Source organism: Microbacterium sp. 05T445, from assembly GCF_056395865.1.
The window spans coordinates 952,521-1,008,375 of the sequence record NZ_JBFTKJ010000001.1 but is presented as its reverse complement, the minus strand read 5'-3'; the positions used below and the strand labels follow the sequence as shown (position 1 = coordinate 1,008,375).

The 55,855-nt window shown below is 70.0% G+C and carries 56 protein-coding genes and 2 tRNA genes (2 of these 58 only partly in view); 35 read left to right on the top strand and 23 right to left on the bottom strand.

Annotated features, from left to right (window positions below; genetic code table 11):
- Positions 1-551 carry the start of an MFS transporter gene (locus AC1DDU_RS04950; protein WP_477431694.1) on the bottom strand. It extends 796 nt beyond the left edge of the window, so 551 of the gene's 1,347 nt are visible here — the first part of the coding sequence; it begins with the start codon at positions 549-551; the stop codon falls past the left edge of the window.
- A gap of 5 nt (positions 552-556) precedes the next feature.
- Positions 557-1,030 carry a MarR family winged helix-turn-helix transcriptional regulator gene (locus AC1DDU_RS04945; protein WP_477431692.1) on the bottom strand — a complete coding sequence of 158 codons (474 nt, stop codon included), beginning with the start codon at positions 1,028-1,030 and terminating at the stop codon, positions 557-559.
- 95 nt (positions 1,031-1,125) lie between these two features.
- Here AC1DDU_RS04945 and AC1DDU_RS04940 point away from each other — a divergent pair, with 95 nt between their 5' ends.
- The 4 genes from AC1DDU_RS04940 to AC1DDU_RS04925 are packed head-to-tail and all read left to right on the top strand — an operon-like array spanning position 1,126 to position 5,024.
- Complete coding sequence (locus tag AC1DDU_RS04940; RefSeq protein WP_477431690.1) at positions 1,126-1,977, top strand: alpha/beta fold hydrolase; 852 nt, start codon at positions 1,126-1,128, stop codon at positions 1,975-1,977.
- A 56-nt stretch (positions 1,978-2,033) separates the two neighbouring features.
- The gene (locus AC1DDU_RS04935; RefSeq protein ID WP_477431688.1) at positions 2,034-3,083 is read left to right on the top strand and encodes a lipoate--protein ligase family protein; all 1,050 of its coding nucleotides are present in this window, start codon (positions 2,034-2,036) and stop codon (positions 3,081-3,083) included.
- A 17-nt stretch (positions 3,084-3,100) separates the two neighbouring features.
- Positions 3,101-3,985 (top strand): DNA-methyltransferase, encoded by an 885-nt coding sequence (locus AC1DDU_RS04930; protein ID WP_477433427.1) that lies wholly within the window; start codon positions 3,101-3,103, stop codon positions 3,983-3,985.
- A 52-nt stretch (positions 3,986-4,037) separates the two neighbouring features.
- A complete protein-coding gene (locus AC1DDU_RS04925) occupies positions 4,038-5,024 on the top strand; it encodes an LLM class F420-dependent oxidoreductase (RefSeq protein ID WP_477431686.1) in 987 nt (328 codons plus the stop codon).
- A 144-nt stretch (positions 5,025-5,168) separates the two neighbouring features.
- Here the strand turns inward: AC1DDU_RS04925 and AC1DDU_RS04920 are convergent, their stop codons facing one another.
- Positions 5,169-6,671 (bottom strand): carboxylesterase/lipase family protein, encoded by a 1,503-nt coding sequence (locus tag AC1DDU_RS04920; RefSeq protein ID WP_477431684.1) that lies wholly within the window; start codon positions 6,669-6,671, stop codon positions 5,169-5,171.
- 31 nt (positions 6,672-6,702) lie between these two features.
- The gene (locus AC1DDU_RS04915) at positions 6,703-8,010 is read right to left on the bottom strand and encodes an MFS transporter (RefSeq protein ID WP_477433425.1); all 1,308 of its coding nucleotides are present in this window, start codon (positions 8,008-8,010) and stop codon (positions 6,703-6,705) included.
- A gap of 195 nt (positions 8,011-8,205) precedes the next feature.
- Here AC1DDU_RS04915 and AC1DDU_RS04910 point away from each other — a divergent pair, with 195 nt between their 5' ends.
- Positions 8,206-8,979, top strand: a complete 774-nt coding sequence (locus AC1DDU_RS04910) for a histidine phosphatase family protein (RefSeq protein WP_477431682.1) — start codon at positions 8,206-8,208, stop codon at positions 8,977-8,979.
- 61 nt (positions 8,980-9,040) lie between these two features.
- Positions 9,041-10,243: an ROK family protein gene (locus AC1DDU_RS04905; protein ID WP_477431680.1), complete on the top strand. Its 1,203-nt coding sequence runs from the start codon at positions 9,041-9,043 to the stop codon at positions 10,241-10,243.
- On the opposite strand, the gene AC1DDU_RS04900 is transcribed toward AC1DDU_RS04905, so the two are convergent.
- A complete protein-coding gene (locus AC1DDU_RS04900; RefSeq protein WP_477431678.1) occupies positions 10,244-10,903 on the bottom strand; it encodes a TetR/AcrR family transcriptional regulator in 660 nt (219 codons plus the stop codon).
- A 109-nt stretch (positions 10,904-11,012) separates the two neighbouring features.
- On the opposite strand from AC1DDU_RS04900, the gene AC1DDU_RS04895 reads away from it, so the two are divergent.
- The 3 genes from AC1DDU_RS04895 to AC1DDU_RS04885 are packed head-to-tail and all read left to right on the top strand — an operon-like array spanning position 11,013 to position 15,380.
- Positions 11,013-12,311: an MFS transporter gene (locus tag AC1DDU_RS04895; RefSeq protein WP_477431676.1), complete on the top strand. Its 1,299-nt coding sequence runs from the start codon at positions 11,013-11,015 to the stop codon at positions 12,309-12,311.
- Positions 12,312-12,322: 11 nt separating this feature from the next.
- A complete protein-coding gene (locus tag AC1DDU_RS04890; protein WP_477431674.1) occupies positions 12,323-13,069 on the top strand; it encodes a phosphatase PAP2 family protein in 747 nt (248 codons plus the stop codon).
- 28 nt (positions 13,070-13,097) lie between these two features.
- Complete coding sequence (locus AC1DDU_RS04885) at positions 13,098-15,380, top strand: beta-glucosidase (protein ID WP_477431672.1); 2,283 nt, start codon at positions 13,098-13,100, stop codon at positions 15,378-15,380.
- A gap of 69 nt (positions 15,381-15,449) precedes the next feature.
- Here AC1DDU_RS04885 and AC1DDU_RS04880 read toward each other — a convergent pair whose 3' ends face one another.
- The 3 genes from AC1DDU_RS04880 to galT form a co-directional block, all read right to left on the bottom strand.
- On the bottom strand, positions 15,450-16,292 hold the full coding sequence (locus AC1DDU_RS04880; RefSeq protein WP_477431670.1) for an alpha/beta fold hydrolase: 843 nt from the start codon (positions 16,290-16,292) through the stop codon (positions 15,450-15,452).
- Between the two features lie 245 nt (positions 16,293-16,537).
- Complete coding sequence (galK, locus tag AC1DDU_RS04875; protein WP_477433423.1) at positions 16,538-17,716, bottom strand: galactokinase; 1,179 nt, start codon at positions 17,714-17,716, stop codon at positions 16,538-16,540.
- 11 nt (positions 17,717-17,727) lie between these two features.
- Positions 17,728-18,912 carry a galactose-1-phosphate uridylyltransferase gene (gene galT, locus AC1DDU_RS04870; protein ID WP_477431668.1) on the bottom strand — a complete coding sequence of 395 codons (1,185 nt, stop codon included), beginning with the start codon at positions 18,910-18,912 and terminating at the stop codon, positions 17,728-17,730.
- Positions 18,913-18,998: 86 nt separating this feature from the next.
- On the opposite strand from galT, the gene AC1DDU_RS04865 reads away from it, so the two are divergent.
- Entirely contained in the window at positions 18,999-19,991 is a 993-nt protein-coding gene (locus AC1DDU_RS04865; protein WP_477431666.1) for a LacI family DNA-binding transcriptional regulator, read from the top strand.
- Between the two features lie 195 nt (positions 19,992-20,186).
- Here AC1DDU_RS04865 and galE read toward each other — a convergent pair whose 3' ends face one another.
- Complete coding sequence (galE, locus tag AC1DDU_RS04860; protein ID WP_477431664.1) at positions 20,187-21,164, bottom strand: UDP-glucose 4-epimerase GalE; 978 nt, start codon at positions 21,162-21,164, stop codon at positions 20,187-20,189.
- A 98-nt stretch (positions 21,165-21,262) separates the two neighbouring features.
- Here galE and AC1DDU_RS04855 point away from each other — a divergent pair, with 98 nt between their 5' ends.
- A complete protein-coding gene (locus tag AC1DDU_RS04855; RefSeq protein ID WP_477431662.1) occupies positions 21,263-22,390 on the top strand; it encodes a glycerate kinase in 1,128 nt (375 codons plus the stop codon).
- Positions 22,391-22,438: 48 nt separating this feature from the next.
- Here the strand turns inward: AC1DDU_RS04855 and pgm are convergent, their stop codons facing one another.
- Entirely contained in the window at positions 22,439-24,082 is a 1,644-nt protein-coding gene (gene pgm, locus AC1DDU_RS04850) for a phosphoglucomutase (alpha-D-glucose-1,6-bisphosphate-dependent) (RefSeq protein WP_477431660.1), read from the bottom strand.
- Between the two features lie 73 nt (positions 24,083-24,155).
- Between pgm and pheA the strand changes: the two genes are divergently transcribed.
- Positions 24,156-25,136 (top strand): prephenate dehydratase, encoded by a 981-nt coding sequence (gene pheA / locus AC1DDU_RS04845; RefSeq protein ID WP_477431658.1) that lies wholly within the window; start codon positions 24,156-24,158, stop codon positions 25,134-25,136.
- Complete coding sequence (locus AC1DDU_RS04840) at positions 25,133-25,570, top strand: pyridoxamine 5'-phosphate oxidase family protein (protein WP_477431656.1); 438 nt, start codon at positions 25,133-25,135, stop codon at positions 25,568-25,570. Before pheA ends, AC1DDU_RS04840 begins: the two co-directional genes overlap by 4 nt.
- 10 nt (positions 25,571-25,580) lie before the next feature.
- On the opposite strand, the gene AC1DDU_RS04835 is transcribed toward AC1DDU_RS04840, so the two are convergent.
- Positions 25,581-26,651: an LLM class flavin-dependent oxidoreductase gene (locus AC1DDU_RS04835; RefSeq protein WP_477431654.1), complete on the bottom strand. Its 1,071-nt coding sequence runs from the start codon at positions 26,649-26,651 to the stop codon at positions 25,581-25,583.
- A gap of 183 nt (positions 26,652-26,834) precedes the next feature.
- Entirely contained in the window at positions 26,835-27,518 is a 684-nt protein-coding gene (locus tag AC1DDU_RS04830) for an NADPH-dependent F420 reductase (protein ID WP_477431652.1), read from the bottom strand.
- A 54-nt stretch (positions 27,519-27,572) separates the two neighbouring features.
- Between AC1DDU_RS04830 and AC1DDU_RS04825 the strand changes: the two genes are divergently transcribed.
- From AC1DDU_RS04825 to AC1DDU_RS04805, 5 genes are all read left to right on the top strand, one after another.
- Positions 27,573-28,580 (top strand): LacI family DNA-binding transcriptional regulator, encoded by a 1,008-nt coding sequence (locus AC1DDU_RS04825; RefSeq protein ID WP_477431650.1) that lies wholly within the window; start codon positions 27,573-27,575, stop codon positions 28,578-28,580.
- A 410-nt stretch (positions 28,581-28,990) separates the two neighbouring features.
- Positions 28,991-30,733 (top strand): glycoside hydrolase family 13 protein, encoded by a 1,743-nt coding sequence (locus AC1DDU_RS04820; RefSeq protein WP_477431648.1) that lies wholly within the window; start codon positions 28,991-28,993, stop codon positions 30,731-30,733.
- 30 nt (positions 30,734-30,763) lie between these two features.
- Complete coding sequence (locus AC1DDU_RS04815) at positions 30,764-32,134, top strand: ABC transporter substrate-binding protein (RefSeq protein WP_477431646.1); 1,371 nt, start codon at positions 30,764-30,766, stop codon at positions 32,132-32,134.
- Between the two features lie 253 nt (positions 32,135-32,387).
- Entirely contained in the window at positions 32,388-33,359 is a 972-nt protein-coding gene (locus tag AC1DDU_RS04810; protein ID WP_477431644.1) for a carbohydrate ABC transporter permease, read from the top strand.
- Complete coding sequence (locus tag AC1DDU_RS04805; protein WP_477431642.1) at positions 33,356-34,342, top strand: carbohydrate ABC transporter permease; 987 nt, start codon at positions 33,356-33,358, stop codon at positions 34,340-34,342. Before AC1DDU_RS04810 ends, AC1DDU_RS04805 begins: the two co-directional genes overlap by 4 nt.
- 6 nt (positions 34,343-34,348) lie before the next feature.
- Here AC1DDU_RS04805 and AC1DDU_RS04800 read toward each other — a convergent pair whose 3' ends face one another.
- Positions 34,349-35,347, bottom strand: a complete 999-nt coding sequence (locus AC1DDU_RS04800) for a diacylglycerol/lipid kinase family protein (protein ID WP_477431640.1) — start codon at positions 35,345-35,347, stop codon at positions 34,349-34,351.
- Between the two features lie 123 nt (positions 35,348-35,470).
- On the opposite strand from AC1DDU_RS04800, the gene serS reads away from it, so the two are divergent.
- The 5 genes from serS (at position 35,471) to AC1DDU_RS04775 (ending at position 40,510) form a co-directional block, all read left to right on the top strand.
- Positions 35,471-36,736 (top strand): serine--tRNA ligase, encoded by a 1,266-nt coding sequence (gene serS / locus AC1DDU_RS04795; RefSeq protein ID WP_477431638.1) that lies wholly within the window; start codon positions 35,471-35,473, stop codon positions 36,734-36,736.
- Complete coding sequence (locus AC1DDU_RS04790) at positions 36,733-37,641, top strand: HAD family hydrolase (RefSeq protein ID WP_477431636.1); 909 nt, start codon at positions 36,733-36,735, stop codon at positions 37,639-37,641. Before serS ends, AC1DDU_RS04790 begins: the two co-directional genes overlap by 4 nt.
- Positions 37,642-37,769: 128 nt before the next feature.
- A tRNA-Ser gene (locus tag AC1DDU_RS04785) sits at positions 37,770-37,854 on the top strand.
- Between the two features lie 56 nt (positions 37,855-37,910).
- Positions 37,911-39,191 (top strand): LCP family protein, encoded by a 1,281-nt coding sequence (locus AC1DDU_RS04780; RefSeq protein WP_477431634.1) that lies wholly within the window; start codon positions 37,911-37,913, stop codon positions 39,189-39,191.
- Positions 39,191-40,510 carry an LCP family protein gene (locus AC1DDU_RS04775; protein ID WP_477431632.1) on the top strand — a complete coding sequence of 440 codons (1,320 nt, stop codon included), beginning with the start codon at positions 39,191-39,193 and terminating at the stop codon, positions 40,508-40,510. Before AC1DDU_RS04780 ends, AC1DDU_RS04775 begins: the two co-directional genes overlap by 1 nt.
- 54 nt (positions 40,511-40,564) lie before the next feature.
- Here the strand turns inward: AC1DDU_RS04775 and AC1DDU_RS04770 are convergent, their stop codons facing one another.
- Positions 40,565-41,272: a DUF2278 family protein gene (locus AC1DDU_RS04770; RefSeq protein WP_477431630.1), complete on the bottom strand. Its 708-nt coding sequence runs from the start codon at positions 41,270-41,272 to the stop codon at positions 40,565-40,567.
- A 128-nt stretch (positions 41,273-41,400) separates the two neighbouring features.
- Here AC1DDU_RS04770 and AC1DDU_RS04765 point away from each other — a divergent pair.
- Positions 41,401-41,489 (top strand) — tRNA-Ser (locus AC1DDU_RS04765).
- 110 nt (positions 41,490-41,599) lie between these two features.
- Here the strand turns inward: AC1DDU_RS04765 and AC1DDU_RS04760 are convergent.
- Positions 41,600-41,779 carry a hypothetical protein gene (locus AC1DDU_RS04760; protein WP_477431628.1) on the bottom strand — a complete coding sequence of 60 codons (180 nt, stop codon included), beginning with the start codon at positions 41,777-41,779 and terminating at the stop codon, positions 41,600-41,602.
- A 4-nt stretch (positions 41,780-41,783) separates the two neighbouring features.
- On the opposite strand from AC1DDU_RS04760, the gene AC1DDU_RS04755 reads away from it, so the two are divergent.
- The gene (locus AC1DDU_RS04755; RefSeq protein WP_477431626.1) at positions 41,784-41,933 is read left to right on the top strand and encodes a hypothetical protein; all 150 of its coding nucleotides are present in this window, start codon (positions 41,784-41,786) and stop codon (positions 41,931-41,933) included.
- A gap of 388 nt (positions 41,934-42,321) precedes the next feature.
- Here AC1DDU_RS04755 and AC1DDU_RS04750 read toward each other — a convergent pair whose 3' ends face one another.
- The 3 genes from AC1DDU_RS04750 to AC1DDU_RS04740 form a co-directional block, all read right to left on the bottom strand.
- Positions 42,322-43,983 (bottom strand): FAD-dependent oxidoreductase, encoded by a 1,662-nt coding sequence (locus tag AC1DDU_RS04750; RefSeq protein ID WP_477431624.1) that lies wholly within the window; start codon positions 43,981-43,983, stop codon positions 42,322-42,324.
- A 90-nt stretch (positions 43,984-44,073) separates the two neighbouring features.
- Positions 44,074-44,364 (bottom strand): metal-sensitive transcriptional regulator, encoded by a 291-nt coding sequence (locus AC1DDU_RS04745; RefSeq protein WP_477431622.1) that lies wholly within the window; start codon positions 44,362-44,364, stop codon positions 44,074-44,076.
- A 72-nt stretch (positions 44,365-44,436) separates the two neighbouring features.
- Positions 44,437-44,796: a rhodanese-like domain-containing protein gene (locus AC1DDU_RS04740; protein ID WP_477431620.1), complete on the bottom strand. Its 360-nt coding sequence runs from the start codon at positions 44,794-44,796 to the stop codon at positions 44,437-44,439.
- Positions 44,797-44,838: 42 nt separating this feature from the next.
- Here AC1DDU_RS04740 and trxA point away from each other — a divergent pair, with 42 nt between their 5' ends.
- Both trxA and AC1DDU_RS04730 read left to right on the top strand, forming a co-directional pair.
- Positions 44,839-45,219 carry a thioredoxin gene (gene trxA / locus AC1DDU_RS04735; RefSeq protein ID WP_477433421.1) on the top strand — a complete coding sequence of 127 codons (381 nt, stop codon included), beginning with the start codon at positions 44,839-44,841 and terminating at the stop codon, positions 45,217-45,219.
- Complete coding sequence (locus AC1DDU_RS04730) at positions 45,219-45,491, top strand: YgaP-like transmembrane domain (RefSeq protein ID WP_477431618.1); 273 nt, start codon at positions 45,219-45,221, stop codon at positions 45,489-45,491. The genes trxA and AC1DDU_RS04730 overlap by 1 nt, the downstream gene beginning before the upstream one ends.
- Positions 45,492-45,557: 66 nt before the next feature.
- On the opposite strand, the gene AC1DDU_RS04725 is transcribed toward AC1DDU_RS04730, so the two are convergent.
- The 3 genes from AC1DDU_RS04725 to AC1DDU_RS04715 all read right to left on the bottom strand — a co-directional run bounded on the left by AC1DDU_RS04725 (position 45,558) and on the right by AC1DDU_RS04715 (position 49,174).
- Positions 45,558-47,972: a hypothetical protein gene (locus tag AC1DDU_RS04725; protein WP_477431616.1), complete on the bottom strand. Its 2,415-nt coding sequence runs from the start codon at positions 47,970-47,972 to the stop codon at positions 45,558-45,560.
- 462 nt (positions 47,973-48,434) lie between these two features.
- Entirely contained in the window at positions 48,435-48,725 is a 291-nt protein-coding gene (locus AC1DDU_RS04720; protein WP_477431614.1) for a hypothetical protein, read from the bottom strand.
- A 14-nt stretch (positions 48,726-48,739) separates the two neighbouring features.
- Complete coding sequence (locus AC1DDU_RS04715; protein WP_477433420.1) at positions 48,740-49,174, bottom strand: Hsp20/alpha crystallin family protein; 435 nt, start codon at positions 49,172-49,174, stop codon at positions 48,740-48,742.
- Between the two features lie 141 nt (positions 49,175-49,315).
- On the opposite strand from AC1DDU_RS04715, the gene AC1DDU_RS04710 reads away from it, so the two are divergent.
- From AC1DDU_RS04710 to AC1DDU_RS04685, 6 genes are all read left to right on the top strand, one after another.
- Positions 49,316-49,624, top strand: a complete 309-nt coding sequence (locus AC1DDU_RS04710) for a MerR family transcriptional regulator (protein ID WP_477431612.1) — start codon at positions 49,316-49,318, stop codon at positions 49,622-49,624.
- Positions 49,625-49,820: 196 nt separating this feature from the next.
- Positions 49,821-49,961, top strand: a complete 141-nt coding sequence (locus AC1DDU_RS04705) for a hypothetical protein (RefSeq protein WP_477431610.1) — start codon at positions 49,821-49,823, stop codon at positions 49,959-49,961.
- A 2-nt stretch (positions 49,962-49,963) separates the two neighbouring features.
- Positions 49,964-50,167, top strand: a complete 204-nt coding sequence (locus tag AC1DDU_RS04700; protein WP_477431608.1) for a hypothetical protein — start codon at positions 49,964-49,966, stop codon at positions 50,165-50,167.
- 81 nt (positions 50,168-50,248) lie between these two features.
- Positions 50,249-51,862 carry an MFS transporter gene (locus tag AC1DDU_RS04695; protein ID WP_477431606.1) on the top strand — a complete coding sequence of 538 codons (1,614 nt, stop codon included), beginning with the start codon at positions 50,249-50,251 and terminating at the stop codon, positions 51,860-51,862.
- 28 nt (positions 51,863-51,890) lie between these two features.
- Entirely contained in the window at positions 51,891-52,244 is a 354-nt protein-coding gene (locus AC1DDU_RS04690; protein WP_477431604.1) for a hypothetical protein, read from the top strand.
- An 80-nt stretch (positions 52,245-52,324) separates the two neighbouring features.
- Complete coding sequence (locus AC1DDU_RS04685; RefSeq protein ID WP_477431602.1) at positions 52,325-52,900, top strand: TetR/AcrR family transcriptional regulator; 576 nt, start codon at positions 52,325-52,327, stop codon at positions 52,898-52,900.
- Positions 52,901-52,926: 26 nt separating this feature from the next.
- Here AC1DDU_RS04685 and AC1DDU_RS04680 read toward each other — a convergent pair whose 3' ends face one another.
- Complete coding sequence (locus AC1DDU_RS04680; RefSeq protein WP_477431600.1) at positions 52,927-54,171, bottom strand: RNA polymerase sigma factor; 1,245 nt, start codon at positions 54,169-54,171, stop codon at positions 52,927-52,929.
- A 75-nt stretch (positions 54,172-54,246) separates the two neighbouring features.
- Positions 54,247-54,636: a YciI family protein gene (locus AC1DDU_RS04675; RefSeq protein WP_477431598.1), complete on the bottom strand. Its 390-nt coding sequence runs from the start codon at positions 54,634-54,636 to the stop codon at positions 54,247-54,249.
- Positions 54,637-54,810: 174 nt separating this feature from the next.
- Here AC1DDU_RS04675 and AC1DDU_RS04670 point away from each other — a divergent pair, with 174 nt between their 5' ends.
- Positions 54,811-55,416: a class I SAM-dependent methyltransferase gene (locus AC1DDU_RS04670; RefSeq protein WP_477431596.1), complete on the top strand. Its 606-nt coding sequence runs from the start codon at positions 54,811-54,813 to the stop codon at positions 55,414-55,416.
- Between the two features lie 159 nt (positions 55,417-55,575).
- Positions 55,576-55,855 carry the 5' portion of an NIPSNAP family protein gene (locus AC1DDU_RS04665; protein WP_477431594.1) on the top strand. It continues 26 nt past the right edge of the window, so only the first 280 of its 306 coding nucleotides appear in the window; the start codon lies at positions 55,576-55,578; its stop codon lies beyond the right edge, outside the window.

The following is a 55,855-nucleotide window of genomic DNA, read 5'->3' as shown; positions in this document are numbered from 1 at the left end:
ACGATCATCGCGCAGAACGTCACGCCGTTGACCAGGAACACCCATCCCGTGCCGATCGCGACGATGACGACGCCGGCGACGGCGGGACCGATCATGCGGGCGCCGTTGAACGACGCGGCATTCAGGGCGACCGCGTTCGACGCGCTCTCTCGTGAGACCAGGTCCGAGACGAACGCCTGGCGCGCCGGGTTGTCGAAGGCGGCGATGATACCCAGGCTGAACGCGAAGACGTACATCAGGGGCAGGGTCATCACGCCCAGCAGCAGCAGGATGCCGATCACCACGCCGACCGTCAGCAGCAGGCTCTGCGTGACGACGAGCAGTCTCCGCCGGTCGAATCGGTCGGCGACCCAGCCGGTGACGCCAACGAGCAGCAGCGGCGGCGCGAACTGCAGCGCCATCGTCACGCCCATCGCGGCGGCGTCGTTGTCGGTGAGCTCGGTGAGCACCACCCAGCTCAGCGCTGTCGCCTGCATCCACGCGCCGATGTTCGACACCAGCGCGCCGATGAACCAGACCCGGTAGTTGAAGGCGGAGAAGGACCGGAACATCGCACTCATCGCGTGGCCATCCCCGCCATGATCTCGGCGGCACGGACGATCGTCGCGCGTTCGTCGTCGGTCAGTTCGGCCAGCGCGGTCTCGACCCACGCGTCGCGGCGCCGGGCCGTCTCGTCGACGACGGAGCGGCCGGAGTCGGTGAGGGAGATGACCACCTTGCGCCCGTCGTTCTCGTCGGCGCTGCGGGTGATCCAGCCGGAATCCTGAAGGCAGTTGACGGTGCGGTTCATCGACGGCGCCGACACGCGTTCGCGTTCGGCGAGCTCGCCCAGCGTGTGCGGCCCGTTCTTCCACAGCGCCGCGAGCACCGCGAACTGGCCGTCGCTCATCGAATCGACGGCGCGCTGGGTGCGCATGCGTCGTGCGAGGCGGAAGGTCGCGATCCGCAGCTGCGAAGCCGCCGCCGAGAGGTCGGAGTGGTCGCCGATCTCGGTGCCGTCGTCTGTCGTGGGGGTTCCGTTGCTGCTCATTCGATTATTTAGCATAGCTCATTAGCTTTGCTAAAGAAAGTGCGGACCGGCAGGATCCAGCGGATGCCGCGCCCCGCGCGCCCTAGACTCTCGCCATGCCCGAGTACCGCGACGCGCACGGTGTCACGATCGTCTACGACGTCCACCCCGCCATGACCGAGCCGCGAGCGGTCGTGCAGCTGCTGCACGGCGTGGGGGAGCACGCCGGCCGCTACGCAGCCCTCATCGACGCGCTCACGGCCGACGGCTTCATCGTCTACGCCGACGACCACCGCGGCCACGGCCGCACGGGCGCGAAGCAGCACGGCGGCGACGCGTCGAAGCTCGGGAGGCTCGGTCCCGGCGGCTTCCGCGCGGCCGTCGCCGCGGTATGGCAACTGACCGAGCTGATCCGCGACGAGAATCCGGGGCTGCCGCTGGTCCTCCTCGGCCACTCCTGGGGATCGTTCATCGCCCAGAAGCTGATCAACGCGCACCCCGCCGCCTATGACGCACTCATCCTGAGCGGCTCGTCGCTGCTGTGGCCGGGGTCGCTCAACTCCGGCGACCTCAACCAGCCGTGGAGCGGCGAGGGGTCCACGGGCGTCGAGTGGCTCTCGTCGGATACCGCCGTCGGGGACGCGTTCCTCGCCGACCCGCTCACCACGACCACGTCGCTGCCGAAGCTGTTCGGGGTCATGGACACGCTGCGGCTGCTCGGCAAGCCGCGCAAGAACCTGGGGCGCGACATCCCGACCCTGCTGATGGTGGGGCGCGATGACACGGTGGGGGGCCCGCGCAGCGTGCATCGACTCGCCGACGCCTACCGCAAGCGCTCCGGCTTCACCGACGTGACGACGCTCGTCTACCCGGGCGCGCGCCACGAGATCTTCAACGAGACGATGCAGGAGGACGTCCGGGGCGACCTCCTCGCGTGGCTCGACCAGCGCATCGCCGTGCGCGACTGACCTGCCGGCCGATGACGGCCCGGCAGGTGCGGGCGAGCGACCAATAGGCTGAATGCATGCACGGCGAATACAAGGTGCCCGGCGGAAAGCTCGTCGTCGTCGACCTCGAGGAGCGCGACGGCCGGATCGCGGACTTCCACCTCGCGGGCGACTTCTTCCTCGAGCCCGACGAGGCGCTGCTCGACATCGATGCCGCGGTCAACGGCCTGCCCGTCGAGGCGGATGTCGCGACCATCGCCGCCGCCGTGCGCTCGGCGCTTCCCGAGGGTGCGCAGCTGCTGGGCTTCACCCCCGAGGCGGTCGGCACCGCGGTGCGCCGCGCCCTCGTCACCGCCCCGGGATGGCGTGACTTCGACTGGGAGATCGTCCACGAGCGGCCGGTGTCGCCGCGCATGAACCTCGCCCTCGACGAGGTGCTCACGGGGCGCGTCGGCGACGGCCGGCGGCGCCCCACGCTGCGCATCTGGGAGTGGGACGAGAGTGCCGTCGTCATCGGCTCGTTCCAGTCGCTGCGCAACGAGGTCGATCCGGACGGCGCCGCGAAGCACGGCTACGACGTCGTCCGCCGCATCTCGGGCGGCGGCGCGATGATGATGGGTGCGAACTCGATCGTCACCTACTCGCTGTACGTGCCGGCATCCCTCGTCGCCGGTCTCACCTTCGCGGACTCGTACGCGTTCCTCGACGACTGGGTGCTGCAGGCGCTGCGAGCCCTCGGCATCGAGGCGACCTACCAGCCGCTCAACGACATCGCCTCGCCGCAGGGCAAGATCGGCGGGGCCGCCCAGAAGCGCCTGGCCAACGGGGGAGTGCTGCACCACGCGACGCTCAGCTACGACATGGACGGCGAGGTCATGACCGAGGTGCTGCGCATCGGGCGCGAGAAGCTCAGCGACAAGGGCACCACGTCGGCGGCCAAGCGCGTCGATCCCCTCCGCCGCCAGACCGGACTGCCGCGCGAGGCCATCATCGCCAAGCTCGAGGAGACCTTCACCACCCTCTACGGCGCCGTTCCCGGCCGCATCACCGACGACGAGTACGCCGAGGCCGAGGCGCTCGTGGAGTCGAAGTTCGCGACCGACGCGTGGCTGCGCCGGGTGCCGTGAGCGAGCCGGCCCAAGGGCTGGGTGCGGATGCCGCGACGCCCCGGCCCGTCGGCCCCGGCGACGTAGAGATCCACGAAGGCGACAACCTCGAGGTCGTCCGCGGGCTGCCGGACGGCTCGTTCACCCTCATCTACCTCGACCCGCCGTTCAACACCGGGCGCGTGCAGGAGCGGGCACTCGAGACCGCGCGGGCTCCGCAGGAGGAGCGGGAGACGGCATCCGTCATCCGGCGCGGCTTCCACGGGCGCGAGTACGAGCGGATCCGCGGCGACCTGCGCGGATACGACGACCGGTTCGACGATTACTGGGGCTTCCTCGAGCCGCGGCTGCTCGAGGCATGGCGACTGCTCGCCGACGACGGCACGCTGTACCTGCACCTCGACTACCGCGAGGCGCACTACGCCAAGGTGCTGCTGGACGCCCTGGTCGGGCGCGACCGGTTCCTCAACGAGCTCATCTGGGCCTACGACTACGGCGCCAAGACGCGCAAGCGCTGGCCCACCAAGCACGACACGATCCTGGTCTACGTCAAGGACCCGAAGGCGTACTGGTTCGACTCCGAGGCCGTCGACCGCGAGCCGTACATGGCACCCGGGCTGGTGACGCCCGAGAAGGCCGAGCGCGGCAAGCTCCCCACCGACGTCTGGTGGCACACCATCGTCCCCACGACCGGGCGAGAGAAGACCGGGTACCCGACGCAGAAGCCCGAGGGCATCCTGCGGCGCATCGTGCAGGCGTCGTCGCGCCCGGGCGACCGCGTCCTGGACTTCTTCGCCGGCAGCGGCACGACCGGAGCGGTGGCCTCGGCGCTGGGCCGGAACGCCGTGCTCGTGGACCACAATCCCGAGGCGATCGCCGTGATGCGCGAGCGGATGCCGCACGCCCGCGTCGTCGCGCGCTGAAGCCGCCGGCGGCCGCGGCCGCGGCATCCCGCGCCGCCTTAGGCTGGTGCCCATGCGCTTCGGAACCTTCATCCCCCAGGGCTGGCGATTCGATCTCGTCGGCATCGACCCCGCAGAGCAGTGGGCGGTGATGAACGGGCTCGCGCAGCGCGCCGACACCGGGCCGTGGGAGTCGCTGTGGGTCTACGACCACTTCCACACCACCCCCGTCCCCAGCGACGAGGCCACGCACGAGGCGTGGACGCTGATGGCCGCGTTCGCCGCGTCGACCAGCCGGATCCGCCTCGGCCAGATGTGCACGTGCATGGGCTACCGCAACCCGGCGTACCTCGCCAAGATGGCGGCCACCGTAGACATCGTCTCGGGCGGCCGCACCGAGATGGGCATCGGCGGCGGCTGGTACGAGCACGAATGGGAGGCGTACGGATACGGCTTCCCGCCGGTTCCGGAACGGCTGCGGATGCTGCGCGAGGGCGTCGACATCATGCAGCAGGCGTGGACGACCGGCCGGGCCACCCTCGACGGCCGGCACTATCAGGTCGAGGGGGCGATCGTGCAGCCGCAGCCGCTGCAGCAGGGCGGCATCCCGATCTGGGTCGCCGGCGGCGGCGAGAAGGTGACGCTGAAGATCGCCGCGACCTACGCGTCGTACACGAACTTCAGCGGATCGCTCGAGGACGTCGACCGCAAGAGCGCGATCCTGCGGGGCCACTGCGACGCCCTGGGCCGGGACTTCGCCGAGATCACCCGCAGCTCCAACTTCAACACGATCGTCGGCGCCACCGAGGCGGAGGCCCGCGATCGCCTGGCGGCGGTCAAGGCGCGTCTGCTGCCCCACGTCGGGCAGGAGCGCGCCGACCACCTCGAGCACGACTACCTCACCTCGCCCGCGTTCGGCTCGGTCGACCAGGTGATCGAGCGGCTGGCCGAGCGTGAGCGCCACGGCATCGCGTACGCGATCCACTACTTCCCCGAAGCGGCGTACGACCTCTCCGGCGTCGAGCTCTTCGAGCGCGAGGTGATCGGCGCGCTGGCCTGACGCCCGGCCGGAAACGGCAGAAGGGTGGATCCCCGCCGGCCCGATGAGATCGGCGGGGGTCCACCCTTCCTTGTCCCTGCGGGCGGGTCGGGCCCGCCCGCAGGAACCATCGCCGGGGGTCTACAGGGGCCCCGCGGCGATGAGTCAGAGCAGCGAGGCGATCGCCGCGTAGCCGTCGGGGTCGACCGCCGGTGCGCCGGCGGGACCGCCGAACACCCGGGTCGAGCCCGGCGCCGCCGACCAGGCCGGCCAGCCCGGGTCGCCGCCGACGACGAGGTCCACCGCCGCGCGGTGGGTCTGGTCGGCCAGCGACTGCGGCGGGTTCGGGCCGGTCAAGGGCTCGATCTTCACCGAGTCGAGGCAGTCGAACCAGAACGGCACGTCGATGCAGTGCACCGCCGCGTCGTGCACCATGCCCGGCTGCGTCGAGCGGAACGCGTAGCGGTACACCCACGTGGGGGCCGCGCCGCGGGCGCGTGCGGTCTTGACGACGGCGGTGCGGAACATGCGGTCGGTGATGTAGCGGCCGACGACCGCGGCGTGGCCGCGGGCCACGACATCGCGGTTGGCGGCGACGTACGCCTTGCGCTGGGCGCCCTTGAGCCCCGACTTGCCGAGGAGGATGCCCAGGGGGATCCACCGCAGCGTCTTGGCGGATCCCGCCACGACCATCGAGAACTCATCGTCGGTCGCGCCGAGGACGAGCGGCTTGTCGGCCCCGACGCCCGCGGCGAGCGACTCCGTGGTCGGACGCGTGATCAGGTCGCCGTCGATGGACGGCCCCAGGGTCAGCCCCTCGTCGAGCATCTTCGTGATGGCATCGGGCCCCGACACATCAGTGGCCGCCTTCTGCGCCTCGATGAGGCGCTCCTCGGACACCGTCGACAGCGCCGCACGCGTCGGCGCGACCCCCACCCGCGCGGCGACGTCGCGCCCGATGCGCTCCCACGTCGCGGGGGTGACGTCGGCGGTCGCGCCGGACAGCGCCCACACGCCGTGGAACAGGTGCTGGGCCGCCGGCATCCCGAGCAGGGTCAGCACCGCCCCGCCGCCCGCGGACTGCCCGGCGATCGTGACGCGTCGTGCGTCGCCGCCGAAGTTCGCGATGTTGTCCTGCACCCACTGGAGCGCCAGCAGCCAGTCGCGCACGCCGCGGTTGGACGGCGCGTCCTCGATCCAGCCGAAGCCGTCGAACCCCAGCCGGTACGAGATCGTCACGGTGACGACGCCGTCGCGGTTGAACGAGCGTCCGTCATACCAGAGGCTCGCCGGAGAGCCGGCGAAGTAGCCGCCGCCGTGGATCCACACCAGCACCGGGAGAGCGGCATCCGTCTCGCCCGGCACAGGGGTGAAGACGTTCACGTTGAGCGTCGAGTCGCCGGGGATCGACGGTTCGGGGATCAGCGTCACACCGGGGTCGCCGCGCTGCGCCGTCGCGCCGAATTCGCGCGCGTCGCGCACGCCCTCCCACGGCTCCACCGGCACCGGGGCGGCGAAGCGCAGCTCGCCGACCGGGGGCTTGGCGAACGGGATGCCGAGGAACGCGGCGCTGCGCGTCTCGGAGCCCGGGATGCCGCGCCACGCGCCGCGGACGCGGCCCGCCCGGGTGTCGACCTCGACGAGGGTCTGGGTTTCGGTGTCTGTCATGCATCCACTCCTATCGCATGCAGGTGGGGTTTCATCGGACGCTCTTGATGGGGGCGGTGGCCACGGCGCCCAGCACGACGAAGACCGTGGCGAACACGAACAGCATGGCGTAGCCGCCGAGCGCGCTGATGATGAGCAGCGCGATGGACGGGCTGAGCGCCTGCGGGATGTTCGTTGCGACGTTCAGGATGCCGAGGTCCTTCGCCGCGGCACCCTCGGGGTTGGGGAGCACCTCGGTCATCAGGGCCGCGTCGACCGACATGTAGATGCCGAAGCCGAGTCCGTTGACGATGCTCATCGCGATCATGCCGTTCATGTCCGGCATGAAGACGGGGATCAGGAACCCGACAGCCATGATCGCGGACGCGACGTAGATGAAGACCTTGCGGCGGCCAACCTTGTCGCTCCACCACCCGGACAGGCCGATGGCGATCAGCGTCGGCACGAAGGCCACAAGCGTGAGGGTCAGCACGGCCCCCTGCGCGTCTGGCAGCGAGAGGCCGATGTACTTCTGCAGCATGTAGAGCTGGTAGCTCGACACCACGAAGTAGCCGAGGATGAGCAGGAACCGCGCGGTGAAAGCCCAGAAAAAGTCGGGGTGCTTGCGCGGGTTCACCCAGAAGCCCTTGAAGAATGCGCCCCAGCGGAAGGGCTCGATCGCGGCGTTCTTCGACGACCAGTCGCGGTTGACGAGCACGAAGAGCAGGGTCACGACGATCACGGTGATGCCGAACACCGAGTACGCGACGCCGAACTGTGCCGCCAGCGCGCTCGCGACCATGACCCCGAGCATGCCGCCCAGCTGCATGCCGATGCCGAGCATGGCGCTCGCGCCGCCGCGCTTCGAACGCGGGAAACGGTCGGCAGTGATCGTCGTCAGCGGTGCCTGAAGGAAGTTCAGCGCCACCTGGATCACGACCCAGAAGACGGTGAGCCAGACGAGCTGCGTCAGCGAGCCCATGCCGAGCAGCAGGATGCCGCCGATCAGCGCGCCGATCACCATCCACGGTGCGCGTCGGCCGAAGCGCGAGCGGGTGCGGTCGCTGAAGGCGCCGGCGAGAGGCTGCGCGAAGAGCGTGAAGACGAACGAGACCGTCGTGACGATCGCGAAGTTGGCCTCGGCGTTCTCCGCGCCGAAGAGCACCTGCACCTGGGTTGGGAGCAGGATCGCGATCAGCCCCGCATAGGTGGCGAACAGGGTGAGCCCGGCGACGAGCATGCTCGGCAGCAGGCGCTTGTTGGCGGGCGGGCTGGCCGCGGGTTCGCCGGAGGCGGGAGGCTCGTTGCGGATGAGGCCGGTGGCGGCGATGTCGATCGCCGGGTCGGGCGCGGGCTGCATGGTCACGGAGGACTCCTCTTCGTCGAGACGTCGGGGTGTGGTCGGGTCGAAATGCGAACAGCGTTCGGGAAGTAGTGTGACGCATCCGTCCATAAAGTTCAAGACGTGAACTATGTGTAACGATTCCACAACGGGGTGACGGCGCGAAAGCCGAGCTCCACTAGCGTTTGAGCCGTTTCTATCGAAGGAGATGACATGGCACGACTGCTTCCCCGGATCGCCCTCGCGACCGCGGCCATCCTCGGCGTCACCGCCCTCGGCGGGTGGACCGCACCCGCCGCCAATCCCGCCCCGTCCAAGCGCGACGCCGTCGTGCAGGTGTACTTGACGCGGCACGGCGAGACCATCCTGAACTCTCTGCACCTCGTGCAGGGCTGGTCGGACTCGCCGTTGACCGCGAACGGTCGCGCGACGGCGACCACCGTCGGCGCGAACCTCGGTGCGGCCGTCGGCAAGATCGACGAGGCCTACTCGGCCGACATGGTGCGCCACTACGAGACCGCGACGCTCATGTTGCAGGGCGCGGGCTCCAAGCTTTCCGTCACGCGCGACGAGGGTCTGCGCGAGCTGAACTTCGGCGGCTGGGAGGGCGCCAAGCAGAGCACGATGGGCGGCGCCGTCTTCGGCTACCTCGGTCAGCAGGGCATCACCGACCCGACGCTCGGCCAGATGACCGACGCCATCGTCGCCACCAACCCGGTGGCCGCGCTGCCGGCCGAGAACTGCGACGCCGTCGCGGACCGCATGCTGTCCTCGCTGAACAGGATCGCCGCGGATGCCGCGAAGCACCGCGACGACAACGTGCTCGTCGTCTCGAGCGGCCTGTCGATCTCGTGCCTGCTGGTCGACCTCGGCGCGGAGGCTCAGCTGCCCGAGACCGGCATCGCCAACGGTGCGGTCAACCTGCTCGAGTACAAGGCGGGCGTCTGGACCGTCAGGTCGGTCAACGACACGCAGTACGCCGGTTGAAAGACCGGCCCCGGGCGGGAGGCGTCATCGACCCTTCCGCCCGGAGCCTACGATTGCGGTCATGCCCCTCGCCACGCCCGATGTGCGCCGACACAACCTCGGCCTCGTGCTGGCGCAGGTGCTCGACGGCGACGGCGCCGCCCGCGCCGACATCGCCACCGCGACCGGCCTCTCGCGCGGCGCGGTCACCTCCCTCGTGACGGAGCTCATCGACGCCGGGCTCGTAGAGGAGAGCGAGATCGTCGCCCCCGTCGGGATGGGGCGCCCGCGCACGATGCTGCGGCCGGCGGCATCCGCTCCCTGCGTCCTCGTCGCGCTCCTGGATGCCGACCACGCGACCGTGGTCGCGAGCACGCTCGCCGGCGAGGAACTGGTTCGCTCGGCTCCGCGGCACGGCCGCCCGATGGGCGACCCAGGTGCGATCGCCGACGTGCTCGGCGGCGCGATCGACGACGTGGCGACGGCCGTCGCCGCCACCGGGCGCCGGATCGCGGAGGTGTGCATCGTGGTGTGGGCACCCGTCGGCGGCACCCCGGTGCGGGTCATCGCCGACACCGATCTGGGCTGGGGGCAGGTCGACCTCCTCGAGCTCCTCCGGACGCGATCGACGTTCCTGGCGCGGTTCGAGGCGGAGGGTGCTCGCCCACGCCTCGTACCGGATGTGGAGGTCGCGGCGCTCGCCGAGCACGACTCGGTCGGCAGGCCGGAGACCCTGCTCTACCTCAAGGCCGACTCGGGCATCGGCGGTGCACTGGTGTTCGCCGAGGACGACGACCGCGGCGCTCGCGTGGTCGGTTCTGCGCTCGGTCATCTGCCGGTGGTGCCCGACGGGCTCGCCTGCACATGCGGTCAGCGCGGCTGCCTGGTCACGGTGGCCGGCCCCGACGCGCTGCTGGAGGCGTCGGGGCTCGACGGCCTCGCCGCGGAGGACGGACTGACGGCCGCGCTGGAGGAGTTCGTCGCGCAGGTGGGGGCGGGGTCCGAGCCGGCGGCATCCGTCTGGCGCCGGGCGGCGGGCGAGCTCACCCGGACGCTGCAGATCCTCGCGGTGTCGCTCAGGCCCGACGTCATCGTGCTCGGCGGCTTCGTCGCCGCGCTCGCCGAGGACATCGCGTCGGAGTTCGGCGCGATCCAGCCCGACGTCGCCTACACGGACGACTTCGGGATCGCCGAGGTGCGCGGCAGCAGCCTCGGCGCGGACGCCGCCCTGCGCGGCGCGCTGCGCGATGCGCGGATACGGTTCCTGGCGGATCCGCTCGCCTGATCAGGCGGACGGACCCTCGCCGTCACGAGCGCGCGGGGTCATGAGCTCGAAGAGGGCGTCGACGACGGCGGCCATGTCGATCTCGGGCTCCAGCATCCACTGCACCTGCATGCCGTCGGCGACGGCCTGGAAGATGCGGGCGAGCGTGTCAGGGTCGACATCGGCGGAGATCTCGCCGGATGCCTGACGCTGGGCGATGTCGGCCGCGAACAGCGTGCGCAGCCCCTCGCCGCGCGAGAGGAAGAACTGGTGCGCCGGGTGGTCCGGGTCGGCGGCATCGACCGACAGCCTGGCGAACAGGTGCACGAGCCCCGGCACGTCGGCGTTGTGGCGGATGACGCCGAGATAGCCGGTGCGGATATCGGCGAGCTCGCGCCCCGATGCCGCCGTGAAGCCGTGCTCGATGTCGCCGACCAGTCCCTGCTCGACGGTGTCGATCTCGTCGCGCTTGCGGAGGATCTCGGTGAACAGCTCCTCCTTGCTGTCGAAGTAGTGCAGGAGCCCGGCCTGACTGAGGCCCACGGCTTCCGCCAGTTCCTTCACCGACGCGCCGCGGTAACCCTCGCGGGCGATCACTTCGAGCGCGCGGGCGAGGATCTCCTCGCGTTTGGCGACGCCCTTCGCGTAGGAGCCTCGTCGCCCTGTCCGGCTTTCTGCCATAGGAGAAGTAAACCCGAATGATGCTTGATTTCTCAAAACCAAGTGACATATGGTTTTCTGCGAGTCGCTCACCGACGAGACCCTCACCCACCCGAAGCAAGGACCGTCCATGACAGTGCCGTCACAGAACACCGCACCGATGACCGAGAACACGTTCGTCGCCACCGCCGCCGGCAACGACGACCCGCCGCCGCCCGTCAAGGGCCTGCGGCGGCTGATGTGGTCGATCATCCCGGCGAACATCGCGATCTTCATGGTCTGGGGCGCCGTGCCGGGCATCCTGCTGCCGCAGCAGATCACGCTGGCTTTCGGCGAAGAGAACCAGATCAACGTCGCCAACCTCGCAATCGTCTCCACGATCGGCGCCTTCGCGGCGATGATCGCCCAGCCCATCGCCGGCCAGCTTTCCGACCGCACGCGCTCGCGGTTCGGCCGCCGCGCCCCCTGGATCATCATCGGTGCGCTGACCGGAGCGCTGTCGCTCATCGGTCTCGCCTTCGCGGGAAGCCTCGTCGGCTTCATCATCGCGTGGGTGCTGGTGCAGGTCTGCTTCAACTTCGCGCAGGGACCGCTGTCGGCGGTCATGCCCGACCGGGTTCCGCTCAAGCGACGGGGCACCTTCGCAGCCCTCTCCGGGATCGGACTCATGGTCGGCGCTCTCGGTGGCCAGATCGTGGGCTCGATGTTCTTCAGCAACATCGCCGTCGGCTACATCACGTTCGCAATCCTCTCGGTCGTCATCCTGACGCTGTTCGTGATCTTCAACCCCGACTACTCCAGCACCAAGCTCGCCTCCGAGCCCTTCAGCTTCGTCGAGTTCCTGAAGACCTTCTGGGTCAACCCCGTCAAGCACCCGGACTTCTTCTGGGCCTTCACCGGCCGCCTGCTGCTGTACACCGGCTACTTCGCCGTCACCGGTTACCAGCTCTACCTGCTGCAGTACTACTTCCACGTGGACCACCCTGAGTCGGTCATCCCGCTGCTCGGCCTGCTGAGCCTGGTCGGCATCATCATCTCGACGGTGGTCTCCGGACCGCTATCCGACAAGGTCGGTCGTCGTAAGCCGTTCGTGTTCGCGTCGGCGGCGGTCGTCAGTCTCGGGTTCCTGCTGCCCTGGTTCTGGCAGGACCTGAACGCGTGGATGATCATGACGTTCATCGCCGGCTTCGGATTCGGCATGTTCCAAGCGGTCGACACAGCGCTGATCAGCGAGGTGCTCCCGTCGGCGAAGTCCTTCGCCAAGGACCTGGGCGTCGTCAACATCGCCGCCACCCTTCCGCAGACGCTCGCCCCGGGTGTCGCCGGCCTCATCGTCCTGCTGTTCGGCTACCAGGGCCTGTTCCCGGTCGCGATCGTCCTCGGCATCCTGGGGGCGTTCGCGATCTGGCCGATCAAGTCGGTGCGCTGATGACATCGACGATGAGCGCGACGACGGATGCCACCCGCCGCCGTATCCGTCGCCCCGCCGCGCTGCTGTGGTGGTCGCTGGGCCTGCTCGCCGCCTTCGTGGCGATGGGCGTGGCCGTCGGGCTGAACCCCGAAGCGCCCTTCACCCAGGGACTGGACGACGGGTGGCGCGCGTTCGTCGGCGCGGCGCCGGACGGGGGCGCCCACACCTGGGCGCTGCCGATGCTGTTCCAGTACCTGGGCGAGCTTCCCGGCGCGGTGCTCACCGTCATCCTCATCCCGCTCGGGCTCGTCGTCGTGGGGCGCTGGCGGTCGGCGCTGTTCTTCCTCTCGGCGACGCTGGTGTCGGCGGGACTGCTCTCGCAGGGCATGAAGAACCTGGTCCACCGCCCCCGGCCCGCCGACGACGCGGCACTGGGACTGTACGCGCCGCTGTTCCAGGTCGACCACGGGTCGTTCCCGTCCGGCCATGCGGTCTCGGCCGCGGCGCTGGTGTTCGGCATCGCGGCGCTCATCCCGGCCACCCGCGTCGTCGCCCGCCGGATCTGGTGGATCGTCGGCGCCGTCATCATGCTGGGCATGATGTGGCAGCGCACACTCATCAACGCCCACTGGCTGTCGGACACCGTCTTCGGCCTCGTGGCCGGCGCGGCGGGCGTCCTGCTCATGTGGTGGGCGTTCTGGCCCTGGTTGCAGCGGGACTACGGCCGGCCGGTGTGGTTCCTGCACGACCGACGCGCCGCGGTCGCGGCATCCTGACCCCTGAAACCCCGATGAAAGGAACTCCATGAGCATCCCCGATGTCACGGAACTGACCCTCGAAGAGAAGGCGTCGCTGACCAGCGGCGCGAGCTTCTGGTACACCAAGCCGGTGGAGCGCGTGGGCGTGCCCGCGATCATGGTCACCGACGGTCCGCACGGTCTGCGCAAGCAGCGCGAGGGCGGTGACCACCTCGGCATCGGCGACAGCGTGCCGGCCACCTGCTTCCCGCCCGCCGTGGGCCTGGGCTCGTCGTGGGACGTCGAGCTGATCCACCGCGTCGGCGAGGCCCTCGGCACCGAGACCTCGATCGAGAACGTCGGCGTGCTGCTCGGCCCGGGCATCAACATCAAGCGCTCGCCGCTGTGCGGCCGAAACTTCGAGTACCTCTCCGAGGATCCGATCGTCTCGGGCGTGCTGGGTGCCGCGATCGTCAAGGGCATCCAGTCGAAGGGCGTGGGCACGTCGCTCAAGCACTTCGCCGCCAACAACCAGGAGAACGACCGGATGCGCTCGTCGAGCGACATCGACCCGCGGCCGCTGCGCGAGATCTACCTGCGCGGCTTCCAGCGGGTCGTCGAGGACGCCCAGCCCTGGACGGTGATGTGCTCGTACAACCGCATCAACGGCGTGTACGCGTCGGAGGACCCGTGGCTGCTCACGCAGGTGCTGCGCGACGAATGGGACTTCGAGGGCCTCGTGGTGTCGGACTGGGGCGCGGTCAACGAGCGTGTGCCGGGCCTGGCTGCGGGCATGGACCTCGAGATGCCCTCCTCCGGTGGCGCCACCGACGCTCAGATCGTCGCCGCCGTGAAGGACGGCTCGCTGGATGAGGCGGTGCTGGATGTCGCCGCAGGACGCGTGCTCGACCTCGTGCGCAAGACGACCGACGGTGCCGGCGCCGCGCAGGGACCGCTCGACGTCGACGCGCACCACGCGCTGGCCCGCGAGGCCGCCGGCAGCTCGATCGTCCTGCTGAAGAACGAAGGCGGGCTCCTGCCGCTGGCCGAGGACGCGAAGCTCGCGGTCATCGGCGAGTTCGCCGCCAAGCCCCGCTATCAGGGCGCCGGCTCGTCGCTGATCAACCCGACGCGTCTGGATGTCGCGCTCGACGAGATCCGCGCGCTCGCCGCCGGTGACGTGGCCTACGCGCAGGGCTTCAGCAACGCGCTCGAGGTCGCCGCCGACGAGGCCGCGGCGCTGCGCGAGGAGGCGGTGGCCGCGGCATCCGCCGCCGACGTCGCCGTCGTGTTCCTCGGGCTGCCCGCGCGCCTGGAGTCGGAGGGCTACGACCGCGAGGACATCGATCTGCCGGCCGCGCAGCTGGAGCTGCTGGAGGCGGTGCTCGCGGTGAACGCGAACACCGTCGTGGTGCTCTCCAACGGCGGCGTCGTGGCGCTGCCCTTCGCGGATCGCGTGCCGGCGATCCTGGAAGGGTGGCTGCTCGGCCAGGCCGGCGGCGGCGCGACCGCCGACGTGCTGTTCGGCGCGGTCAACCCGTCGGCCAAGCTCACCGAGACGATCCCGCTGCGCCTGGAGGACACCCCTGCATACCTCGCGTTCCCTGGCGAGTTCTCGCACGTGCGCTACGGCGAGGGCCTGTTCGTCGGCTACCGCTGGTACGACGCGCGCCGCATGGACGTCGCGTTCCCGTTCGGTCACGGCCTCTCGTACACGACCTTCGCGTACGGGGACGCCGCCGCCGCGGTGAACGCCGCCGGTGACGTCGAGGTGACGGTGGCCGTCACCAACACCGGCGAAGTGTCGGGGCGCGAGGTCGTGCAGGCCTACACGTCGCTGGCCGGGTCGTCGGTGCAGCGCGCTCCGCGCGAGCTCAAGGCGTTCGCGTCCGTCGCGCTCGAGCCGGGCGAGACCCGCGAGGTCGTGCTGACCGTGCGCCGCAAGGATCTCGCGTACTGGGACATCCGCGCCGACCGCTGGATCGTCGAGGGAGGCGAGTACGCGATCGACGTCGCGGCGTCGAGCCGCGACATCCGCTCGTCCGTCACGGTGACGATCGACGGCGACGCCCTGCGCGTGCCGCTGTCGCGCTCGTCGTCGATGGGCGAGGTGTTCGCGCACCCCGTCGCGGGCCCGATCGTGCAGGCCGCGATGGCACAGATGATGGGCGGCATGGGCGAGGCCACGGCATCGGTCATGCCCGAAGGCGTGGACATGTCCAAGATGATGGACTCGTTCCCGATCGGCCGCATCGGCATGATGGCCGCGCTCTCGGGCGACGGCGCAGGGGTCTCTCCCGAGATGATCGACGGGCTCATCGCGATGGCGAACGCCCCGCAGCAGGGCTGATCGACCGAACGGATGCCCCGGCACCGGGTCCCTCGCGGGCCCGGCGACGGGGCATCCGTCGTGTGTGCGTCAGTCGGCGAGGAAGGCCAGCAGCGCCTCGTTGACCTCGGCGCCGTGGGTCCACAGCATGCCGTGCGGCGCACCCTCCAGCTCGACGTAGACGGCGTCGGGGAGAAGCTCCCGGAATCGGCGGGCCGTCGCGTCGATGGGCAGGATGTTGTCGGCGGTGCCGTGCACGATCAGCGCCGGGACGTCGATCGCGGCGATGTCGGCGCGGAAGTCGGTCGGCCAGGTCAGCGGCGCCGCGGCGATCGCGGTGTTGCCGGCGAGGTTCGCGACCTGCACGCTCGCGTCGACCGCCTCCTGAGAGATGCGCGAGCCGAGCGTCTGGTCGAGGTTGTAGAAGTCCTTGAAGAACCCGCCGATGAACGCGTAGCGATCCTCGCGGACGGACTGCGCGATGCCGTCGAAGAACTCCTGCGGCCCGGCGCCGCCGGGGTTGTCGTCGGTGATCAGCAGGAACGGCTCGAGCGAGCCGAAGAACGCCGCCTTGGCGACGCGTCCGCTGCCGTACCGGGACAGGTATCGGGCGACCTCGCCGGTGCCCATCGAGAACCCCACGAGCACGGCGTCGCGGAGGTCGAGATCCTCCATGAGCGCGTGCAGATCGGCAGCGAACGTGTCGTAGTCGTAGCCCGAGCCGGCCTTGCTCGACGCCCCGAAGCCGCGGCGGTCGTACGCGATCACGCGGTATCCGGCATCCCGCAGCGCCGCCTGCTGCTTGCCCCAGGACTCGCCGTTCAGCGGGAAGCCGTGGATCAGCACGACGGGCTGTCCGTCCGCCGGACCCTGGTCGGTGTAGTAGATGTCGACGTCGGCCGAGTTCTCGGTCCCGACGGTGATGTACGCCACGATCGCTCCTTCCGGGACCGGGAACGGATTCCTCGTCTCGTGCCTCGATCAGCACGAGTGCCGCGGCCCCGCGTCCGACGCTAGGCCGAGGCATCCGCCACCGCCAGTGTCCGGTGCGTGCGTGTCGGGGCTGTTCACGCGGAGTTCAGCCCCGGTCGCCGGCATCCGTTCGCCCGGCGACGGGCACCGGTCGTCGAGCGAGCGAGGAACGAGCGAGACGAAACGCCCCGGAGCCGGCGCGGAGGTCAGGCGTCGCGTGCGGCTCCCGGCGACGGCACGACGGTGAAGATCGTGGGGGCGGCGAACCCCGCGGCGGCGAAGGCCGCGGTCGCGGCATCCGTCACCGCCGACACGCGGTCGTGGGCGACCAGGGCGATCGCCGCGCCGCCGAACCCGCCGCCGGTCATGCGCGCGCCGACGGCACCGGCCGCCAGCGCGGCCTCGACCGCCGTGTCGAGCTCCGGCACCGAGATCTCGAAGTCGTCGCGCATCGACGCGTGGGAGGCGATCAGGAGCTGCCCGATCGCGGTGGGGCCCTGCTCGCGGAGGGTGCGCACGGTGTCGAGCACGCGCTGGTCCTCGGTGACGACGTGGCGCACGCGCCGGAAGGTGACCTCGTCGACCAGCTCCGCGAGGCGCGGGAGGTCGTCGGGGGTGACGTCGCGCAGCGCGGGCACGCCGAGCGCCGCGGCACCGCGCTCGCACGCCGCACGGCGCTCGCCGTAGCCGCCGGTGGCGTGGGAGTGCTTCACGCCGGTGTCGATGACGACCAGCTCGAGGCCGGCATCCGCGAAGCCCAGGTCGACGATCTGCGCGTCCAGCGATCGGCAGTCCAGGAAGATCGCGGAGTCGGCGCGGCCGAGCAGCGACGCCATCTGATCCATGATGCCGGTGGGTGCGCCGACGGCCTCGTTCTCGGCGCGGCGGCCGACCTTCGCGAGGGTGACCCGGTCGATGTCCAGCCCCCAGGTCTGGGCGAGCGCGACGGCGGCCGCGCCCTCGATCGCCGCGGACGACGACAGACCCGCGCCGACGGGCACGTCGGAGGCGAAGGCGAGATCGACGCCGGCGACCGACGCCGGGTCGGTTCCGGATGCCGCCAGCAGCGCCCACGCCACGCCCAGCGGATAGCGGGCCCACTCCGCGATGTCGTCACGGCGGGCGGGGAAGAGCGCGTCGAGCTCGGCGAGGGCGACCTCGACCGCGGCGTCGTCGAAGGTCGACACGACGCGGATGCGGCCGTCGCCGCGCGGGGCCAGCGCCACGTGGGTGCGGTGCTGGATCGCGAACGGCAGCACGAACCCGTCGTTGTAGTCGGTGTGCTCGCCGATGAGGTTGACGCGTCCCGGGGCCGACCAGGTGCCCACCGGCTCGGTGCCGAAGCTCTCCGCGAAGAGGGAGCGGGCGGCGTCGGCGGTGCGGATGTCGGTGGCGGTCACAGGGTCTCCTCGGGGATGGATGCGATGGCCTCCCGCAGCTTCGCAGCGGCCGTCTCGGGCGGGATGTCGCCGATCCAGGCGCCCATGGCGGCCTCGGATCCGGCGAGGAACTTGAGCTTGTCGGCGGCGCGGCGCGGTGACGTCAGCTGGAGGTGCAGCCGCGCGGTGTCGCGGCCTCGGTGCACCGGCGCCTGGTGCCACGCGGCGATGTACGGCGTGGGGGAGTCGTACAGGGCGTCGACGCCGCGCAGCAGCCGCAGGTAGAGCGGCGCGAGCTCGTCGCGCTCGGCATCCGTGGTCTCGGCGAAGTCCGCGACGTGACGGTGCGGCAGCAGGTGGATCTCGATCGGCCAGCGCGCGGCGAACGGGACGAACGCCGTCCAGTGCTCGCCCTCGAGGATCACGCGCTCGCCGGCGCGCTCGAACTCGAGGATGCGCGCGAACAGGTCGGGCCCCTCGCGATCGATCGACGCGAGCAGACTCGTGGTGCGCGGCGTGATGTACGGGTACGCGTAGATCTGGCCGTGCGGGTGGGGGAGGGTGACGCCGATCGCCTCGCCGCGGTTCTCGAACGGGAAGACCTGCTCGATGCCGGGGAGGGCCGAGAGGGCTGCGGTGCGGTCGGCCCACGCCTCGATGACGGTGCGGGCGCGCGTGGCGGACAGCGACCCGAACGAGCCGGAGTGCTCGGGGCTGAAGCACACGACCTCGCAGCGGCCGACGCTGGTGCGGGTGCGGCCGAGTCCGGGCGTGACGAGGTCGTCGAGGTCGCGCGGCGCGTCGACTCCGGCGGGGGCGTCGCCGTGCGCGACCCCGAGCGCAGGGCCGAACGACGGCGACTTGTTCTCGAACACCGCCACGTCGTACAGCGACGGGATCTCGGACGGGTTCGTCGGCGTCTGCGGCGAGAGCGGGTCGAGCTCGGCGGGCGGGAGGAACGCCCGGTTCTGGCGGGCGGCCGCGATCGACACCCAGTCGCCGGTGAGCACGTCGCGTCGCATCGTCGCGGTCTCGGGGCGGGGCGCGAGCTCGCGCGCGTCGATCGCGCGCTGCGGCCCGAGCGTCGTGTCGGGGTCGTCGTAGTAGATCAGGTCGCGCCCGTCGGCGAGGCGGGTGGCGCGTTTGACGACGCCGGCGCCGAGCGTGCGCGACGCGGGCGGGTCTCCCTGAAGCGTGTTCACGTCAACACGCTAGCAAATCCGATATGTTAGCGTCAACACGGATGCCGCGCCACAGCGCCCGGCATCCCCGACGGATCGGGGTGCGCATGGTGGACAGACGCGTGTCGATGGCGGATGTCGCAGAGCGCGCCGGCGTCTCGGGCCAGACGGTGTCACGCGTCGTGAACGCGAGCCCCCGCGTCGACCCCGAGACGCGGACGCGGGTCGAGGCGGCGATGGCCGAATTGGGCTACCGCCCCCATCGCGCCGCGCGCGCCCTGCGCACCGGGCGCACGCAGACAATCGGCCTCGTCGTGTCGACGCTCGCGTCCGTCGGCAACTCCCGCATGCTGCAGGCGGTGGCCGATGCCGCCGCCGCCCGCGGTTACGCGCTCACCGTCGTGACGCTCGGCGCCGACGGTGACGTGGTGGCGGCGTTCGAGCGCCTCGCCGATCAGGACGTCGACGGTGCGATCGTGCTCAACGAGGCGACGGAGCGGGTGCGCGGGGCCGACCTCCGCGCGGCCGGGATCCGCCTCGTCGTCGTCGACTCGCCGCGCGACGACCGCTTCAGCGTCGTCGAGACCGAACACGCCGGCGGTGCCCGCCTCGCCGTCGAGCACCTTCTCGGGCTCGGGCATCGCGCCGTCCACCACCTCGCGGGCCCTGAGGGCTCGTTCGCCGCCGCCGAGCGCGAGCGCGGCTGGCGCGAGGCGCTGACCGCCGCCGGCGCGACGGTGCCGCCGCTGGTGCGCGGCGACTGGACGTCCGCGTCGGGGCATGCCGCGGCATCCGCTCTCCTGGCCGCGGGCGCGACGGCCGTGTTCGCCGCCAACGACCAGATGGCACTCGGCCTGCTCCGGGCGTTCGCCGAGGCGGGGCTCGAGATCCCGCGGCAGGTCAGCATCGTGGGCTTCGACGACATCGCGGATGCCGCCGACTACCGCCCGCCGCTGACGACGGTGCACCAGAACTTCGACGCGCTCGGATCCCGCGCGGTCGCCGCGCTGGTCGAGGGGATCGAGGCCGACGCCGCGGCGGTGTTCGAGACGGTGCCGACCCGGCTGGTGCTGCGCGAGAGCACCGCGCCCGCACCCTGACCGCCTCCGCGGGCTCGGTGTCCGAGCGCGCCACCGGAATTCGGAGGATCCGCCCGGAATCGGTGACCGGCGTCCGGGTAGTTCCGAAAACCGGTGCGAACTCCGAATCTCGGATCGGCCGCGCGGCCACGACGGCCTGGCGCACACGCGCGAGCGCCGCACCGTGAGGACGGTGCGGCGCTCCTGGTGCGGGGCTCAGTCGGCGGCCCGACGGGCCTCCCAGCCGGTGCGGACCATCTCGTCGACGGTGTAGCGGTTCATCCAGTCGAGGTCGCGGGCGGCCAGCTCGCCGGTCGCGACGATTCGGTCTGGGTCGCCGGGGCGGCGCGGACCGATCTCGGGCGTGAAGTCGATGCCGGTGACCCGTGCCATCGCGTTCATGATCTCGCGGACGCTCAGGCCGTTCTGCGAGCCGAGGTTGTACGCCGGCTCGATGGGCCGGTTCGCGAGGAGGCGCTGCGCGGCCGCGACGTGCGCGGCGGCGATGTCGGCCACGTGCACGTAGTCGCGCACGTTCGTGCCGTCGGCGGTGTCGTAGTCGTCGCCGTTGATGCGGGGCGTCCGGCCCGCGAGCAGCGCCTCGAACACGAGCGGGAAGAGGTTGTGCGGGCTGCTGTCGTACACCGCGGGGTCGCCGGAGCCGACGACGTTGAAGTAGCGCAGCGCGGTGTAGCGCAGCGCGTGCTCGGACGCGGCGGTCGCGATCGCCTGGTCGCGGATCAGCCACTCGCCGATGAGCTTGGACTCGCCGTACGGCGAGGCGGGACGCTTCGGGAGGTCCTCGGTCACCAGCGGCACGTCAGGGGTGCCGTACACGGCCGCCGACGACGAGAACACCAGGTTGGCGACATCCGCCGCCTGCATCGCAGCCAGGAGCGCGCGCGTGCCTTCGACGTTCTGCGCGTAGGTGTGCAGCGGTCGCTGCACCGAGACGCCGGCGTACTTGTAGCCGGCGAGGTGGATGACGCCCTCGACCGCGTGCTCGCGCAGCGTGCGCTCGACGAGGTCGGCGTCGAGGATCGAGCCCCGCACGAACGGGACGCCTTCGGGCACGAAGCCGGCGTGCCCGCTGGAGAGGTCGTCGATGACGACGGGCGTCAGGCCCGCGTCAGCGAGCGCACGGACGATGTGGGCGCCGATGTAGCCGGCGCCTCCGGTCACGAGCCAGGTCATGTCACTCCGGGGGTCGGGGTCGCCGAACGGCGCCGCTGTCCATTCTGCCGGGTCCATCTGTCGCGTCGGGACCGCACCGCGTCGAGGAGAATCGCCGTATGGCCTCCACCGTCGTGATCGCGCCCGACTCGTTCAAGGGCACGCTGGGGGCCGCCGCGGCCGCCGAAGCGCTCGCGGCGGGCTGGCGGCGGGCGCGCCCGGGCGACGAGGTGCGTCCGATGCCCATGGCGGACGGCGGCGAGGGCACGGTCGACGCGTTCGCGGCGGCCGTTCCGCACGCGCGCCGGATGCCGGTGACCGTCACCGGTCCCGAGGGGGCGGCGGTCGACGCATCCTGGGTCCTCCTGCCGCCTGCCGCGGGGCTGCCTGGGGGCACGGGCGTCGTCGAGCTCGCGAACACGAGCGGGATCGAGCTGCTCGGCACCCCGCCGCGCCTGCGCCCCTTCGACGCGCACACGCGCGGTTTCGGCGAGGCGATCGCCGATGCCCTGGGGCACGGCGTGTCGCGGCTCGTCCTCGGCATCGGCTCGAGCGCGTCCACCGACGGCGGGGCGGGCATGCTCGCGGCGCTCGGGGCGCGATTCACGGATGCCGCGGGCGCGCCGATCGCGGCGGGGGCGCGGGGGCTGGCCACGGTGTCGACCGTCGACCTCTCCGGGCTCGCACCGCTGCCGCCCGGCGGAGTGACCGTGCTCAGCGACGTGACCAATCCGCTGCTCGGCGCGAGGGGTGCCGCCGCCGTGTTCGGCCCCCAGAAGGGCGCCGGGGCCGCGGAGGTCGCACAGCTCGACGCCGGGCTCGCGCGGCTCGCGACACTGATCGACGCGGACGCGGATGCCGCCGGCGCCGGTGCGGCGGGCGGAACGGGCTTCGGCCTGCTGGCGTGGGGCGCGCGGCTCGTTCCGGGGTCGGCCGCGGTCGCAGAACTCGTGGGACTGGACGCGGCCGTGGCAGCGGCATCCGTCGTCGTCACCGGGGAAGGGGCGTTCGACGGGCAGTCGGCCGCAGGAAAGGTACCCGCTCACGTCGCCGCAGTCGCCGCCGCCGCCGGAGTGCCGGTCGTGCTCGTCGCGGGGCGCATCGCGGAGGGCGCCGACACCTCGGGCTTCGCGGCGACCGTGTCGCTCACCGACCTGGCCGGTTCCGGCGAAGAAGCCATGGCCGACCCCGGCCGCTGGCTCTCGCAGGCAGCGGAGCGGCTCGCGCGCTCCTTCGGCGCGCGATGACGCAGAAGCCGGCCCACCCCGAGGGATGGACCGGCCTCTGCGAGCGGATCAGGCTCCGGCGAGCGCCTCGGTGACGACCACGCGGGCCTCGGCCTGCACCTGTGCGAGGTGCTCGGGGCCGCGCAGCGACTCGGCGTAGAGCTTGTACACGTCCTCCGTGCCCGACGGGCGGGCGGCGAACCACGCGTGCTCGGTCTGCACCTTGAGCCCGCCGATCGCGGCGCCGTTGCCCGGCGCGTGCGACAGCTTCGCGGTGATGGGCTCGCCGGCGAGCTCGGTCGCGGTGACCGCCTCGGGGGCGAGCTTTCCGAGCGCGGCCTTCTGTGCGGGCGTCGCGGGGGCGTCCACGCGCTGGTAGGCCGACGCCCCGAACTCGGCCTCGAGCTCCGCGTAGCGCTGCGAGGGCGTCTTGCCGGTGACGGCGAGGATCTCGGAGGCCAGCAGGCACAGCAGGATGCCGTCCTTGTCGGTCGTCCAGACGCTGCCGTCGAACCGGAGGAACGACGCACCGGCGGACTCTTCGCCGCCGAAGGCGACCGATCCGTCGAGCAGGCCGGGGACGAACCACTTGAAGCCCACCGGCACCTCCAGCAGAGGACGCCCGAGCGACTCCGCGACGCGGTCGATGATCATCGAGCTGACCAGTGTTTTGCCGACCGCGGCATCCGCGGGCCAGTGCGGCCGGTGCGAGTACAGGTAATCGATCGCGACGGCGAGGTAGTGGTTGGGGTTCATGAGGCCGGCGTCGGGCGTCACGATGCCGTGGCGGTCGGCATCCGCGTCGTTGCCGGTGAGGATGTCGTACTCGTCGCGGCGGCCGATGAGCCCCGCCATCGCCGACGGCGACGACGGATCCATGCGGATCTTCTCGTCCCAGTCGAGCGTCATGAACCGCCACGTCGGGTCGACCTCGGGGTTCACGACGGTGAGATCGAGGCCGTGCACCTCGGCGATGAGCGCCCAGTAATCCACCGACGCCCCTCCCAGCGGGTCGGCGCCGATGCGCACGCCGGCGCGGCGGATCGCCTCGACGTCGATGATGTTCGCGAGGTCGCGGACGTACGCGTCGCGGAAGTCGTACTGGCCGAGCGCGTCGAGGTCGATGTCCTTGTGGAGCTTCCGGCTCACGCCGTCCAGGCCCGCCGCGATGAGCTCGTTCGCGCGGTCCGCGATCCAGCCGGTGGCGTCGGTGTCGGCCGGGCCGCCGTTCGGCGGGTTGTACTTGAAGCCGCCGTCGCGCGGCGGATTGTGGCTGGGGGTGACCACGATGCCGTCGGCGCGGCCGGGGTCGGCGGCATCCTTCCCGCGGTTGTACGTGAGGATCGCGTGGCTGAGTGCGGGGGTCGGCACCCACGAGTCGCGGGCGTCGACGCGCACGTCGACGCCGTTCGCGACCAGGACCTCGATCGCGCTGCGTTCGGCCGGCAGCGACAGGCCGTGGGTGTCGCGGCCGAGGAAGAGCGGCCCCTCGATGCCCTGCGACCGGCGATAGTCGACGATGGCCTGGGTCGTGGCCAGGATGTGGGTCTCGTTGAAGCTCGCCGACAGCGACGATCCGCGGTGTCCGCTCGTGCCGAACGCGACGCGCTGCTCTGGCACGGCGGGGTCTGGCGCGATGTCGTAGTACGCGGCGATCAGCTCATCGATGTCGATGAGGTCGGATGCTTCGGCCGGCTGTCCTGCGCGAGTCATGGCCCCTAGTCTGCCGTTCCCGGCTGTGACGCGCACAGTCCTGGTCATCGACGGAGCGAATAGGCTGGCACGCGTGACTTCCGAGGTCGTCGCCCCCGAGGCTTCCGTTCCCGTCCGCCGCACGTACAGCTATCTGGGCCCGGCGGGCACGTTCACCGAGGCGGCGCTCGCCCAGGTGCCGGAGGCGCGCGGGCACGAGTGGCGCCCCGTGCGCAACGTCGGCGAGGCGCTGGCGGACGTGGTCGAGGGGCGGTCGGATGCCGCGATGATCGCGATCGAGAACTCCGTCGACGGCGGGGTCTCGACCGCGCAGGACGCACTGGCGACGGTCCCCGGCCTGCGGATCGTGGGGGAGTACCTCGTCCCCGTCGAGTTCGTGCTCGTGGGGCGCCCCGGCGCGCGCATCGAGGACGTCTCGCTCATCGCCGCGCACCCCGTCGCGTACGCCCAGTGCCTGCAGTGGCTCTCGCAGACCCTTCCCGCCCACGCGCACGTCCCCGCCGCGAGCAACGTCGCCAGCGCCATGGGGCTGCTCGACGGATCCAGCGACGCGGATGCCGCGATCGCCCCGCCCGGCATCCTCGAGCACCACCAGCTCGAGCTGCTCGCCTCGAACATCGGCGACAACCCCAACGCCGTGACCCGCTTCGTGCTGGTGAGCCGCACCGTCGTGGCCCCCGCGCCGACCGGCGCCGACAAGACCTCGCTCATCGTCGAGCTGCCCGACGACCACCCCGGTGCGCTGCTGGAGATGCTCGAGCAGTTCGCGACGCGCGGCATCAACCTGTCGCTGCTGGCCTCGCGCCCGATCGGCGACGAGCTCGGCCGGTACCGGTTCGTCGTCGACGCCGACGGGCACCTGGAGGACGAGCGCATGGCCGACGCGCTGATGGGCCTGCGGCGGTTCAGCCCGCGGGTCACCTTCCTCGGCTCGTACCCGCGCGCCGACAGGGCCGTCGTCCACTACCCCGAGCGGTACGCCGACGACGTGTTCGTCGAGGCCAGGGACTGGCTGCGCGGCCTCCTCTCGGGCGAGCCGGAGGTGCAGGAATGACCGCGTTCACGCTCGACCCCGCCGACGAACGGCACGCGAAGGCCCTCGCGCGGCTGGAGAGCGAGGAGATCGGCTGGCTCGGCTCGGTCGGCCGTGACGGCTTTCCGCACGCCGTGCCGCTGTGGTTCCTCTGGCACGACGGCGCGGCCTATGTCTTCAGCCAGCCGGGATCGGTCAAGGTGAAGAACCTCCGCGAGAACCCGCGCGCGCTGCTGCATCTGGAGGCGGGCGACGACGGCGAGCAGCTGCACGTGCTGCAGGGCACCGTCGAGCTCTCGGACGAGCCCACCGTGGCGTGGCTCGACCGCATCGGCGAGCCCTACCTCGCCAAGTACGCCGGGGGCATCGCCAACCTCGGCTGGACCAACGACCGCATGTGGGCCGAGTACTCGACGGTCCTGATCTTCCGCCCCCACAAGCTCATCGCGTGGTGACGAGCCCCGGTCAGACCGTCGGCTGCAGCTCGGCGGCCAGCAGCTCGAGGGTCTGCAGGCGGCCGGGAGAGGCATCCATCGGCTCGTTCTCGTAGGAGCCGGCGATCGGAGAGATCATCACCTCGTCCACTCCGTGGCGGGCGGCGAAGGCGCGCAGATCGGATGCCACGGCCCCGGCCGTGCCGACGAACCACTTCGCGCGCGCCGACGCCATGAACGTCTCGCCGAGCCCGGCGAAGTCGGCCGCCCCGGCGATGGACTGCTCGACGGTCTCGAGCGCGACCAGCGGCCGGTTGGTGCGCAGGCGCGCGGTCATGCGCAGGTTGGGCAGGGCGCGGGCCTCGGCCTCGTCCTGCGTGGGGGCCACGAGCACGTTGGCGGTGAGGAACGTGCGCGGGGCGGCGAGCGCATCGGACGCCACGAACGCCGACCGGTAGAGCTCGAGCGCGCGGTCCAGTCCCTCGCCCGAGAAGTGGTTCGCGAACACGTACGGCAGGCCGAGGGATGCCGCCAGCTGCGCGGAGTAGTCGCTCGACCCGAGCAGCCACACCTCCGGGGTCGTGGTCGCGGCCGGCGTGGCGTGCACGTCGTAGGTGCCGCCCGATGTGAACCGCAGCGCCGCGCCGTCGGGGGCGACCAGTGAGAGGATGTCGCGCACGTGGTCGGGGAAGCGCTCCACGTCGCTGGTGGTCCCGCTCTGGCGCAGCAGCTGCGTGATGACCGGGTCCGACCCGGGCGCGCGTCCGAGGCCGAGGTCGATGCGTCCCGGGGCGAGCGCCTCGAGCGCGGCGAACTGCTCGGCCACGACCAGCGGCGAGTGGTTCGGCAGCATGACGCCCCCCGATCCCAACCGGATGCGGGTGGTCCGTGCCGCGGCCGCCGCGGCGAGCACGGGCGGCGTCGTCGAGGCGACCGCCGGCATGTTGTGGTGCTCGGCGAACCAGTAACGGCGATACCCGAGGCGGTCGGCCGCGTCGACGAGGGACAGGGATGCCGCGACCGCCTGCGCGCTCGTCTGCCCGGTGCGCACCGGAACGAGGTCGAGGACGGACAGGGCCGGGGCGGTGGTCGCAGTGCTCATCGTCATCTGCAACCACGCGCCCCGGCATCCGCATTCCGGATCGCACCCGAACCGTGCGCGATCCGCGTGCGCATCACGGGAGACGGTTCCGGAATTCGGAGATTCGTCCCGTTATCGGTGCCTCGCCCGCCTCGGCGCCCGAAGAGCGACGAGTTGTCCGAATCTCGGATCCGGTCCCGCGGATCAGGGGAGGCGGTTCGCCTTCGCCAGGTTCTCGCGCAGCTCGCCGGCGGTCTGGCGGGTGACGTAGGCCGGACGGTCGCGCTCCAGGCGCCACGACTCGCTGAGCGGGCCGGCGCTGACGGTGTCGTAGCCGAGGGCGTCGTAGATGCCGGTGACGACCTCGACGGCGTCGTCGTGGTCGCTCGCGGTGCCGAGCGCGCGTCGGTCGGCGGTGCCGGCCGGGAGTCCCGTCGTGTTGATGTCGGACGCGAGGATCTGGTTGAACGCCTTCACGACCTTCGACGTCGGCAGGTGGTCCTGCACGAGCTGCGACGTCGTGGTCTCGCCGCGGTCGAGGGCTTCGATGTGGCCGTCGCGCTCGAAGTAGTAGTTGTTGGTGTCGAGCACGACCTTGCCCGCGAGCGGTGCGACCGGCACGGACCACAGAGCCTTCAACGGCACCGTCACGACGGCGATGTCGGCGGCCGCGGCGGCCTCGGCGGCGGTGGCAGCGGTCACATTCGGGCCGAGCTGCGCGACCAGGCCCGCCAGCGTCTCAGGGCCGCGCGAGTTCGAGATCACGACGTCGTAGCCGAGCCCCGAGAAGGCTTGCGCGAGGGCGCTGCCGATGTGTCCTGCACCGATGATTCCGATTGTCGTCATGACGGTGCGCAACCCGTGCGCGTGGAGCCGGTATTCCGGCATCCCTCACTTTCATCGACTTGCGCGATTCTGCAAGTTCTTGCGTACACTGAGCGCATGTCGAAGCGTCTCGCCGAAGTGGCGCGCAAGGTCGGAGTCAGCGAGGCCACCGTCAGCCGCGTGCTCAACGACAAGCCCGGGGTGTCGGATGCCACCCGCCAGGCGGTGCTGACCGCGCTCGACGTGCTCGGCTACGAGCGGCCGACGAAGCTCCGCGGCGAGCGGGCGCGGCTGGTGGGGCTCGTGCTCCCCGAACTGCAGAACCCGATCTTCCCCGCGCTCGCCGAGATCATCGGCGGCGGGCTCACCCAGAACGGCTACACGCCGTTGCTGTGCACGCAGAACGCCGGCGGCATCACCGAGTCCGACTACGTGGATCTGCTGCTGCAGCAGCAGGTGTCGGGGGTGATCTTCCTCGGCGGCAACTACAGCCAGGCCGACGCCGTGCACGACCACTACGAGCGCCTGCGGCAGGTCAACCTGCCCACCGTGCTCGTCAACGCCCGCATCGACGCGCTCGACTTCGCGACAGTCTCCACCGACGACGGCGCGGCCGCCGAGCAGGCGATCCAGCACCTGCACCAACTCGGCCATCGCCGCATCGGCCTGCTTCTCGGGCCGCTCGACCACATCCCCTCGCAGCGCAAGCTCGCCGCCGCCCGCCCGCTGCTCGAGCGCCTCGGCTCGCCCCTCGACGACGCGCTCGTCGTGCGCGGCCTGTACTCCCTGGAATCCGGCCAGGCCGGGGCATCCCGTCTCTTCGCCGCCGGCGCGACCGCGATCGTGTGCGCGAGCGACCCGCTGGCGCTCGGTGCTGTGCGCGCCGCGCGCCGCGCAGGCCTGCGGGTGCCGGAGGACGTGAGCGTGGTCGGCTTCGACGACTCGTTCCTGATGAGCTGCACGGAGCCGCCGCTGACGACCGTCCGCCAGCCGATCGAGTCGATGGGCCGCACCGTCATCGAGCTGCTGCTGTCGCAGATCGCCGGCACCACCGAAGCCGGCGACGAGCTCCTCTTCGAGCCCGAGCTCGTGCTGCGCGCCTCCACCGGCCCCGCCGCCGCCTGAGCTCGACCCGGCGCCGCTGCAGCCGGGGCCGGGAGGCGCTTCGTCTCGCTCGTTCCTCGCTCGCTCAGCGACCGGAGGCCGCGACGCCCGACGCGGCGCGCCGGTCTCTCCCTCTCTCCATCCGTCTCTCCCTCTACCGCGTCACGCCCCGCCCGTCCAACGCCTGCCGCGGCGCAGGCGCAGCGGAACGGGATCATCCGTAGAGCGCGCGGGCATCCGGGACTGGCGGGCACCGCCGAGACGCCGGAGCGGGTGAGCGCGCCGGCGGATGATCCTGCGCAGCGGTCTGCTCCGTCGTTCACCACGATATGTAATCGTTATCTTGCGTGATTCTGTTCAAGACTTGCGAAGCCGAGTCGACTCGCATACATTCGTCGCATCGAGTCCTTCCATCGACGACGAGGAGTCACGTGGACACCGAGGTCCTCACCCGCGGCGAACGAGCCGTTCCCGCGAGCGACAACCCGCTGTGGTGGCGGTCGGCCGTCATCTACCAGGTCTACGTGCGCAGCTTCGCGGACGGGAACGGCGACGGCACCGGCGACCTCGCGGGCGTGCGGGCGCACCTCGGCTACCTCAAGGACCTCGGCGTCGACGCGATCTGGTTCAACCCCTGGTACCCGAGCCCGCTAGCCGACGGCGGCTACGACGTGCAGGACTACCGCGACATCGACCCGCGCTTCGGCACGCTCGAGGAGGCGGAGCTGCTGATCCAGGAGGCGCTGGCCCTCGGCATCCGCACCATCATCGACGTGGTTCCCAACCACATCTCGGATCAGCACCCGTGGTTCCAGGCGGCCCTGGCCGCAGGCCCGGGCAGCCCCGAGCGGGAGCGCTTCTGGTTCCACCCCGGCAAGGGCGAGGACGGGTCGGAGATCCCCACGCACTGGGTCTCGAGCTTCCAGGGCGAGACGTGGACGCGCACGACCAACCCCGACGGGACCCCGGGGGAGTGGTACCTCCACATGTTCACGCCCGAGCAGCCCGACCTCAACTGGAACCACCCCGACGTGCGCCGCGAGCACGAGGACATCCTCCGGTTCTGGTTCGACCGCGGTGTCGCGGGTGTGCGCATCGACTCGGCGGCCCTCCTGATCAAGGACCCCGACCTGCCCGAGGTCGGTGAGAAGGAGGGCCCCGGCCAGCACCCCACCGAGGACCGCGACGAGCTGCACGACGTCTACCGCTCGTGGCGCGCGATCGCCGACTCGTATCCCGGCACGCGTGTGCTGGTCGGCGAGATCTGGGTGCCCGACATCGTGCGGTTCACCAACTACCTGCGTCCCGACGAGATGCACACCGCCTTCAACTTCGACTTCCTGGCGCGGCCGTGGGGTGCGGCATCCTTCCGCGACTCCATCACCGCGACGCTCCAGGCGCACGCCCCCGTCGGCGCACCGTCGACGTGGGTGCTGAGCAACCACGACGTCACGCGTCCGGTCACCCGCTACGGCCGCGAGGACACCGCGTTCGCGTTCCTCAAGAAGCGGTTCGGGGTGCCCACCGACCCCGAGCTGGGCCTGCACCGCGCCCGCGCGGCGGCGCTGATGGTCGCGGCGCTGCCGGGGAGCCTCTACATCTACCAGGGCGACGAGCTGGGCCTGCCCGAGGTGGAGGACCTCCCGCTCGAGCTCATCGAAGACCCGATGCACTTCCGCTCCGGAGGCACGGACCCGGGTCGGGACGGATGCCGCGTCCCGCTGCCGTGGACGGGCGAGCAGGCTCCGTTCGGCTTCAGCCCCGACGCCACCCGCACCTGGCTGCCCCAGCCCGAGGGGTGGAGCGCGCTCACGGTGGCCGCCCAGGAGGCCGACCCGGCGTCGACCCTCAACCTCTACCGCGACGCGCTGCGGCTGCGACGGGAGCTGCCCGAGCTCGGCGACGGCCCCCTCACCTGGTGGGACGACGCCGCTCCGGGCGCGCTCGCCGCCGACATCCTCGCGTTCCGGCGTGGCGATCGCTTCGCGTGCGTCGTCAACACCGGCGAAGACCCGGTCGCGCTTCCCCCCGGCGCGACCGTCCTCCTCTCGAGCTCGCCGCTCGAGGCCGGGTCGCTCCCCGGCGACGCGGCCGCCTGGCTGCGGCTGGACACCCCCGTATCCGACTCCACCACCCGCACCACCACCTGGGAGACCTCCGCGCCGAGAGGCTGACGCGGAACCTCCCCTCAGAAAGGAAAGACGATGAAGTCACCAGCAAGGGTCCTGCTCGCCGGTGTCGCCACCGTGGCGACCGTCGGCGCGCTCGTCGGCTGCTCGGCGGCCGGCGGCGACAGCAACAGCGACGGCAAGATCGAGCTGCGGGTCGCGACGTTCCCGCCCGGCGCCGATGCCGCGGCCTACGACGCGTTCGCCACGCAGGAGAAGCAGTTCGAGAAGGAGCACCCGAACATCGACATCATCGGTGTCGAGTACGAGTGGGAGGGCCCCACCTTCGCCGTGCAGCTGGCCGGCGGCAGCCTTCCCGACGTGTTCACGGTGCCGTTCACCGACTCCAAGACGCTGCTCGAGAACGGGCAGCTCATGGACGTCACGGCGGAGATGAAGGACCTCGGCTACGAGGACAGCTTCAACCCGATCATCCTCGACGGGGTGACCGACTCCGACGGCAAGATCTACGGCTTCCCGCGTCAGGCCTACGCCATGGGCCTGCACTACAACCGCGACCTGTTCGAGCAGGCCGGGCTCGACCCCGACCAGCCGCCGACCACGTGGGACGAGGTGCGCGAGTACGCCAAGAAGATCCACGACGCCACCGGCAAGGCCGGGTACGCGCAGATGGCCACCAACAACACCGGCGGCTGGCAGCTGACCGCACAGACCGTCGCCCGCGGCGGCCGCACCCAGACCGACAACGCGGACGGCACCGCCACCTCGTCGATCGACAACGACGCCACCAAGGCCGCGCTGCAGTTCCTGCACGACCTGAAGTGGGAGGACGACTCGTTCGGCTCGAAGGTCGACCTCGACTGGGGCACCATCAACCAGGAGTTCGCCGCCGGCAACATCGGCATGTACACGTCGGGCTCCGACGTGTACACCGCGCTCGTCCGGGACTTCGGGCTCGACCCGGCCGTCTATGGTCTCGGCGTCGTGCCGATCGAGGGCGACGACCCGGGCACGCTCGGCGGCGGCGACATCGCGGTCATCAGCCCGACGGTAGACGACGCCACCAAGGAGGCGGCGGTCACCTGGATCGACTGGTACTACATGCAGAAGCTGCTCGACAAGGATGCCGCGGTGCAGGACGCCAAGGCGCTGGCCGACTCCGACCAGGCGGTCGGCACGCCCGTGCTGCCGGTGCTCAGCCGTGAGCTCTACGAGGAGTCCCTCACCTGGATCGAGCCCTACATCAACGTGCCGCGCGACCAGATGACGTCGTTCACCGACAACATCTGGGACCAGACGCCCGTCGGTGAGCCGAAGAAGTCGACCCAGGAGGTCTACGCTCTGCTCGACACCGTCGTCCAGACGGTCCTGACCGACCAGAACGCGGACATCGACGCCCTGCTCGCCCAGGCGCAGACCGACGCTCAGGCGCTGCTCGACGAGTAGCAGAAGAGCGGATGCCGCGACCCGGCGCTGGGCGCTGGGTCGCGGCATCCGCCCTCCACCGCGTTTCGTCTCGGTCGCTGCGCTCCCTCGCTCAACGACCGGGAGCTCGGTCGCTGGGCTGCCTCGCTAAACGACCGGGAGCTCGGTCGCTGGGCTGCTTCGCTCAACGACCGGGAGCTCGGTCGTTGAGCGAGCGAAGCGAGACGAAACGCCATGGACCCAACAAGACACCCCCGACACAGCAAGGCCAACGATGACCGCGACCCTTCCGGAGCGTCCCGCATCCGCTGCGGCGCCGCCGCCCGCCGCACCGCCGGTGCGGCGCAAGCCCCGACGCACGCCGCTCACCTGGTACCGCGGCGGAGGGCTCACGAACCTGCTGTTCGTGCTGCCGATGGTGTTCGTCTTCGCCGTCTTCTCGTGGTCGCCGATCGTGCAGTCGGTGATCATGAGCCTGCAGAAGACGAACCTGCTCGTCTCGGAGTGGGTCGGCTTCGACAACTACATCGCCGTGCTGAGCGATCCGCAGCTGGGCCGTGCGGTCATCAACACCGTCTACTTCGCGTTGCTGGCGCTGCTGTTCGGCTTCCCGCTGCCGCTGCTGGTGGCGGTGCTCATGAGCGAGGTGCGGCGCGGCAAGGGCCTGTACTCGGCGCTCGCGTACCTGCCGGTCGTCATCCCGCCCGTCGTGGCGGTGCTGCTGTGGAAGTTCTTCTACGACTCGTCGCCCAACGGCGTGTTCAACACCGTGCTCGGCTGGGTGGGCATCCCGCCGCAGCCCTGGATCTCCTCGACCGTGCAGGCGATGCCCTCCCTCGTGATCGAGGCGACGTGGGCGGCCGCCGGCGGATCGATCATCATCTACCTCGCCGCGCTGCTGTCGGTGCCGCCCGAGCTGTACGACGCGGCCGAGGTCGACGGCGCCGGCATCTGGCGCAAGGTGTGGCACGTCACGCTGCCGCAGCTGCGCGGCATCCTCTTCATCATGCTGATCCTGCAGGTCATCGCGACCGCGCAGGTGTTCCTCGAGCCGTTCCTGTTCACCGGCGGCGGGCCGGCGGGGGCGACCAAGACGATCCTGCTCTACATCTACGACAAGGCGTTCCGCAACAGCCTGGGCGGCGACTACGGCGAGGCCACCGCGGTGTCGGTGCTGCTGGCGATCGTGCTCGCGATCCTGTCCTGGCTGTACTTCAAGCTCACGAACCGCTGGAGCACCTCATGACCACCTCGATCACGAACGCCGAGCGCCGCGAGGGCATGCGCGGCTTCCTCTCGCGCCGCAACACCGGTGGAGGCCGCAAGCGCGACTCGATCGACGACATGTCCGAGCGCTCGATCATCTCCACCTCGGAACGACGCCGGCCGGGAACCCGATTCGGGATGTCGGTCACCCACGTGTTCCTCTCCGTCTCGCTCGTCATCGCGGGGCTCGGCCCGATCCTGTGGCTGGCCAAGTCCGCGATCACCCCGACGCAGGACACCATCCAGCAGCCGTTCGCGCTGTGGCCCAACGGCATGGACTGGGCGAACCTGTCGACGGCGTGGAACGACATCCACATCGACCAGTACTTCTTCAACACCATCGTGATCGCCGCCGGCGCCTGGTTCACGCAGCTGTTCATCGCGACCACTGCGGGCTATGCACTGTCGGTGCTGCGGCCGAAGTACGCGCCGGTGCTCAACGCGCTGGTGCTGGCCACGCTCTTCATCCCCGGCATCGTGCTGCTGGTGCCGCTGTACCTCACGATCGTGTCGCCGCCGCTGCTCGGCCGCGACGCGAGCATGCTGAACAACTACCTGGCGGTGTGGCTGCCCATGGCGGCCAACGCGTTCAACATCCTGCTCGTCAAGCGGTTCTTCGACAGTCTTCCGCGCGAGGTGTTCGAGGCCGCCAAGACCGACGGCGCGGGCCCCTTCCGGCTGTTCTGGTCGATCGTGCTGCCGATGTCGAAGCCGATCCTCGGCGTGGTGTCGGTGTTCGCCATCATCGCGGCCTGGAAGGACTACCTCTGGCCGATGCTGGTGCTGCCGAACCCGGCCGTGCAGCCGCTGTCGGTGCGGCTGCCTGCCGTGGCGAGTCAGACCGAGCTGGACGTGTTCCTCGCCGCATTGGCGATCGCGACGCTCATCCCGATCGCGATGTTCCTGCTGTTCCAGTCCGTGTTCCTGCGCTCGGCCGGGCTCGGCGGCGCCGTCAAGGGCTGAGCCGCGCTACAGGCGCTCGGTCGCGTGCCCCGGCGGGATCACGACCAGCAGCGCACCCGGGTCGACGCGCACGCGCACCGCCACCGCGTGGCCGAACTCGTCGCCGTCGAGCTGCACGGGGTGCGGTTCGTGCGCGGCCAGCTCGATGCCGGCGCCACGCGAGTAGCGCACCGCGTTGTCCTTGGTGCGCAGTGAGAGCACCCGGCGCCCGGCGCGGAAGCGGCGCAGCACGCTGTTGTCCCACGCGACGCGGCGCCACACGAACAGCCAGCCGAACAGCCCCTTCGGCTCGAAGATCACCACGTCCAGCGCGCCGTCGGCGACCGACGCCTCGGGAATCAGCTCCAGGCCCGCCGGCAGCGACCCGCAGTTGGCGAACAGCACGCTCTGCACGCGCGCGGAGTGCAGGCGGTGGCCCGGAAGCTCGTACATGACGCGGAACGGCTTGGCGGCCGGCAGCGAACGCGCCGCGCCGTCGACGTAGGCGACCCAGCCCACCGCCTTCTTCAGCTGCGGGTTCGTATTGGCGATCATCGCCGCATCCAGGCCGATCCCGCCCATGACCACGAACGCGTGCTCGGCGGTCTCACCGTCGGCGCGGGTCACCCGGCACCACCCCACGTCCATGGCGAGCGTCTCGCCCGCGAACACGGCGCGCACGATGGCGGCAGGGTCCGACAGCGGCAGCTTGAGGTTGCGCGCCAGCAGGTTGCCGGTGCCGCTCGGGACGATCGCCAGCGGGACGCCCGACCCGCTCATCGCCTCCGACACCGCGCGCACGGTGCCGTCGCCGCCGGCGACGAGCACGGCATCCGCTCCCGCCTCCAGCGCGGCGCGCGTGACGCCGTCGCCGAGGTCCTCCACGGCAGTCTCGAAGTACCAGGGTTCGGCCCAGCCGGCCTCCGCCGACAGCCGGGTGACTGTCGCGCGCAGGCTCGCGGCGTCGACCTTGACCGGATTGCAGACGAGCGCCGCCCGCTTCGGGAGTGCGGGGGCATCGGTCATGCAGACACCCTATTCCCGTGGCGCGACGGGGGCCCGCGGGCCCACCAGCCGGACGGATGCCGCGTCCCGCGCCCTGGGGGATCCCGCCGATGCGCCGTCCCGGCCCCCGACTAAGCTTGCAGGGTGATCGATCCCGTGCTGCTTCGCGACAATCCCGAGCTGGTCAAGCGCTCGCAGGAGGCGCGGGGCGAGTCGCCCGACACCGTCGATGTGGCGATCGAGGCCGATCGTGCCCGCCGCAGCGCCATCACGACGTTCGAAGAGCTCCGCGCCGCGCAGAACGCGCACGGCAAGAAGGTGGCCCAGGCTCCCAAGGAGGAGAAGGCCGCGCTCGTGGCCGAGGCCAAGGAGCTCAGCGAGCGGGTGAAGCAGGCCCAGCACGCGGCCGCCGCCGCGGAGGAGGCATCCGTCGACGCGTTCCGCGCGATCGAGAACATCGTCATCGATGGCGTGCCCGCGGGCGGCGAGGACGACTTCGTCACCCTGCGCACCCACGGCGCGATCCCCGCGTTCGACTTCGAACCGCGCGACCACCTCGAGCTCGGCGAGCGTCTCGGCGCGATCGACATGGAGCGCGGCACGAAGGTGTCGGGGAGCCGCTTCTACTTCCTCACCGGCATCGGCGCGCGGCTCGAGATCGCGCTCATGAACCTCGCGCTCGACCGTGCGCTGCAGGCCGGTTTCACCCCCGTCATCCCGCCGACGCTGGTGCGCCCCGAGGTCATGCAGGGCACCGGGTTCCTCGGCAAGCACGCCGCCGAGGTCTACCACCTCGAGGACGACGACCTCTACCTCGTCGGCACGAGCGAGGTGGCCCTGGCCGGCTACCACATGGACGAGATCCTCGACCTGTCGCGCGGCGCCAAGCGCTACGCCGGCTGGTCGACCTGCTACCGCAGCGAGGCCGGCTCCTACGGCAAGGACACCCGCGGCATCATCCGCGTGCACCAGTTCAACAAGCTCGAGATGTTCGTCTACACGACCCCCGAGGACGCCGAGGCCGAGCACCTGCGCCTGGTCGCGATGCAGGAGGGGATGCTGCAGGACCTCGGCCTCTCGTACCGCGTGATCGACGTCGCTGCCGGCGACCTCGGCTCGAGCGCGGCGCGCAAGTACGACATCGAGGCGTGGGTGCCGACGCAGAACGCCTACCGCGAGCTCACCTCGACGTCGAACTGCACCACCTACCAGGCGCGCCGCCTCGACATCCGCTACCGGCCCGACGGCGCCAAGACGCAGCCCGTCGCGACGCTCAACGGCACGCTCGCGACCACGCGCTGGATCGTCGCCCTGCTCGAGACCCACCAGCGCGAGGACGGGTCGGTGACGGTGCCCGAGGTGCTGAGGCCCTTCCTGGGCGGGCTCGAGGTCATGGAGCCGATCGCGTGACGGAGGCGCACCTGCCGGCGACGGGGTCGATCAAGGTCGTCAGGCCGAAGAAGGCCGCGAAACTCGTCGAGCGGGTCGCGCGCGACACCGAGAACCCGAGGGTCGCGACCTCCCGGCTCCTCATCGCCCTCGACATCGACGGCACAGTCCTCCTCGAGGACGAAACGCTCAGCCCGGGGGTCGTCGAGGCCGTCGAGCACGCGCACCGCGCGGGCCACGAGGTGATGGTCGCCACCGGTCGCAGCTGGGAGGGCACGCGCGGCATCCTCCGGGTGCTCGGCATCGCCCCGGAGTTCGTGGTGTGCTCCAACGGCGCCGTCGTGCTCAAGCGCCTCGAGGCCGACGAGCTCGGCTACGAGCGCTGGCACGTCGAGACGTTCGACCCCCGCGAGGTGCTGCAGCAGCTGCGCGAGCACCTGCCAGATGCCCGCTATCTCGTGGAGCTTCCCGACGGCCGCCGCCTGTACACCGAGTACCTCGAGGACTGGAACCTCGTCCACGCCCGACGCGTGCCGTTCGACGAGCTCGGCGCCCAGCCGGTGTGCCGCATCGTCGTGGTCGCCCCCGACAAGGGCGAGCAGGACTTCGTCGACCTGGTCTCACGCATCGGGCTGCACCAGGTGTCGTACGCCGTCGGCTGGACGGCCTGGCTCGACATCGCGCCCCACGGCGTCGACAAGAGCACCGGCCTCGAGCTCGTGCGCACCGAGCTGGGCATCGACGCCGAGCACGTTCTCGTAATCGGCGATGGGCGCAACGACGTCGGCATGTTCCGCTGGGCGCTGGACAACGGCGGCCGTGCCGTCGCGATGGCGCAGGGCCCCCAGGAGGTACGGGATGCCGCCGGCGAGACGACCGCGTCGGTGCACGACGGCGGCGTGGCGGCGGTCCTGCGCCGTCTCTGACACCGCGGCGCTGCTGGCGCGTCCCTCAGAGGATTGCCAGGCGGCGTTGGAAGAATGAGTCGACAGTGCTGTCGGCTAGACTCGACGCCTGTTCGACGGGTGCTTCCTCACAAGGGCGGCACCGGTCGGGAGGGTTGTCCGAGCGGCCGATGGACCTGGTCTTGAAAACCAGTGGGCAGTGATGTCCCGTGGGTTCGAATCCCACACCCTCCGCAGACGATGTGCCGGGGGGCGAACCGCAGCAGAGCAGCATCCCCGAAAGGAACCGAGTGAGCTCGACGCACAAGCCGACCAGGCGCGGCCGCCGCACGGTGGCCCGTCATGGTGAGCTGTCGTCCCCGAGCCCGCTTCGCTTCATCCTGTCGATGGTCGCCGTCGTGGCCGCCGTCGTGCTCGTGTCGGGTGCCAGCGTCGCCGCGTACGCGGCCTACGACCTCACCGCGAGCTTCGCGGACGACGCGGTCGAACTCGAGGGTCAGGGCCCGGTTCCGCCCGACATCGGCGCGATCGAGGGCGGCGTCGACCTGCTGCTGGTGGGCACCGACGAGTGCGAGCCCGAGTACGCGTACCTCTTCGGCGCCCGCTGCACCGGTGCGGATGCCGGCGGGCAGCTCAACGACGTCAACATGCTCGTCCACATCTCCGACAACCCGCGACGGGTGACGGTGGTGTCGTTCCCGCGCGACCTCATGATCCCGATGCCGTCGTGCACGCGGGAGGACGGTTCGACGACCTCCGCGACCCGCAAGACCCAGATCAACGAGGCCTGGGGGCGCGGCGGCCTGTCGTGCGTCGCCAAGACGATCAGCGAGCTGAGCGGCCAGAACATCCCGTTCGCCGCCAAGGTGAGCTTCGGCAACGTGATCAACATCACCGACGCCATCGGCGGCGTGGACGTCTGCATCGGCAACGGCGGCATGAAGGACAAGTACACCAGCATCAACTGGCCGGCGGGTCCGCGCACGATCCAGGGCGTCGAGGCACTGCAGTTCCTGCGCACCCGTCACGGTCTTCAGAACGGCAGCGACCTCGCGCGCATCTCGAACCAGCAGCAGTACATGTCGAGCCTGGCGCGCAAGCTCGTGAGCGACGAAGTGCTGTCGAACCCGGCGACGCTGTACAAGCTCGCGACGACGGCGGTCGATAACATCACGCCGAGCAAGTCGCTGACCAACCCGATGACGCTCGTGCAGATCGCGCTCGCGGTCAAGAACGTGCCGTTCGAGGACATCGTCTTCGTGCAGTACCCGGTGTTCACCGACCCCGACGACGACGACCGTGTCGTGCCCGACGAGAAGTCCGCCGACGCGCTGTGGGCGGCCCTCGCCGCCAACGAGTCCCTCGACATCACGCATGACCAGGATCAGACCGGAGGAGTGATCGTGGCCGACCCGCAGCCCACCCAGGCGCCCGCCGACCCCAACGTCACCGCAGACCCGGGCGCGACACCCGCCCCGACCCAGTCCGCCGTCGAACTCCCGAACAACATCCCGGGTCAGACGGCTCTGGACCAGACCTGCTCCGCCGGTAACGTCAGGGCCAAGAACTGATGGCGGCGACGAAGCGGCCCTCCCGCGAGGGCCGTGCTCCTCTGGCGCGTCACGGCGTGCTGCGGTCGCGGCATCCGCTCGTCACGATGCTCTCGATGCTGGGTGTCGTGCTCGCCGTCGTGGGCGTGAGCGCCGCAGGTATCGCCGCGTACAACGTGTGGGACGCGACCCAGACGGTCGCCGCGAACGCCGTCGTGCTCGACGAGGAGAAGCCCCTGCCGCCGTCGCTGGGCGCGATCGAGGGCGGCGTGAACATCCTGATGGTGGGCACCGACTCGTGCGAGGGCGCGAACAAGGACCTCTCCGCCGCGTGCAAGAACGGCGACACCGAGGGCGAGCGCAACGACGTCACGATGCTCGTGCACATCTCGGACGAGCCGCGCCGGGTGACGGTGGTGTCGATCCCGCGCGACATGCTCGTGCCGATCCCCGCCTGTCCGAAGGAGGACGGCGACGGCTCCTACTCGGCGATGTCGTCGCAGATGATCAACGCGTCGTACCAGTACGGCGGGCTGGCGTGCACGGTGAAGACCGTGGAGGCGCTCATCGACGACAAGATCGATTTCGCCGCCGCCATCCGCTGGACCGGCGTCATCAACATGTCCGACGCCATCGGCGGCGTCGACGTGTGCGTCGCCGACGACATCAGCGACAGGAACACCGGACTCAGCCTCAGTGCGGGCACCCACACACTGCAGGGCGCTCAGGCTCTGCAGTTCCTGCGGATCCGCCACGGTATCGGCGACGGCTCCGACCTCGGTCGCATCTCGAACCAGCAGCAGTTCATGTCGTCGATGGTGCGCAAGCTCCAATCCGACTCGGTGCTCGCGAACCCCCCGGCGCTGCTCAACCTCGCGACGACCGCCATCAACCAGGTGCAGCAGGAGCAGCTCGTGCTGAGCTCCGGCCTCACCAACCCCACGCTGATGGTGCAGATCGCCATGGCCGTCAAGGACGTGCCGTACGAGGACATCGTGTTCGTGCAGTACCCGACGCGCTATGTGTCGGACGGCGGACCCAGCAGCCGGGTCGTGCCGGTGAAGGATGCCGCGCAGGTGCTCTTCGACGCGCTCAAGGCGAACCAGCCGCTGACGCTCACCGGAGATGCCAGCCAGGGATACGGCGTCGAGGTGACAGGGGAGGTCGTCAAGCCCCCGACGACGCCGACGCCGGAGGCCACAGCGGATGCCGGGGCGACGCCCGCCGCGGGTGAGACGCCTGCTGCCGAGACACCGGTCGCCGAGACCCGTGTCGAGCTGCCGTCGCAGATCGCGGGTCAGACCGCGGCCCAGACCACCTGTACCCAGGCGCAGCGGTAGCGGGTTCGTCCTCGTCCTCCTCCTGCTGAGGACGGGCCGTCGAAGGTTGTCGCTCTACGCCGGGTGGCCCTGGGCGTCCGTACGGTCGCTCTGAGTCGAGAACTTCGAGATGAACACGAGCCAGGTGCCGTCGGGCTGCTGCGTCGCGACGGCGCCGTCCTGCCAGATGCCGTTCTCGGGCCACCATTGCGAGCCCGCCGGGTCGCCTTGATTCTGGTGGACGTTGTGGATGCCCTCCACCGAAGCGGTCGCCGCGCCCTCGGGGAACGGCTCGCCCCAGACGAACGTGGGTGCGCCGACGCGGAGCGTCGCCTCCAGCGCCTGCGACGCCTGGAGCTGGTCGCCCGATCGCCAGGGCCGGAGGAACGGGATCCAGAACCACGTCCGGGCGGCGGGGACGGCATCCTTGACGCGCAGCACCCACAGCAGGATCCGACGGATCCCGATCACGCGAAGCTCGGGGTGACGGATCACGTCGATCGCACCGACACCGGGCGCGGAGGTGAGCAAGGTGACTGCCGGGGGAGGGGGCGTCGGCCAGCCCAGCTTCGCGCCGGTCGTGCGGATCGTCTTCCACTGGACGCCGACCGCCGAACTCTTGCTGTCGACGTCCACGGCCACCCGGTACTCCCGCGTCCCACTTCGCAGCTTCAGGTTGACGTGCCACCACCGGCCGAACTCGTCCGGATCATCGCGCCGGTGCGACATGAGGGTTCCACTGAGCACTCCATACTGCGTGAACGGCATGACAGGAAGAGTCATCGGTCGGCGACGATGATACGGCCGAACGGACGGTCCGCCCTCGAGGCTTCACACACGGTGCAAGATGCGGTGCGCGTGTCGGTTATGATTGCTGGGTGCGTCCGGGACCTCGTGGTCGTCGGGCGCCTGGAGACGTCGCATAGTCAGGCCTAGTGCACCACCCTGCTAAGGTGGAGTCCTCGCAAGGGGACCGAGGGTTCAAATCCCTCCGTCTCCGCACTCCTTCCCTGGCCAACGCCGTTGATCCTTCTGGGTTCTCCAGCGGCTCGGACGGCCGATCGAGCGTCATCGCTGCCGATGCATGGCCGAGCAGCCGTTGAATAGCCTTCACGTCGGCGTTCCCGTCGTGACGCGATTGATGAAGAAGGTCTTCACGACGAAGCCCGATCCCGCGAACGCGAAGCCGCGGGACCTGGAGCAACGCAGGTTCATCGCCGTCGCGCCGCGACGGCGCTGGGTCGCGGACGTGGCGACATGGTGCTGATTCGCCTTTGTCGCTTTCGTCACCGACGTGTTCTCCCGCCGCATCGTCGGGTGGAGCGTCGCCTCTACCCTCAAGGCCGACGTCCTGCCGCTGCAGGCGTTGAACATGGCGGCGTGGGCCGCCGACGGGAACCGCGACGGGTTCGCCGTCGAGAGAAGGCGATCCTGGCGCGGCTAGCGGCCGAACAGGCGCGCGAAGAAGCCCTGCGCCGGCTCGTTCTCGTGGCCGGCGCAGCGTTGCGAACGCGGGATGCCTCGCATGACCTGATCGACGTGCTGGCCGCATCCGGCCCACGTCGGCTTTCCGCATTTCCGGCAGGTGACGGCTCGACACATGGTGGTGCTCCTCAGATTCCGCGGGCGGGGTAGGGCGGTCGGTCTGGACTCAGCTCGAGTGATCGCCGTCGCACCAGTCATCGGCCGGGACGTAGGCCTTCACGTCCTCGACGTGCTGGCCGCAGCCGGCCCAAGTGGTCTTTCCACAGTCGCAAGTGACGGGGCTGCACATGGTGTTCTCCTTCGGGTTATCGGTGGTCGAGTGATTGATGAGAGCGATGGGTCCGGCGTCAGGCGGCGAGCTCACGGGACGGGAGGCTTCGTGCATCCGCGCCGGCTTTCCAGGTGAGATACCCGCCATCGAGGTTGACGGCGTCCCGGCCGTGCTGAGTGAGCAGACGTACCGCGGTGTGGCCGCGCTGTCCGACCTTGCAGTGGACGATGATCCGGCCCTCGGGCAGCTCGTCCAGACGACCGCGCAGCTCGTCGAGCGGAATCGGCAGCGAACCGGGGATGGCGCCGGCAGCGACCTCGCCCGGTGTTCGAACGTCGATGACCGTGGCTCCGGCCTGCACAGCCGCCTCGACCTCGTGCCATTGGATGGAACGGGTGAGACCGTCTGCGGCGTTCAGCGCCACGTATCCAAGCATGTTCACCGGGTCTTTCGCTGAGGAGTACTGCGGCGCGTAGGCGAGTTCGAGGTCGGCGAGCTGAGAGGCGGTGATCCCGCCTGCCATTGCCGTTGCGATGACGTCGATGCGCTTGTCGACCCCCTCACCACCAACCCCCTGGGCACCGAGGATGGTGTCCGTCTCGGCGTCGACGAGGAGTTTGAGAGACATGGACTGAGCGCCCGGGTAATAGCCCGCGTGGGAGGCGGGGTGTGTGTGCATAACTCGGATGCTGCGACCGCGCGCCCGGAGCAGCTTCTCGCTCCAGCCGGTTGCGGCGACGGTCAGCCCCATGACCCCGACGACCGCGGTGCCAAGGGCGTCGCGCACACGGATGTTGCGCCCCATGATCGCGTCCGCCGCTAGTCGCCCGTGACGGTTCGCCAGGCCCGCGAGCGCGACGATCCGGTGATCACCTGTGATCGCGTCGACCTTCTCGACGCCGTCGCCGAGCGCCCAGATGTGCGGGTCGCTGGTGCGCAACTGGTCGTCGACCCGCACGCCGCCGCGCTCGCCGAGCTCGAGGCCTGCGGCCGCCGCGAGAGAGGTCTCCGGTCGAACCCCCACCGACCCCAGAACGAATTCGGCCGGGACGACCGAGCCGTCGTCAAGGACGGCGGTGTCCTCGCCGAGGGCGACGACGCGGGTGCCCAGGCGCACATCCACCCCGGCATCCATCAAGCGCTGCGCGACCGGCCACGCCATTTCTTCGTCGATGGGAGGCAGCACCTGATCGGCGAGCTCCACCATGGTCACGCTGAGGCCGCGATGAACCAGATTCTCGACCATCTCCACGCCGATGAACCCGGCGCCGATGACAAGCGCGGTGCGGGGCTTCATATCGAGCTTGGCCATGGCCGCGTCAACATCGTCGATGTTCCACAGCGAGAGCATGCGCTCACCACCATGCATCGAAGGGCGGATCGGCGTGGAGCCGGGAGAGAGCACGAGGGCGTCGTAGGGGAGCGCAGTCTCTTCGCCGGTCGTCAGATCCCGCGCGGTGACCGTGCGTGCCTCGCGATCGATCGCGACCGCTTCGGTGTGCACTCGCACGTCCAGGCCGAAGCGGCGGGCGAGGGATTCCGGCGTCTGCAGCAGCAGGCTCGAGCGTTCGTCGATGACGCCGCCGAGGTAGTAGGGCAGACCACAGTTCGCGAACGAGACAAAGCCGCCCCGTTCGAGAACGGTGATCTGCGCATGTTCATCAAGTCGGCGAAGCCGCGTCGCCGCAGACATACCGCCCGCGACACCGCCGATGATGACGTAGTTCTGTGAAGTCATGCACCGACCGTAACAATACCCCGGGGGTATTGTCAAAATACCCCGATGGGTATGCAGCTGTCGTATGACGGGTAACCGCCCGTGGCAGCGTCACGCGAGCGAGAGGAACAACTTCTCCAACTCGTCGAAGGTGAGCTGCTCTCCCGCCTGTGCATCCGAAGCCTCGCCGCTGATCTGCCCCGTGGCGCAGTCCTGCATCGCACTGGAGATGATCGCGAACCCGGCCCGATCCAGTGCGGAGGAGACGGCGGAGAGCTGAGTCACCACCACCCGGCAGTCGGCGCCGGACTCGACCGCATCTATCACGGCGTTCAGCTGGCCGCGGGCACGCTTGAGTCGGTTCGCGATGCGGCGTTGGGCGTCAAGGGACGCGTTGGTCATGATGCACCTCCAAATAGTCGGGTCCATGTGTGAGATCCCGGGGTCGGACCAAGCCTCGGAGAATTCTGCAGACTACGGGACGATCTGCACCCCGGTGGCGTCTGCGGCTTCCTGCATGGATCCCGCGTCCGTGACGTCCAGGCCCGCTTCCTCCAGCATCCGAGCGGCCTGGCTCGAGCGGTTCCCGGACTTGCAGTAGACGACATACTCGAAGTCGTCGTCAAGCTCGGGCACCTGAGCTGCAAGTTGCCCCGACGACACATCCAGGTTCACGGCGCCGTCCAGATGTCCTGCGGCGAACTCACCGGCGGTGCGGACGTCGATGAGGATCGTGTCGGATGTCAGCTCGATGGGCTCGGCGGCGGCACACCCCGCAAGTGTGAGGGTGAGGGCGCCAGCTGAGGCGAGAAGAATGGTGCGGAGCTTCTGCATGCTCCCATAATACCCCGTGGGTATTCTGATATGCGTCCTCGCATGGCTTCTTTGGCGATCACCGACGACAACTTCGAGACCTCGATCCGCGAGAACGACACCGTGCTGCTCGACTTCTGGGCCGAGTGGTGCGGTCCTTGCCGTGCCTTCGCGCCCGTTTTCGAGCGTGCCTCCGAGCTGCATCCCGACGTCGTGTTCGGCAAGGTCGATACCGAGGCGGAGCAGGCGTTGGCCGCGGGCTTTCGCATCACGTCGATCCCTACTCTGGTGGTCTTCCGGCAGGGCATCATCGTCTTCGCGCAGCCTGGTGCGCTGAACGCAGCGCAACTGGAGCAGGTCGTCGAGCGGGCGCAGGCCCTCGACATGGACGACATACGTCGGCAGCTCGCCGACCAGCACGGTCCCTCGGCCGGCGCAGCGTGATGGCGGCGCTCTCGCGCGCGAAGTCACGCAGCTGTCCGGTCGGCCGAGGCGAGCGGCTGCTGCGCGGACTCGCCGCCGCTCTTCTGGTCGCGTTCGCCGCGACGAGCCTCGACAACCTCTTCTGCGCCGTCCCCGCCGCGACCTGCGCGGCATTCTTGGCCATCGGCGCCATCACTGGATGGTGCCCCGCCAACCTGCTCTCGCGCACTTCCACGCCGACCGAACCCAACGAGCTCGGCTACCCCGAGGCGCCGCAAGAGCTTCTGCCCTGACCTCCCCCACGTGATCCGGAGAGCTCATCGCCCGCGCCTCACAGTGGATCCTCGCCGGGGCTCCCCTCATCGAGCGCCGGTCCTCCGTCGCCTTCTCCACGCCACCGCGCTGAAGACCAGTCCCGCGACCACCAGGGCAACACCGGCAGGGGTCGGATCGGAACCGCCGAAGCCAGTGCCCGGGAGAGCGCCCTGGGTCGGCTCGGAGGGTCCGGGCGTCGCACTCGGCGTCACTCCAGGCGTGACAGGGACGTCGTCGTTGGTCACGGTGCAGGTCGTGTCTGTCCCTCGAGAGATGCTGACGGTGTCTCCGACCACCTCGAGGGGATTCCCCTCCGCGTCGACGCAGCTCCACCCCTCGCTCGCGTAGCCCTGAGGACCCGACTCCGACAGCACGTACGCGCCAGGCAGGACATGGACGCCGGTGACTTGCGACGACCCGGCGGCGCCGCCGACCGGAGTCGGCCCCTGCGCCGCGAGCCGGAAGTCCGACGGCTCAGCGGTACCGTCGTTGTCGTTGACGAGGACCTTCACGAGGGACAACATGGTCGGGCACGTCACCGAGTTGGTCACCACAAGGTGCCTGAAGGGGAGGCCTGCTGCCGTGGTGAACGGCAGCGGGTCCGTCGCGGGTATGTTGTCGACGGACGTGACAGTCGCAGCGTCGAGGGTGCACCCCTCGGGCACCCCCGCATCCTCATCCACCTCCACTGCCTCCGCGACGTCGTACCCTTCGCGGGGCTCAGCCCACGGCTGCGGCGACGCAGCGGATCCACTGGGACCGGTGAGGCTCAGTGCGGCTGTGAACCCCTCGGGCTGCGTCCCCTCTGCGAAGCTCTCTCCGTCGATCACCCACACCTTGTCGACGACGATCCCGGCCGAAGCCCTGTTGTACATCGTGCAGGAGACGTGGCCGGTGGCCGGAACATCGACCGTGAACCCTGGATCGGCCGGGTCCTCGACGTTGACGACAGTCACTGGATCGCCCGTGGACGTGTCGACGCACACCGCGTTCTGACCGTTCGGCGCGACAAGGGTGTAGCCCTGTTGCTGTGATTCGGTGACCGATACGTCCGCCGTGGGCACGCCGGCAGGGTACCCGACCTCGAAGCTGACGCCCCCGGTTTTGTCGCCGGATGTGGTCGCCGTGCCTGGTTGGACCGTGGCGCCCTGGACGTCGGTTGTCGCGGTGAACTGCCAGCCGGCGCCGGCCAGCGTGGCACCGGTGATGTCGTCGCCGTTGTTGCGGGCCGGAACGATGCTCTTGAAGACGCTGATGGAGCCCGCGCACTGCGAGAGCACCAAGTTGCGCAATGCGTCACCCGCCTCCGCGTAGTCGCCGGCATCCAGGTAGTCCGCGTCGAGAATGTTCGTTCCGTCGAAGAAGGTGGGGCCGGAGAGCGCTCGCAGGTTCAACCGAGTCACGTCGTCCACCCCGGTGCCCACGCCGACTGCGATCAGTCGGGTGCCCTCGGCCTTGACCGCGTTTGCCGAGTAGATGCCGTTCTCGACGTCGCGAAAGTGTGTGGTGCCGCCGCTGCCGAGCATGGGATCGGCGCTGAAGCGGGTGGGGTTGCCGTCGGTGATCACGACCGTGACCTCATAATGGGGCGCTGCCTCGGCAACCGCCCAGATCCCGCGGTCCCAGTTCGTGCCACTACCTGTGGTCCAGTTCCCGTAGAGAGCCTTGAAGCTGTCGGCGTCTGTCTGGGTCGAGACATTCATGAGGTCGGGGTGGTTCTCTCCGACGCTGGAGCTGGGTGATTGACCGTCGAACGAGAACACCGCCATCCGCGAGGGAGTGCCGACAAGGGCGTCGGCGAATGTGTCGGCGGCTGCCTTCAGCTGGACCAGTTCGCTCGAACTGACGGATGCCGACAGGTCGAGAACGAGCGCAACGTCCAGGCCGCATTGCGCAGGCAGCGCCGGGTTCATGCGGGACTGCTGCCACACGCCCTCGGAGTCTGTGAGAGGGGTGCTGCTGGATGCGCTTCCGAACATGAAGTCGCTCGTCGAGCGATAGGTCGCGCCACCGCTGAGCGACGGTGTCTGAAAGACGTACGGCTGATCCACAGACCCCGAACCTGACCCCGCTCCGGTCCTCAGCGACGGATTCGCGAACCACCCGGCGGGCACATCGAGCTGACGTACCCACAACCGGGCACCGGCCCAGGCTCCGCCGACGCCGGTGTCGGGGATGACGAAGTTGCAGTCGCCGTCAGCGTCAGAGACGCAAACTCCCCACCCTGGATCAACCGGTTCGGCCGCGTCGGCCGTAGCGAACAAGCCGAGCGTCACACCGGAGAGAGGCGCCACCGTGCGAGTGCCGGTACGGTCGCCGCCCACTGCCACCGTGACCACCGACTGGTCGGCGGCAGGAGCGGGAACCGCGGCGGGAATCACGGCGGGCCCAGCGGGGTGAACCACGCCGGCGTTTGCCACGGCACCGCCCGAGCCCAACCCGGCCAGCGTGAGCGCCATCACCGCGCTCACCCGCAGGGCAACTCCCCGCGAAGTTCTCGTACGCACCGCCGCCCCCTCACCGGCCCGTCTCAGCGAGTCGACCACTTCAGGGTTGCACAACACTCTCGTCGACGTCGAGGGCGCAGCGGAGACCCGCCCAGAGGCCAGCGTTCTGACGGTCCACACGCCTCATCGAGGTCATCGAGGCTCGCGCGGTCGACGCAGACGCTCTCGCCCACTTCGACTCACCCCATCACCGCCCGTGCGCCGCATCCGCAGCCGGCGATGCGCCCGCACAGGCGCGGCCTGGGGCTCGGGTCCGAATCACGAGCACTGGGCGATCAAGCCGAAGTGAGGATGGCAGCCACCCGGCCCGCGTCCGAGATGCGCGGGCAGCGCTCGCGTCGGGAACAGTCCCGAGACGCCCAGGCCACGAATGTGCGGGCGGGGTGGCTGTCACCTCGATGGGTTGTTGATCGGTCAGCGTGAAATGGCCGTTCTCTGCGGGGGCGAGCGCTCGGATGCCCGTGGGATGCAGTCCGTCCACTGCGCGCGGATTCTCGTCGTGAGCGCACGATGCGAACGCGCGCCAACGGTTTCGTGACGTTCACGGTGCGCGACCTCCGTCGCGGACGGCGCGTCTGCCCACGCGGCAGAGACGATCGCCTCGAACTGGGCGTCGACCAGTGCGTCGACGGTGCAGACCAGATCGATGAACTGCGCGTCCAGGCCCGGGTCGATCGTGCTGCCGGTTGCGGGTGTGTCGATCATGACCGCCCCTGGACTCAGGCTCGAATGGCCTGCATCTGCTCGCTCTTGCCGCTGGTGACGGCGATCTTGCGCGGCTTCGCTTCCTCGGCGACGGGAATCTGCAGCGCAAGCACGCCGTCGTCGTAGCGGGCGCTGATGTTCCCGGTGTCGAGATTGTCGCCCAGCACCAGTTGGCGACTGAAGATCCCTCGCGGGCGTTCCGCGGCGATGAGCTCCGCGTCGATCGGGCGGATGGATCGCTCTGCCCGAACGGTGACCACGTTGCGTTCGACATCCAGGTCGATCGAACTCGGATCGACACCGGGAAGATCGAACTCTACGTGGAAGGTCTCCCCATCCCTCCAGGCGTCCATCGGCATGACCGATGGACGGGCCAGGGTTCCCTCGCTTCCGAACATCTGCTGGGTGAGCCGGTCCAGTTCGCGGAACGGATCAGTGCGCATCAGCATCGTGTCCACCTCCATGTCGTCTCATGTTGATGCTCTCTGCGGCGCAGACCGCACTAGCAGATCTGTGCCATGCGCTATAGATTTCTTATAGCACTACGAACAGATAGATGCAACAGAAAGATCGATGAAGGGGCGGACGCCATGAAGGATGCCGGACTCGGGGTGTACGGCATCTCGGTCGCCGCGGAGCTGGTGGGGATGGGCGTGCAGAACCTGCGAGCCTACGAAACGCGAGGGCTGCTGGTGCCTGCCCGGACAGAGGGAGGCACCCGCCGGTACAGTGCTGACGATCTGGATCGGCTGATACGCATCCGCGACCTGCTCGCGGATGGCCTCAACCTTGCCGGCATCGCCCTCGTCTTGGACCTCCAAGACGAGAACGGTCGACTGCGCGGGCAGATCGCCGATCAGTCCAGTCGCTCCGAAGCCACACTTCCTTCCGTGCCGTAGATCCGAGCCTCTCCACCAGGCGGCGCGGTGCGTCGTGGGGCGGCCAGGGTACGGGTACGCCGCTCAGCGCTTCTCGGTCTTCGTCCCGCAAGCGGAGCGGCGCTGTTGCTCTGGCGTCGTCGCTGACGCGGGGCAGCTCGGCCGGTGTTCGTCAACCCCCGCGCAGAAACCCGAGTCGGGACGTAGCGTCCACAGCATGACTGATCATGAGCAGCACAACACAGACGGAGTCGCGGACGAGGATGCCGACGCCGATACGGCGTCTGGTGGTGCCCCTGAGCCGCACGATCCCACCGACGAGAACGGCAAGCCTGTCGACAACCCCTCTGGAGGCTGACCATGTCCAAGCCCATCGTCCTGATCATTCTGCTGGGAGTGGCCGCCGTCGCGTATGTGGTCGGAGCGAAGGCCGGCAGCAAGCGGTTCCGAGAGATCAGCGGGATCGCGAAAGACGTCTGGAACGACCCCGGCGTGGCGAAGGTCCGCGACCGCGCTTACCGCAGGATCGAGTCGACCGCCAAGCGGGTGGCGAAGAAGATCTGAGCCGCGCGGACGTCGACCGCGTAGCGATCTCGTCCCGTTTTGCCGACAGACTGTCGGCAAAACCATGTATCCTGTCCTCTCGTGACGACCGGTACAGACCGATTCCATCGCCTCCGTTGGTGGGGCCTCGCCGCGATCTCGCTGGGCGTGGCGCTGATCATCATGGACGCGACCATCGTCGCGGTCGCGATGCCGAACATCATCTCGGCGCTCGATCTCAGCACGACGCAGGTGCAGTGGGTGCAGGAGGTCTACACCCTCGTGTTCGCCGCTCTGCTCATGGTGTGGGGAACCATGAGCGATCGGATCGGCCGGCGAAGGCTGCTGATCATCGGACTCGTCACCTTCACGGGGGCGAGCCTCCTGTGCGCGTTCGCGCCGACGGGTATGTGGCTCATCGCGGCGCGCGCCGTTCAGGGGGTCGGTGGGTCGATGATCCTCCCGACCACTCTCGCGCTGTTGAACGCCACCTTCCGGGGGAGTGAGCGCAGCATCGCCTTCGCTGTCTGGGGGTCCACGATCGGCTCGATGGCGGCGGTCGGGCCGGTCCTGGGCGGCTGGCTCACGACGGCCTTCTCCTGGCAGTGGGCGTTCTGGATCAATCTGCCGTTCGGCGTCCTGGTCGTGATCGGCGTGCTGATCTGCATCCCCGAGTCCCGCCAGCGCGAGGCGGGACGCTTCACCGACTGGGTCGGAGCGGCAGCCTCCATCCTCGGCTTCGGCATGCTGGTGTTCGCGCTGATCGAAGGCCGGGCGTACGGATGGTGGGAGGCCGCGGAATCTGCTCCGGTCAGCGTCGGCGAGTTCAGCATCATCCCGGTCCTGTTCCTGCTCTCCATCGTGGTGCTCGGAGTACTGGTCCTCCGAGAGCGATCGCGGGTCGCGGCGGGCAAGTCGGTGTTGCTGGATGTGACCCTGTTCCGCATCCCCTCGTTCAGCAACGGCAATGTCACAGCCCTCGCCGTCTCTCTCGGCGAGTTCGGGTTGATCCTGTCGCTCCCGCTGTGGTTCCAGTACGTGCTCGGCATGGACGCGCTCCAGGCCGGCCTCGCGCTCCTTCCGCTCGCGGTGGGGTCGTTCGTGGCGAGTGGATCCGTGCACGCGCTGTCTCGGCGCCTCACTGCGGTGCAGATGGTGCGTCTCGGCATCCTTCTGGAGATGGTCTCGCTCGCGGTGATGGCGATCCTCATCCGTCCCGACTCGACGCTCTGGGTCACCGGCGTGCCCCTGTTCTTCTACGGAATGGGCGTCGGGCTGGCGACCGCGCAGCTGACTCAGCTGATCCTCGTCGACGTGCCGGTCGACAAGTCCGGGCAGGCCTCGTCGACCCAGTCGACGGCCCGCCAGGTCGGCTCGGCCCTCGGCATCGCCATCCTGGGAACCGCGTTGTTCACAACGCTGCGAGTGGGGACGGAGGCCCGTCTGAGCGAACAGATCGCCACGAACCCCGACGTCGATCAACTCGTGGCCGGGGTCTCCGATTCGGCCGGTGCACTCATCGCCGAGCTTGCGCCGAACCCCGCGACCGCCGCGATCGCGGACGCAGCCCGGGAGGCGCTCACCCAGGGCGTGTCGGTCGCCGCGTGGGTGGCGATCGTCGCCCTCGGGGTGGGGCTGCTCACCACCCGCTCGCTCGGACTACGCGCGCCGGAGCTGACAGGCCATGGACGCGAGTCGATCGCAAGCGGGAATTAAGGCGACACAGTGTCGGTAAGATGGCGTTGTGGAAATTCTCAAGAACGTCGTCCTTGCCCTGCACATCATCGGAGTCGCCGCACTTCTCGGAGGTGTGCTGTATCAGGTCGGGGCGATGCGCGCGGGCAAGGCTCGCATCCTTCCCGCGATGATGCACGGCGCCTGGACGATGCTGATCACCGGGATCCTGCTCGTCGGGCTGCAGTACCCGCTGGGTCACGACGTCAACAACGCGAAGATCGCCGTCAAGCTCGGCGTGCTCGTCGCGATCATCGTGATCGCTCTGGTCAACCGCAGACGCGAAGCGGTGAACGCGTGGGTGCTGCCCGTGATCGGCGGCCTGACGGTGGTCAACATCCTTCTGGCCACCGTCTGGAGGTAGACCGCGCGGAGGGGTGATAGGGCGCCCTCCTACGGGCGTGATCTTTCGGGTGCGGCGCCGCGACCGAGGATAATGACGGCATGCCCAAGATCTCCGCGCCGACCGTGGCAGAGCATCGCGCGACGCAACGCGCTGCGCTCATTCGCGCCGGCGAGGCGGTACTGCTCGAATCGGGGCTCGCGGGAGTGATACCTGGGGCCGTGTGCGAACGCGCCGGGATGTCGCGCTCCAGCTTCTACGACTACTTCGCCACAAAGGATGACCTCCTCGTCGCGATCGCCATCGACGCGATCGAACGGTGGGATGCGGAGATCGAGCACGCGTTGTCCACGGTGGAGCCTGGGCTGGCGCAGTTGCGCAGACTCGTCGACGCGACGATGGCCATGACGGCAGAGGGCAAGCACGAAATCGCCGGTGCTCTCCGTGAGGCGGATCTCAACCCGAGTCGCTACGAGGACCTGATGGTGCTGCACGACGCGCTGCTGCGTCCGCTCGTGCGGATCGTCGCCGACTTGGGGCTGGCCACGTCACGATCCGCGGCGACGCTGGCGCAGGGCGTGCTGGGAGCGGGGGTTCAACTCGTCTCTCACGGCATGGACCACCGCGCCGTCGCCGACGACGTCTTCCGCCTGCTCAGCCGGGGCTTGACCGTCTGACCGCTGGGACGCGCGCGCACCCCGGTTCACCGCACGAGCTGGTCGCGACGGCGGATGAGGTACGCCCGCTCGGCGGGGTTGCCGGCGAGGTGGATCGCCCTGTCGTACGCGGCCCGCGATTCGCCGCTCCGCCCCACCCGCCGCAGGAGGTCGGCGCGGGCGGCGTGATAGGCGTGGTACCCGTCCAGGGTCTTGCCGAGCCGGTCGATCTCGGCGAGCGCGACGTCTGGGCCGTCCACCTCGGCGACGGCGATCGCGCGGTTCAGCCGCACGATCGGAGAGGGATCGAGCGCGATCAGGCGGTCGTAGAGCGCCACGATCTGCGACCAGTCGGTGTCGCGTGAGGACGGGGCATCCGTATGCACCGCGTTGATCGCAGCCAGCAGCTGATACCGCCCCGGCGGCTCCGCGCCGGCGGCGACCGCGGCGATCCGCTCGCGCACCAGGGCGTGACCCTCGGCGATCAGCTCCTGGTTCCACGCGCCGCGGTCCTGCTCGTCGAGGGTCACGAGCTCGCCGGTCTGCGACACGCGTGCGGTGCGTCGCGCGTCGGCGAGGAGCATGAGGGCGAGAAGGCCGGTCGCCTCGCCCTCATCGGGGAGCAGCTCGCGCAGCAGGCGACCGAGGCGGATCGCCTCCTCGGTCAGGTCTGCGCGCAGCGGATCGTCGCCGGCGGTGGCCAGGTACCCCTCGTTGAAGATGAGGTAGACCACCGCGAGCACGCCGGCCAGCCGTTCCCGGATGTCGGTGGCCGACGGCACCCGGTAGGGGACGTGCGCCGCCTTGATCTTCGCCTTCGCGCGAGTGATGCGCTGCGCCATGGTGGTCTCCGGCACGAGGAAGGCGTGCGCGATCTCCGCCACGGTGAGCCCACCGAGAAGGCGCAGCGTCAACGCCACCCTGGCCTCCATGGCGAGGGCGGGGTGGCAGCATGTGAAGACGAGCCGGAGCCGGTCGTCCTCGACGGGCCCGGTCGGCTCGGGAGGGGTGTCGTCGGACAGCATGTGGGCCGCCTGATGCTTGACGTCGCGTCGGGACTCGCGGCGCAACCGGTCGATCGCCTTGCGCGTCGCGGTCGTCGTGAGCCAGGCGCCGGGGTTCGGCGGCACGCCGTCGCGCGGCCACCGCTCCACCGCGGCGACGAACGCCTCGGCTGCGGCATCCTCAGCGAGGTCGAGGTCGCCGAAGCGGCGGGCGAGGCCGGCGACCACCCGCGCCCATTCATCACGGTGGGCGCGGGTGATGGCCTTCTCGGCAGGCGAGTCCGTCACGACTCCCGGAGAGCGTCGGCGGATGCCTCGGACTGTGCGGCGTCGACGCTGCCCACGGGCATGTCTCGTGCCACGTCACGCGCTCTCGGGCGCGGCGTGCCGTTCGATGATCTCCGTCATGCCCGAAGGGAAGCGGTGCACTTCCTGGGGCCAGTCCAGCGAGACCGCCAGGCGTCCAGCCCAGTAGCGGGCGGCTTCGTCATCCGCCACCTCCACGACGGTGAACCCGCCGAGGTGCTCCTTCGTCTCGACGAACGGCCCGTCGGTGAAGACCGGCTGGCCGTCCTTGCTCACGACGCTGAAGATCGCGGTCGAGGCATCGATGCCGCCTTCCGCGAAGAGGAAGACGCCGGCCGCCTCCATGTCTTCCATGACGGCTCGGGATGCCTCGCTCTTGCTGCGCAGCTCGTCAGCGGTGTGCGCAGGCACCCACTCGTCGTTGAATGCGATCAGGTACTTCGGCACTTTCGTCTCCTCTGCTCGGGACGGGAGCCATGTCGTGGCTCCTCGGTCGCGGCGACCCGGAATGGGGCCGCACACCTCATCCACGAACGGCGACGCTCGAATACGACACTATCCCCGGAGGAAATCCGATGGACCCCGCGGAGTGCACCCGGCGTGGCCCCTATGGTGGGCACCGTGACGAACCAGGACGTCGCCCGGGCGTATGGGCTACGAGCGGCCGAGTACGTCGAACTCTTCGGAACGATCGACGCGGCACACCCGGACGACCGGCAGCTGATCGGCGAGTGGTCGAGCACCCTGAACGGGCCCGTGCTCGACGTGGGGTCGGGCCCCGGGCAGTGGACCGACTTCCTGGTCAGGAGCGGCGCACCCGCCGAGGGGATCGAGATGGTGCCCGAGTTCCTGGCTCACGCGCGGTCCCGGTTCCCGACCGTGCCGTTCCGGCCGGGTCGGCTGCCCGTGCTCGACATCCCGGATGCCTACGCGTCGGGAATCCTCGCGTGGTACTCGCTCATCCACACCGCGCCCGACGAGATGCCGGCTGCGCTGGCCGAGCTCGCACGCGTGACGCGAGCCGGCGGGAGCATTCTCGTCGGCTTCTTCGAGGCACAGCGCATCGAAGCTTTCCCGCACGCCGTCGTGACGGCCTACTACTGGCCGACCGAGGAACTCATCCGCCGGCTGACCGATGCCGGCTTCACGACGTCGGGGGGATGGTCCCGGCGAGAACCCGGTGTGCGACATCAGGCGGCGGTCATCGCCCACCGGCGCGGGCGCTGACCGGAGCCCGCGCACGCGGTCCCGAGCCGACCGGTGTGCTGCGCTCTGCCAACCTTCCGAGCTTTCTCCGCCACTCTTCGCGCTCGCGGCCGCGATCGTCGTCGCGGCGCGTTCGCGTGGGCGAGACTCCTCAGTAGGCCCGATCGCAAAGGAACCTCGATGATCACCGTCCACCTTCGCTACGAGATCGATCCCGACAAGCTCGACGACTTCACCGAGTACGGCAGGGAGTGGATCCGACTGGTCGACAAGCTCGGCGGCACACACCACGGCTATTTCATGCCCAGCGAGGGCGACAGCGACGAGGCGTTCGCGTTGTTCACCTTTCCGTCACTGGCCGCGTACGAGGCCTACCGGAACGCCTCGAAGACGGATCCGGAGTGCCAAGCGGCGTTCGAGCTCGCGCGCACGACCGGCTGCATCCGTCGTTACGAGCGCC

Bases quoted from the DNA above. Each gene is read 5' to 3' on its own strand.
- AC1DDU_RS04835 (WP_477431654.1), bottom strand. From the start codon at position 26,651: ATGAGCACTGCGACCACCGCCCCGGCCCTGTCCGTCCTCGACCTCGTT.
- AC1DDU_RS04900 (WP_477431678.1), bottom strand. From the start codon at position 10,903: ATGGCAGAAAGCCGGACAGGGCGACGAGGCTCCTACGCGAAGGGCGTC.
- AC1DDU_RS04905 (WP_477431680.1), top strand. From the start codon at position 9,041: ATGCCCCTCGCCACGCCCGATGTGCGCCGACACAACCTCGGCCTCGTG.
- AC1DDU_RS04710 (WP_477431612.1), top strand. From the start codon at position 49,316: ATGAAGGATGCCGGACTCGGGGTGTACGGCATCTCGGTCGCCGCGGAG.
- AC1DDU_RS04715 (WP_477433420.1), bottom strand. From the start codon at position 49,174: ATGCTGATGCGCACTGATCCGTTCCGCGAACTGGACCGGCTCACCCAG.
- AC1DDU_RS04855 (WP_477431662.1), top strand. From the start codon at position 21,263: ATGGCCTCCACCGTCGTGATCGCGCCCGACTCGTTCAAGGGCACGCTG.
- AC1DDU_RS04825 (WP_477431650.1), top strand. From the start codon at position 27,573: ATGTCGAAGCGTCTCGCCGAAGTGGCGCGCAAGGTCGGAGTCAGCGAG.
- AC1DDU_RS04810 (WP_477431644.1), top strand. From the start codon at position 32,388: ATGACCGCGACCCTTCCGGAGCGTCCCGCATCCGCTGCGGCGCCGCCG.
- AC1DDU_RS04910 (WP_477431682.1), top strand. From the start codon at position 8,206: ATGGCACGACTGCTTCCCCGGATCGCCCTCGCGACCGCGGCCATCCTC.
- AC1DDU_RS04720 (WP_477431614.1), bottom strand. From the start codon at position 48,725: ATGATCGACACACCCGCAACCGGCAGCACGATCGACCCGGGCCTGGAC.
- AC1DDU_RS04925 (WP_477431686.1), top strand. From the start codon at position 4,038: ATGCGCTTCGGAACCTTCATCCCCCAGGGCTGGCGATTCGATCTCGTC.
- AC1DDU_RS04865 (WP_477431666.1), top strand. From the start codon at position 18,999: ATGGTGGACAGACGCGTGTCGATGGCGGATGTCGCAGAGCGCGCCGGC.
- AC1DDU_RS04705 (WP_477431610.1), top strand. From the start codon at position 49,821: ATGACTGATCATGAGCAGCACAACACAGACGGAGTCGCGGACGAGGAT.
- AC1DDU_RS04935 (WP_477431688.1), top strand. From the start codon at position 2,034: ATGCACGGCGAATACAAGGTGCCCGGCGGAAAGCTCGTCGTCGTCGAC.
- galE (WP_477431664.1), bottom strand. From the start codon at position 21,164: ATGACCTGGCTCGTGACCGGAGGCGCCGGCTACATCGGCGCCCACATC.
- AC1DDU_RS04885 (WP_477431672.1), top strand. From the start codon at position 13,098: ATGAGCATCCCCGATGTCACGGAACTGACCCTCGAAGAGAAGGCGTCG.
- AC1DDU_RS04805 (WP_477431642.1), top strand. From the start codon at position 33,356: ATGACCACCTCGATCACGAACGCCGAGCGCCGCGAGGGCATGCGCGGC.
- trxA (WP_477433421.1), top strand. From the start codon at position 44,839: ATGGCTTCTTTGGCGATCACCGACGACAACTTCGAGACCTCGATCCGC.
- AC1DDU_RS04775 (WP_477431632.1), top strand. From the start codon at position 39,191: ATGGCGGCGACGAAGCGGCCCTCCCGCGAGGGCCGTGCTCCTCTGGCG.
- AC1DDU_RS04750 (WP_477431624.1), bottom strand. From the start codon at position 43,983: ATGACTTCACAGAACTACGTCATCATCGGCGGTGTCGCGGGCGGTATG.
- AC1DDU_RS04945 (WP_477431692.1), bottom strand. From the start codon at position 1,030: ATGAGCAGCAACGGAACCCCCACGACAGACGACGGCACCGAGATCGGC.
- AC1DDU_RS04815 (WP_477431646.1), top strand. From the start codon at position 30,764: ATGAAGTCACCAGCAAGGGTCCTGCTCGCCGGTGTCGCCACCGTGGCG.
- pgm (WP_477431660.1), bottom strand. From the start codon at position 24,082: ATGACTCGCGCAGGACAGCCGGCCGAAGCATCCGACCTCATCGACATC.
- AC1DDU_RS04700 (WP_477431608.1), top strand. From the start codon at position 49,964: ATGTCCAAGCCCATCGTCCTGATCATTCTGCTGGGAGTGGCCGCCGTC.
- AC1DDU_RS04840 (WP_477431656.1), top strand. From the start codon at position 25,133: ATGACCGCGTTCACGCTCGACCCCGCCGACGAACGGCACGCGAAGGCC.
- AC1DDU_RS04745 (WP_477431622.1), bottom strand. From the start codon at position 44,364: ATGACCAACGCGTCCCTTGACGCCCAACGCCGCATCGCGAACCGACTC.
- AC1DDU_RS04890 (WP_477431674.1), top strand. From the start codon at position 12,323: ATGAGCGCGACGACGGATGCCACCCGCCGCCGTATCCGTCGCCCCGCC.
- AC1DDU_RS04895 (WP_477431676.1), top strand. From the start codon at position 11,013: ATGACAGTGCCGTCACAGAACACCGCACCGATGACCGAGAACACGTTC.
- AC1DDU_RS04830 (WP_477431652.1), bottom strand. From the start codon at position 27,518: ATGCCGGAATACCGGCTCCACGCGCACGGGTTGCGCACCGTCATGACG.
- AC1DDU_RS04800 (WP_477431640.1), bottom strand. From the start codon at position 35,347: ATGACCGATGCCCCCGCACTCCCGAAGCGGGCGGCGCTCGTCTGCAAT.
- AC1DDU_RS04770 (WP_477431630.1), bottom strand. From the start codon at position 41,272: ATGACTCTTCCTGTCATGCCGTTCACGCAGTATGGAGTGCTCAGTGGA.
- AC1DDU_RS04940 (WP_477431690.1), top strand. From the start codon at position 1,126: ATGCCCGAGTACCGCGACGCGCACGGTGTCACGATCGTCTACGACGTC.
- AC1DDU_RS04685 (WP_477431602.1), top strand. From the start codon at position 52,325: ATGCCCAAGATCTCCGCGCCGACCGTGGCAGAGCATCGCGCGACGCAA.
- AC1DDU_RS04920 (WP_477431684.1), bottom strand. From the start codon at position 6,671: ATGACAGACACCGAAACCCAGACCCTCGTCGAGGTCGACACCCGGGCG.
- AC1DDU_RS04915 (WP_477433425.1), bottom strand. From the start codon at position 8,010: ATGCAGCCCGCGCCCGACCCGGCGATCGACATCGCCGCCACCGGCCTC.
- AC1DDU_RS04740 (WP_477431620.1), bottom strand. From the start codon at position 44,796: ATGCAGAAGCTCCGCACCATTCTTCTCGCCTCAGCTGGCGCCCTCACC.
- AC1DDU_RS04730 (WP_477431618.1), top strand. From the start codon at position 45,219: ATGGCGGCGCTCTCGCGCGCGAAGTCACGCAGCTGTCCGGTCGGCCGA.
- AC1DDU_RS04725 (WP_477431616.1), bottom strand. From the start codon at position 47,972: ATGGCGCTCACGCTGGCCGGGTTGGGCTCGGGCGGTGCCGTGGCAAAC.